The following is a 57,671-nucleotide window of genomic DNA, read 5'->3' as shown; positions in this document are numbered from 1 at the left end:
CCGAACGAGCCCTGACCGTCGCGGACCTTCTGGACCACGATCGAGCCCTCTTCGCCGGCGTTCGCCGAGATCTGGCGGAGCGGCTCCTCGATCGAGCGGCGGATGATGTTCACGCCGAACCGCTGCTCGTCGTTCACCTCGAGCGAGGCGAGCGAGGCCTGCGCGCGGATGAGCGCGACGCCGCCGCCGGGGACGATGCCCTCTTCCACGGCCGCGCGGGTCGCGTGGAGCGCGTCCTCGACGCGGGCCTTCTTCTCCTTCATCTCGGTCTCGGTCGCGGCGCCGACCTTGATCACGGCCACGCCGCCGACGAGCTTCGCGAGGCGCTCCTGGAGCTTCTCGCGATCGTAGTCGCTCGTCGTGTGCTCGATCTGGGCGCGGATCTCCTGCTGGCGCGCCTTGATCTTGTCCTTCTTGCCCTGACCGCCGACGATCGTCGCGTTGTCCTTGTCGATGATCACGGTCTTGGCGCGGCCGAGATCCGAGATCGTGACGTTCTCGAGCTTGAGGCCGAGCTCCTCCGCGATCACCTGGCCGTCCGTGAGGACCGCGATGTCCTTCAGCATCTCCTTGCGGCGATCACCGAAGCCAGGCGCCTTCACGGCCGCGCAGTGCAGCGTGCCGCGGAGCTTGTTCACGACGAGCGTCGCGAGCGCCTCGCCCTCGACGTCCTCGGCGATGATGAGGAGCTGCTTCTGGCTCTTCGCGATCGCCTCGAGGACCGGGAGGAGGTCCTTCATGTTGGAGATCTTCTTCTCCGAGATGAGGATGTAGGCGTCCTCCATGACGCACTTCATCGCCTCGGCGTCCGTCACGAAGTACGGGCTGAGGTAGCCGCGGTCGAACTGCATGCCCTCGACCACGTCGAGCGTCGTGTCGGCGCTCTTCGCCTCCTCGACCGTGATGACGCCTTCCTTGCCGACCTTCTCCATCGCGTCCGCGAGGAGCTTGCCGATCGTCTGGTCGCCGTTCGCGCTGATCGTGCCGACCTGCGCGATCTCCTTCGCGTCCTGCGTGAGCTTCGCCGAGCCCTTGAGGTTCGCGACGATGGACTCGACCGCCTTGTCGATGCCGCGCTTGATCTCCATCGGGTTGTGGCCCGCCGCGACGAGCTTGGAGCCCTCGCGGTAGATCGCCTGGGCGAGCACCGTCGCCGTCGTGGTGCCGTCGCCGGCGATGTCGCTCGTCTTCGAGGCCACCTCGCGCACCATCTGCGCGCCCATGTTCTCGAAGCGGTTCTCGAGCTCGATCTCCTTCGCGACCGTGACGCCGTCCTTGGTCACGGTGGGCGAACCGAAGCTCTTCTCGATCACGACGTTGCGGCCCTTCGGGCCGAGCGTGACCTTCACCGCGTCCGCGAGGGCGTTGACGCCCGCGAGGATCATGCTGCGGGCCGACTCGTTGTAGATGATCTCTTTGGCTGCCATCTCGATATCTCCAGAATTCAGGGGGCCGCGGCCCGAGTCACGCCTCGATCACGCCCAGGATGTCGTCCTCGCGCAGGATGAGGTGCTCTTCCCCGTCGAGCTTCACCTCAGTCCCCGAGTACTTCCCGAAGAGGACGCGGTCGCCTTCCTTCACGTCGAGGCGGCGCACGGTGCCGTCCTCGAGGACCTTGCCGTTGCCCACGGCGAGGACGGTGCCCTCCACGGGCTTCTCCTTGGCGGAGTCCGGGATGTAGAGCCCGCCCTTGGTCCTCTCCTCTTCCTTGAGTCGCTTGACGATCACGCGGTCCTGCAGCGGCCTGATCTTCGTCGCCATCGTGAAACCCTCCGGGGGTGGCCGAGAGCCACCAGATCCCATTCGCAATGGGCAGGCGCGGAGCGCGCGCATTCATGCTTGGCGCCCCCGCCACATGCCCGATGAGCTTGCGGTTTTTCGATTGTTAGCACTCACGGAGGGTGAGTGCTAACGAGCGGCCCGGAAGATAGTCATGGTCGTTCGGCTGTCAAGCGGCCGAAATTCGCGGCCGAAACGATCGCTGGCAGCCGCCCCCCGGGGTGGCCACAAATCCTCGGAATCCCTCGTAAAACCGTCTGCCGTGTGCTGGGCGTCGTGCGCCTGCTGCGGTAGATTCCGTTCATGAGGCCCGCGTCCGGCCCCGCGCCGTCCGCGAGCCTCTGCCGCCGGTCTTTCGAGGACGAGCTGTTCAACCGGGCGCGTGGCGCCTGCTGGATCCCGGTCCCAAGCGCCCCGTCCAGGACGAGGTGCCCCGTGAGCCGTACAACCAATATCGCGATCTCTCCCAGTATCTCCGACTACTTCATGGACGCCGTCGGCGATGCGCTGCGCGCGCGAAAGATCGAGGCCTCCGCGGCGTCGTCGCATTACCTCGTCGGGGTTCTCTGTGATTATGCCCACCCCAGCGAGGACAACGAGCCGGCTTTTTCCCGGCCCCTCGCTTTCCAGCTCCACGACGCGCTCGAGGCCTCGGGGACCACGCGCTTCCGCCGCCTGCGCGCGCTCGGGGACGGCGTGCTCTACGGGATCGGCTTTTTCGGCGGCCACGTCGACATCCGCGGGATCGACCGCGGCTACGTGATCCGCGTCGGCGCGACCGCGTACGACAACGCCTCGGCCATGCTGCGCACGCCGGGCCAGCGCGCGACCCACGACGTCCTGTCCGAGCTCGCCGATCGCTTCGAGCAATTCGTGGAGGTCCTGAACGAGGTCGCCGACGGCGCCATCGCGCAGGGCGCGCAGGGCCAGCGCGGGCTGCTCAAGCTCTACGAGCGCTGGCTCCGCACGGGCTCGTCGCGCATCGCGGAGGAGCTCGGCGCGCGTGGGCTCGTCGCGACACGTGGAAAGGAGGGCGTTCACTGATGGCGCCCTCGCTGCCAGCGCGCATTCAGGCAGCGCTCGAAGGCACGTACGGCATCCCGGAGGCGCCCTCGGTGGAGGACTTCATCCAGCCGATCGACGCGTCCGAGGAGGAAGGCCGCGAGGTCCTCTTCGTGCGCGAGGACGAGGACGGCGTCTCCATGGCGCTTCATTTGCCGCGCGCGGCGCTCGAACCGAAGAGCCCGCCGTTTGATCTGCTCTGCCAGGTCGTGGAAGGCGTGAGCCATTTCCTCTGCCTGGCCGAGCGCGCGCGTCGGGAGCTCCCGGTCACGCAGCTCGAGCTGGAGCTCCAGGCCGAGGTCGACAAGTACGTGCTCTTCGTGCACGGCCCGCTCGCCGCGCGGCGCTTCGATCCCAGCCGCGCGGCCCGCATCCGCGCGCGCCTCTTCGAGGCCGTGGCGTATCTCCATCCGCCTGGCACCGAGCGCGGCGATCGCTACCGCCTCGCCAATGATCTCGCCGCGCGCTTCGCGGGCAGGCTCGAAGAGAGCTTCGCGCGGCGTGGCCACTTCGATCGGATGCGCCGCGCGCTCCGCTCTTTCTACGCGGCCGGACAATCCGACAAGATCAGCCTCGCCCGCGCGGCTTAGACCATCCCGTTCGTCCGGAAATACTCGATCGCGTGCTCGACCGAGGTCCGGAGCGGCGTGCAGGGCATGCCGAGCTCGCGCCGGGCCTTCTCGCCGTTGAAGTAGGCGTACTCCTGCATGTAGCGGACGCTCTTGTACGTCGCGAGCGGCGGCGCGTGGCTCACGTGATCGGACCAGGATTCAAGGCCGAAGGCCATCGCTCGCGCGAGGCCCGAAGGGATCGGCAGGCGCGGCGGCGTCTTCCCCGCGACCTCGGCGACGAGCTCGAGGAACGCGCGGAACGAGATGTTGTGGTTTCCCAGGATGTACCGCTCGCCGAAGCGCCCGCGGGTCTCGGCCGCGACGTGCGCTGCGGCGACGTCGTCCACGTCGACCGCGCAGAACCCGCCTTTCCCCACGCCGGGCATCTTTCCGCGGAGGAACGAGAGGATGATCCCGCCCGTCGGCGTGGGCCCGATGTCACGCGGGCCGAAGGGGAACGCGGGGTTCACGATCACCACGGGAAAACCCGACTCGGCGAGGCGCATGACGACCCGCTCGGCGTGGTACTTCGAGGCGATGTAGTCGTTCGCGATGTTCCAGAGGTTCCACGGCGTCGACTCGTCGGCGGGGCTCGCGTCGTCCTTCAAGCCGACGGCCGCGATCGAGGACGTGTAGATCACGCGGCGAACGCCGACGTCGCGGGCCGCGAGGAGCGAGGTCAACGTGCCCTCGATGTTGACGCGGTGGATCGGCGTCGGATCGGGCATCCACACCTTGTAGATGGCCGCGAGGTGGTAAAACGCGCCCGCGCCTTCGAGCGCCTTGCGCATCCCCTTCGCGTCGCAGACGTCGACTTCGACGCGCTCGACACGATCCGCGGGCAAACCTTCGAGGTTCTTCGGGTTGGCGCCGGGCTCGACGAGCGCGCGCACCTTGCGGCCCTCTTCGAGCAGCTTGCGCACGACGGCCGAGCCGATGAATCCCGTGGCGCCGCTCACGGCGGCGAGGTCCTGCGTGGTCATGGTGCGCCACCATGCTCGCCCGAGTTGGCGGCCAAGGGAACGAGGTACGTCGTGGCGAAGTTCGTCCGGCGCTTCCTGATGCGTGTCCGCGTGTACGGGCAGCGCTCTACGAAGATATCGGGAATGTCCAGCCGCCCTCGTCGTTTGGGGGCAAGGACGCCTGCGCCGAGGCTCCGAGATGCTGTGGTGAAAGTGCCCGGCGCATGTAGGCCTTGACCTTCCACCCTTCCGCGTACTCTCATCCCGAAACGATGTCGTCCGCCAGCACCAGCACGAAGCCCCTCACCGTCGTCGTCGCCGAGGACGAGCCCGCCATGCTGAGCCTGGTGGCTCGCCATTTGAGGACCCTCGGCTTTCAGGTCCACGATGCCGCCGACGGCGAGACCGCCTGGCGCCTCACGCAGCAGCATCATCCCGATCTCGTGATGCTCGACGTGATGATGCCGCAGATGAGCGGCTGGGAGGTCGCGAAGCTCGTCAAGGCGCCGGGCGCCGCGGGCGGAACGCTCGCGAACACGCCGGTCCTGATGCTCACGGGCATCGGCGAGAGCATGAACGCGATGACCTCGCCGCTCTTCGCCGACGGTTGGCTCGACAAGCCGTTCGAGTTCGCAAGGCTCGACGAGAAGATCAGCGAGCTGCTCGCGAAGTACGGCAAGGACATGCCGCCGCGCCGCGCGCTCGACGACGCCGAGCTCGACGAGGAGCCGATCGAGGAAGCCGCGCCCCCGCCGAAGCCCGCGCGCGCCGCGAAGAAGGCGACGAAGAAGGCCATGAAGAAGGCGGCGAAGAAGGCGGCGAAGAAGCCCGCCGCAAAGAAGGCCGGCAAGGCCGCGGCGAAGGCCACCAAGACCACGAAGAAGGTGGCCACGAAGGCTGCGGCGCCGGCGAAGAAGGCGGCCGCGAAGAAGGCCACGAAGAAGGCGGCGGGCAAGGCGCCGGCCGCGAAGAAGGCGGCGAAGGGGAAGGCGACGGCGGGGCGGAAGTCGACGGCGAAGAAGCCGCGCGCGGCCGCGCGTCGATCGAGCTGACGGCGCGAAGGCCTGCACGAGGAGGGCGCAGCGGACGGTCTTCGTCCGACGCGCCCTTCGTCGTTTGTGGCTGCGTCGGGCCGTGACGTTCCTGGAGGCGGGTAGGGGGGCGCCCCGAACGCGCTCGCGCCTCGGGGGAATCCTCCCGGCGCGTGGGGCGTAAGATCGCGCTGCGCGGCGCGTTCCGAGGGTAGGAACTTACGGGCGCCCGAAACGTCAACAGCTACAATGACGCCCCTCACCTCCCGGCGATCGGTCCTCCCGGGGCGATCGGAGCGACTTCTACCGTGAGCGATCACCGTACCCAAGGGCTCTCTCGCATCCGCCGCGCCGCCGCGATCGTCTCGCTCCGGCTGCGCATCGCGCGGGCCGTACGTTACCTGCCGAACGCGCTCACGCTGGCGTTCGCCGTCGTCGCGGGCACCCTCGCGTGCCGCAAGTTGTTCCCCGACCACGTCTCCGAGCAGCGCGCGCGCCACATCCTGATCGGCGCCGCCGCGGCCGTCGTCGCCGTCGCGCTCGTGGGCCTTCTCCGCAAGCTCCCGCCGCGCGCCGGCACGATCGCGCTCGATCGTCATCACAAACTCCACGACCGGCTCACGAACGCGCTCGCCTTCGACGCCCTCAAGGCGTCCGACCGCACGCCGCTCATGGAGGTTGCCATCGACGACGCGTGCGAGAACGTGCGGGATCTGAAGCCCGGCAAGGCCGCGCCGATTCGTTTGCCCTCCGACTATTTCGCGGCGTTCTTGGTCGGCGTCGGCGCCGTCGCGCTCGCGCTCTTCGAGATCCGCACGCCCATCAAGGAGGCGCCGCCGCAGCTCCGCACGATCGACGCGGTCGCGCTCTCGGACGACGATCTGGAGCTCTTCCGCGAGGCCGCGAAGGAGCTCGCGAAGAAGGAGCAGACGCCCGAGGTGCAGGCCGCGATCGAGCGGTTCAATCAGCTCGTCGAGGACATCGCGAACAAGCGGCTCGATCGCACGGAGGCCTTCCGCAAGATGGAGGCCATCGAGCGTGACCTCTTGAAGGGCGCCGAGGCCGATCGGAAGGCGCTCGAAGAGGCGCTCGAGCAGATGGGCAAGGACCTCGAATCGAGCGAGCTCTCGAAGCCGGTCGGCGAGTCGCTGAAGAAGAAGGACCTCGAGAAGGCGAAGAAGGACCTGAAGGAGCTCGCCGAGCGGCTGCGCGACGCGAAGAAGAAGCCGGACAAGGCCTCGCTGGAGCGGCTCAAGGACGCGCTGAAGAAGGCCGCCGATCGGCAGAAGGACGCGCGCGCCGCGATCAACGAGAAGCGCGCCGAGGTCCGCGAGGAGCTGCTCAAGAAGAAGCAAAAGAAGAACGAGCAGGACGGCGGCCCGCCGGACGAGCAAGAGGAGCGCCTGCTCAAGAAGAAAGAACGCGAGCTCGAGCGGCTCGATCGCGAGGCGGAGAAGCAAGAGCGCGTCGGGCGGCAGCTCGACAAACTCGATCGCGCGCTCGCGAAGGCGGCCGAGGATCTGATGCGCGAGCTCGGCGCTTCCGCCGAGGATCTCGAACAAGCGGCCGAGGACATCAACCGCATGCAGCAGGAGGAGATGTCCGAGAAGGAGAAGGAAGAGCTCCGGCAGCGGCTCGAAGAGCTACGCGAGATGCTCCGGCAGCAGGGGCAATCGGGCAAGCAGCGCATGTCCCGCATGCTCCGCTTCGGCAAACGCGCGCGTGGCGGTCAGGGGCAAGGCCAGCCGCAGCAGGGCCAGGGCCAGCAGGGTCAGGGCCAAGAAGGGCAAGAGGGCCAAGAGGGCCAAGAGGGCGAGGGCCAGGACGGCCAGAACGGCCAGAACGGCGGCCAGCAGAGCGGTGGTCAGGGCAAACAGTGGGTGATCGGCCCCGGCGGCAAGCGGATGCTCGTCCTGTCGCAAGGCGGCGGCGGCCAGGGGCAGGGGCAAGGCCAGGGCGAGGGGCAAGGCCAAGGCCAGGGCGAGGGCCAGGGGCAGGGCGGTCAGGGCACGGAGCCGGGCGGCAAGGGCGTCGGCTCGGGGCACGACGGCGACATCGCCGGCAAGCGCACCGATCCCAAGATGGGGACGCAGGACGTGCAGGCCCAGGGCCTCGACAGCGGCGGCGGCCCGTCGAACAGCGAGGTGATCCTCGCGGCGGCCGAGAAGGGCTTCCGGGGCGGCGGCTACAAGAAGGTCTTCACGCAGTACAAGACCGTCGCCGAGGAGCAAATCAACAAAGAAACGGTGCCCGACGGGTACCGTTTCTACGTGCACCGCTATTTCCAGCTCATTCGACCCAGGGAGTGAGCGGCGCGCGCGGGCACGATTGGTTTTTCCAAGTAGAACGATAGGGGAAGAGATGGCCGAGAAAAACAAGGATCTCGCGCGCGCCGAGGTCGCCGATTTTCAGAAGAGCATCGGCGAGCTGCGTGAGGAGGTGGGGAAGGTCATCGTCGGCAACCGCATGGTCGTCGACGGCGTGCTCACGTGCATGCTGGCCGGCTCCCACGCGCTGCTCGAAGGCGTGCCGGGCCTCGGCAAGACGATGCTCGTCCGGACGATGGCGCAGGCGCTGGAGCTGCAGTTCTCGCGCATCCAGTTCACGCCCGACATGATGCCGGCTGACATCCTCGGGACGACGATGATCGACGAGGGCGCGGGCGGGCAGCGCTCGCTCTCGTTCCGCAAGGGGCCGATCTTCGCGAACATCGTGCTCGCCGACGAGATCAACCGCGCCACGCCGAAGACGCAGAGCGCGCTGCTCGAAGCGATGCAGGAGCACCGCGTCACGGTCTCGAAGCAGAGCTACACGCTCGAAGAGCCGTTCTTCGTCCTCGCCACGCAGAACCCGCTGGAGAGCGAGGGCACGTATCCGCTCCCCGAGGCGCAGCTCGATCGTTTCTTCTTCAAGCTCCACGTGCCCTTCCCGGGCCGCGAAGAGCTGCATGGGATCCTCGATCGCACGACGGGCATGGACGCGCCCGAGGCGAAGCCGGTCGTCGACAAGAAGCGGCTGCTCGCGATGCAGAAGCTCGTGCGCGAGGTGCCGGTGGCGCGGCACGTCCAGGACTACGCGGTGCGCCTGCTCCAGGCGACGCACCCGGAGGGCAAGTCGCTCGACCTCGTGAAGCGCTTCGTCAAGTTCGGCTCGTCGCCGCGCGGCGCGCAGGCGCTCCTGCTCGCGGCGAAGATCCGCGCGCTCTTCGAGGGGCGGTTCGCGGCGTCGGTGGACGACGTGAAGGGCGTGTGTTTGCCGGCGCTCCGGCACCGCGTGCTCCTCAACTTCGAGGGCGAGGCCGAGGGCGTGAAGACCGACGACGTCCTCCTCGCGATCATGAAGCAGCTCCCCGACACCGCCGAGTAGGGACCGTCCTCGCCATGGGTGTGCTCGAGTTCCTGGGGCTCCGGCCCGACAAGCCGTCCTTGCGCCGCGGCGGCGCGGCGGGCGAAGACGATCTCTTCGACGACGAGTTCCAGCGCAAGCTCGAGTACCTCGCGATGGTGAGCCGCCGCGTGTTCTCGGGCGCGATGCGCGCCGAGCGCCGGACGAAGAAGACGGGCTCGGGCATCGAGTTCGCCGATCACCGCGACTACGCGCCCGGCGACGACATCCGTTACCTCGACTGGAGCGCCTACCAAAAGTTCGATCGGCTCCTCATCCGCCTCTACGAGGAGGAAGAGGATCTTGCGATCTACTTCATCCTCGACACGTCCTCGTCGATGGGCTTCGGCGAGGGAGAGAAGCTCCGGCAGGCGAAGCGCCTCTGCGCGGCGCTCGCGTACGTGGGCCTGGCGAACCTCGATCGGATCGCGATCGTCGCCGCCACCGACGAGGTCAGCGGGCGAATGCCGACCACGCGCGGCAAGGCGCGCATCTTCCGCATCTTCCGCTTCCTCAACGGCGTGAAGGCCGAGGGCCCGACGGACCTCGGCGCGGCGATGAAGACGTTCGTCGCGCAGCACAAGCGCCGCGGCCTCGCCGTGTTGCTCACCGACCTCTACGATCCGGAGGGCTTCGAGCGCGGGATCAATGCGCTGCGCTTCAACCGCTTCGAGCCCTACGTGATCCACCTCGTCGATCGGAACGACGCGCGGCCCGACATCAAGGGCGACGTGCGCGTCTACGACTGCGAGACAGGCCAGGAGCGCGAGGTCACGGTCACGGCCAAGGTGCTCGAAAAATACCAGCAGGCGTACGAAGGCTACCTGGAGGAGGTGCAGCGGTTCTGCACGACGCGCCAGGTGAGTTACTTCCGCGCCGACGTCGACGTGTCCTTCGACGAGCTCATCCTCCGCGTCTTCCGCCGCGGCGGCTTCCTCCGGTAGGCCATGCATTTCGTCGGCGTCCCGCTCGCGACCCTGCTTCAGATCGGCGCCCTCGCCGGCAGCGTGGTCGTCGTCTTCTACATCCTGAAGCTGCGTCGGCGCCCCGTCGCCGTCCCCTTCGAGAAGCTCTGGGAGCGCATCCTGCGCGACAAGGAGGCGACGAGCCTCTTCTCGCAGTTGAAGCGTTTCCTCTCGCTCCTCCTGCAGCTCGCGCTCCTCGCGCTGCTCTTGCTCGCGCTCGGCGATCCGCGGCCCGCGGCGAACATCCTCGAAGGTCGCAACATCATCGTGCTCGTCGACGCGAGCGCGAGCATGAAGGCCACGGACGTCGCGCCGTCGCGCATCGAGGCCGCGAAGGACGAGGTCAAGCGCATGGTCCGCGGCCTCTCGGGCAGCGATCGCATGCTCATCGCGCAGATGGACGCGGCCGTGACGCCGCTCTCCACGATGACGAGCGAGATCCCCGACCTCGAAGCGGCCGTCGCGTCGATCAAGGCGACCGACGCGAGCGCCGACTTCGCGCGTGGCCTGCGCTTCGGGGCCGACACGCTGCGTGGCCTCTCGTCGCCGGAGATCATCGTCGTGTCGGACGGCGCGCTCGGCCCCGCGGTCGACGCCGCCGGACCCGTGGAGCTCGGCGATGTGCGGATCTCGTATCTGCCCATCGGATCCCGCGCGACGAACGTGGCGATCACGGGCTTCTCCGTGCGGCGGTACCCGCTCGACAAGAGCCGCTACGAGGTGATGCTCGAGGTCACGAACACGAACGACGAGCCGGTCGACGTCGAGCTCTCGCTCTTCGGCGACGGGCAGCTCACGGACCTCTCGCAGATCCGGCTCGGGCCCAAGGAGCGGCTGCCGCGCTTCTATCCGAACCTCTCGGGCGCGTCGAAGACGCTCGAAGCGAAGATCGCGTACGCGAACGGCAGCCGCGACGATCTGCCCGCCGACGATCACGCCTTCGCGCTCTTGCCCGAGCGCAGGCGGTCCCGCGTGCAGGTCGTGACCTCGGGCAACATGTTCCTCGAAGCCGCGCTCCTGCTCGACGAGTACCTCGAGGTCACGACGATCGATCCCTCGCGGTACCCGGCCAAGGGCAACTTCGACGTGACCATCTTCGACGGCGTGACGCCGAACGTCGCGGCGGGCAGCGGCAGCCTGCTCTACCTGAACCCCTCGGGCGAGAACGTGCCGTTCGAGGTGGGCAAGCCCGTCGAAGATACGGATCCGAACTATCGGCTCGGCTTCGACGAGCTCGACGAGAAGCACCCGATCCTCCGCTACACGGTCCTCTCGGACGTCAACATCGGGCGCGCGCGTCCGCTGAAGGGCGAGAAGGAGGACAAGGTGATCGGCAAGAGCTACAAGGGGCCGATCCTGATCGCTGGCACCCGCGCGGGCGTGAAGTTCGTCGCGCTCGGCTTCGACGTCCGCGAGAGCGATTTCCCGCTGCGGATCTCCTGGCCGCTCTTCCTGCTCAACACGATCAACGAGTTCGTCGAGGAGGATGTCCAGTACATCTCCTCCTTCCGCACGGGCGCGGTCTGGCAGATTCCGGCCTCGTCCGCGGCGGAGACCGCGACGCTCGAGTTGCCCGACGGAACGAAGCGCAGCGTGCCCGTGAAGGACGGCCGCGCGATCTTCCTCGGCCAGCAAGCGGGCTTCTACAAGCTGTCCATGGGGCAGGACGAGACCACGACGTTCGCGGCGAACCTCGTCGATCCGGCCGAGAGCGTGATCAAGCCGGCGACGGAGCTCGTCGTCGGGGGGCGCGCGGCGGGGCCCGTCGGGGAGTTCAAGGTCGGCGTGCGGCGCGAGATCTGGATCTACTTGCTCGCCGCGGTGCTCCTCGTCACCGCGATCGAGTGGCTCACGTTCCATCGGAGGGTGACGGTGTGAACAAGCGCCTTCGGGTCATCGCTTGGGTCTCGACCTGCCTCGCGCTCGCTGGGCTCCTCTTTTGGGCCTATCGGCGCTTCGTCCTCTTGCACCCCGATCCCACGCTGACGTGGGTGCGCCATGGGATCACCTACGAGCTGCTCAACCCGAAGATGCTCGGGGCGGTCCTGCTCGCGCCGTGGTTCGTCGCCGTCCTCTCGCAGTCGCTCGCCGATCTGCCGTGGCCGCAGCGCGTGCTTTCGGTGCTGCTGCGCATCTCGTTCGTCGCGCTCCTCGCGCTCGGCCTCTCGCGCCTCGCGCGCACGGCCACGACCGAGAAGGTCTGCACGGTCTACCTCGTCGACGTCTCGGACTCCGTTACGGACGAGGCGCTCGACGACGCGCGCGCGGCCGTGCAGCGGGCCTGGGCCGAGAAGCCGAAGGACGGCATCGTCAAGCTCGTCACGTTCGCCAAGCGGCCACGCGTCGTGGAGGCGCCGGAGGCCGAGGGCGAGGAGAACGCGAAGCCTCCGCCGATCACGCGGCACGAGAGCGCCGACAAGGCGCAGTCGGAGTCGCTCGGCGCAGGCTCGAACCTGCAGGCCGCGCTCCAGCTCGCGTACGGCCTTTATCCGCAGGGCTACTTGAAGCGCGCCGTGCTTCTCACGGACGGCGTGCAGACCGAGGGTGATCTCCTCGCCGAGTCGAACCGCGCCAAGGAGTTCGGGATCAAGCTCTTCACGATCCCGTACCGCAGGCCTGCGCCGCCCGAGGTGGCCGTGCGCGAGCTCAAGATGCCGGAGCGCGTGAAGGTCGGCGAGACGTTCGCGATCCACGCCGACATCTACGCGACGCGGGCGACGAAGGCGCGCGCGCGGCTCTACCAGGGCGAGGCGCTGAACGGGCTCGAAGGCATCAAGGAGCTCGATCTCAAGGCCGGCCCGAACGACGTCATCTTCAAGAGCGTCGTGCGTATCGCGGGCCAGGTGACGTACGCGTTCGAGGTCGACGAGATCCCGGCCGACAAGTTCAAGGAGAACAACAAGTTCTCCACGACGATCGACGTCCCCGGGCGTCCGGCGGTGCTCTACATCGAGGGCACGCCGCAGCACGCGGGGCCGCTCTCGAGCGCGCTCACGGCGCAGCAGCTCGACGTCGACGTGCGGCCGCCCGCGGGTTTTCCGGCCTCGATCAAGGAGATCGAGCGCTTCGACTTCGTGATCCTGAGCGATACGCCGAAGGACGCCGTGTCGCTCCAGGCGCAGGAGCTCATCGAGACGTACGTCCGTGATCTCGGCGGCGGCTTCCTCTTCGCGGGCGGCGAGGCGGGCTACGGGCTCGGCGGCTGGTACCACTCGACGATCGAGCGGCTCTTGCCCGTCCGTATGGACAACGAGCGCAAGAAGGAGATGCCGAGCGTCGCGATGGTCCTCGTCATCGACCGCTCGGGCTCGATGACCGGCCTGCCGCTGGAGATGGCGAAGGCCGCGGCGAAGGCCACGTCGGGCGTGCTCTCGTCCGACGATCTGATCGAGGTGATCGCCTTCGACTCGGCGCCGACGCGGTACGTGAAGATGCAGCCGGCGAGGAACCGCTCGCGCATCCAGGGCGACATCGCGCGCATCCAGCCGGGCGGCGGCACGGAGATCTTCCCGGCGCTCGACGCGGCCTACCAGGACCTCACGGTCACGCAGGCCCGCAAGAAGCACGTCGTCTTGTTGACGGACGGCAAGGCGTCGAACTCGGGCATCCGGGATCTCGTCTCGGCCATGATCGCCGAGTCGATCACGGTGACGACCGTCGGCCTCGGCGGCGACGTGGACGAGCAGCTCCTCAAGATGATCGCCGACGTCGGTGGCGGCCGGTATCACGCCGTCGGCGACGCGAACAACCTGCCGCGCGTCTTCACGAAGGAGACGGAGATGATCGCGCGCGCCGCCGCGGTCGAGGAGTGGTTCCCCGTCACGCAGGTCGGCGACGCGGCCTTCCTCCGCGGCATCGATGTGCGCACCGCGCCAAACCTGCACGGCTACGTCTCGACGAAGATGAAGCCGCCGCCCGCGGTGGAGCTGCTTCAGAGCGACACGCAGGAGCCCATCCTCGCGCGCTGGCGTGTGGGTCTCGGCTGGACGCTCGCGTGGACGAGCGACGTGAAGTCGCGCTGGGCGGTCGAGTGGCTCCGGTGGCCGGGCTTCGAGCGCTTCTGGGGCCAGCTCGTGCACGAGCACATGCGGCAGAAGCATCGGCGCGAGCTCGACATGAAGGCCGAGGTCGTGGGCGGGCGGCTGCGCGCCTCCGTCGACGCCTTTGGGGCCGACGAGCGCTTCGAGAACAACCTGACCTCGAAGCTCTCGATCATCGTGCCCGGCGGCGAGACGAAGGTCGTCGACTTCCGGCAGACGGCGCCTGGTCGGTACGAGGTCGACGAGCCGCTCGACAAGTACGGCTCCTTCCTGCTGCGCGCCGAGCACATGCGCGAGGCCGAGGGCGGATCGATGAAGCAGGTCGCCGTGAGCTTCGGCCACGTGTCGAACCCGTATCCGAAGGAGTACGCGAGCTTCGAGGCCGATCTCCCGACGCTCGAGAAGGCAGCCCTCGCCACGGGTGCGTCCGTCGATCCGGCCTCCGTGCAGGCGATCTTCGATCCGGCCGGCGAGAAGGTGACGTACCACGAGGAGCTGTGGACGCGCTTCGTGTACGCGGCGATCGTGGTCTTCCTCCTCGACCTCTTCGTCCGTCGTGTTCGCCTGTTCGATCGCAAGTTCCTGCCGAAGCGCGGGGCGCGCCCGTCCGGGCAAGCGGCCTCTGCGCGGGGGGCTTGATGCGCGGAGGGAGCGGGCCGTGGGGGGCGCACGTGCGGGCTTGCTCGCCGACCCGGACGGGAAATGCACGTGGCAGCCGCGTCTCGGGTTCCGTGTTTCCAGGTGAAGTGGTAGAAGGGGACGAAGGTTCGTCCTTCTGTCGACGACCTTCGGCCGATCTTGGACATTCCCAGCTCGGCCCCCGAACCCCTGCGTGATGACGTGAGTTCTCTCGATGCCCTCCTGACCCGCCTCGAAGCGGGGCGCCCGCTCGTCCTGGGTGGCGATCCGGTCTCGTCCTTCGCGGCGAGGGGCGTGGAGACCTCCGGCGCAGCGCCCCTCGGGCGCGCCGTGCGTGAGAACCCCGCCGCCGTCTCCGAGCACTATCGCCAGGAGATCGCTGCGGGATCGGATGTGATCGTAGCGGTCACGGACGAGACGATGCCGCGGGCGCTCGCGCAGATCGGGATGGCGTTCCGCTCGGCCGCGCTCACGGGCGCGGCGGTCGACCTCGCGATCGAGGCGGTGGGCACGGCGCATCGGCCCGTCGTGGTGGCGGGCCTGCTCGGCGCGCGCTGGATCGCGCCGGCGCTGCCGGAGCGGATCACCGAAGAGTACGCGATGCACGCGACGCGCCTGTCGACATCGGGTTGCGACCTCATCATCGCGCGCGGTTTCTCGCCGGAGGCGTTCCGGCACGGCACGCAGCTCGCGCGCATGGCGCGGCTCTCGGCCATCGTGAGCGCGTGTGCGACGCAGCTCCCGACGTGGGCGTTGCTCGAGACATCAGACGGCGAGCGTGTCGTCGATGGGGACTCGTTGGAAGAGGGGACACGCGCCGCGGTCGAGGCGGGCGTGCATGCCGTGCTCGTCGACGTAACGAGCGAGAGTGCGGCCAAGGCTGCGCTGGAGATCGTGCTGCGCGCGGGGGCTCCGCGCGTCGGGGTTCTGCTCGCGGCGAGCCCCGAGTGCCAACATGGCGTACCAGACACCACGACATCGGTGGAAGCGTGGGCCGCGGCGTGCAAACGTCTGGTGGACGCAGGGGCGAGGTTCGTCGGCGGTGGTGCTGGGACCACGGCAAAACACGTCGCAGTCCTCGCGCGTGTGCTTGGCCCGAAGGGCTCCGGCTCGGAGCGCTCCCCGATGTGGCCGCAGGCCGTCTAGGCCTGATCTGCGCCCCAACTCCCCTCGAACAGTCCGAGAACCACGAACGATGGCCGAAGCGAGCCTTTCGAATCAGGCGGAGATCATCCGCGGCATCGATGACCTCCTGATCCCCTTCCACGCGGCGATGAAGCCGCGCGATCGCTACCGCATCGGCGCAGAAGCCGAGAAGTTCGGCGTCGACACGACGACCGGGGCGCCCCTTCCTTACGAGGGCCCGCGCAGCGTCCTCACGGTGCTCGAAGCGCTCGTCGAGCGACACGGCTGGAAGATCGATCGCGAATCGCCCACGGGCCCGATCATCGCCCTCGAACGCGCGGGCGCCTCCGTGACCTTGGAGCCGGGCGGCCAGCTCGAGCTCTCCGGCGCCGCGTTCGACAACATTCACCAGATCTGCCTGGAGATGAGCGGTCATCTCGCGGAGCTGCGCGACATCTCGGGCGAGCTCAACCTGAGCTGGCTTGGCGTCGGGTTTCATCCGCTCGCGCGGCAGGACGAGCTGCCGTGGGTGCCGAAGTCTCGGTACGGCATCATGCGTCGTTACCTGCCGACGCGCGGCACGGGCGGCCTCGACATGATGCGCCGCACGGCCACGGTGCAGGCGAACTTCGACTACTCCAGCGAGGAGGGCGCCATGCGCGCGCTCCGCGTCTCGCTCCGGCTCTCGCCCGTCACCACGGCCATGTTCGCGAACTCCCCGTTCGTCGAGGGCGGCCTCTGGGGTGGCAAGAGCCGGCGCGCGCTCACGTGGCTCAGCGTGGATCCCGCGCGGCAGGGGCTGCTGGAGAACGTGCTCGAGCGCGGCAAGCGCTTCGTCGACTACGTCGAGTGGGCGCTCGACGCGCCCATGTTCCTCATCAAGCGCGGTGAGACCGTCCTCGAGAACACGGGCCAGTCCTTCCGCAGCTTCTTGAAGCACGGCTTCCGGGACACCCGCGCCACCTCGACCGACTGGCAGACGCACCTGAACACGCTCTTCCCCGAGGTGCGGCTCAAGCGCACGATCGAGGTCCGCGGCGCGGACTCGCAGTCGGCCGCGCTCACGTGTGCGCTGCCGGCGCTCTGGACGGGGATCCTCTACGACGATCGGGCCCTCGACGAAGCCGAGGCGCTCACCGAGAGTTTCACGTATGCCGAGCTCGAAGCGCTCCGTCCGGCGATCGCCGAGAAGGGGCTCGGGGCCACGTTCCGCGGCGAGCGGCTCGCGGCGCTCGCGGAGCGCGTGCTCGTGATCGCCGAGGGCGGGCTCGCGCGGCGGGCGCGAATGCGCAATGGCAAGGACGAGCGCGTGCACCTCGCGCGCCTCGGCAGCCTTGTCGAGAAGGGCCAGTGTCCTGCCGACGCGCTCGTCGAGGGCCTCGAAGCCAGCTCGGATCTGCGCCGCGAGATCCTCGTGCGGGCTCGCATCTAGGGCCGCCTTCGCAGGGAGAACGAGCCATCGCTCGGCGCGCTCTCCTGCTCCTTGGGGGACGGGGTTCGGACGATGTCGACGATTCTCTATCTGCTCGCGACGGCGCTTCTCATCCTGCTGAACGCGTTTTTCGTCGCCTCCGAGTTCGCCATCGTCAAGATGCGCCCGTCGCGCCTGGAGCAGCTCGTGCGCAGCGGCGACGCGCGGGCCAAGCGGGCGCTCGCGATGTCGCAGCGCCTCGACGCCTACCTCTCGGCGAACCAGCTCGGCATCACGCTCGCGAGCCTCGGCCTCGGCTGGATCGGCGAGCCTGCGGTCGCGCACCTCCTCGAACCTGCGCTCCTCCGGTTCGGCGTCGGCCCCGAGGCCACGCGCGCGATCGCCCTCGGCGTCGCGTTCACCCTGATCATGTCGCTGCACACGATCATCGGGGAGCTCGCGCCGAAGACCCTCGCCATCCAGCGCACCGAGAAGGTCACGCTCTGGGCCGCGCAGCCGCTCCACGTCTTCTTCCTCCTGATGTGGCCCATCATCTGGGTCCTCAACTCCGCCGCGAACGGCTTCGTCCGCCTCTTTGGCCTCCAGCCCGCGCACGAAGAGGAGATCGCCCACACCTCCGAGGAGCTCCGCATCCTCCTCACGCGCAGCCCCGCCGGCCTCGATCCCGCCCTGCGCAGCATGCTCGTGCGCATCTTCGATCTGCGCCGCCGCACCGCGCGCCACGTCATGTCGCTCCGCAGCGAGGCCGCGACGCTCCGGGCTGCGATGAGCATCGACGAGGCCGTGAAGATCGTCGCGGAGGCCGGATACTCGCGGTATCCCGTCCTCGACGCCCAGGGCCACACCGTGCTCGGGTACCTGCACCTGCGTGACCTCTTCGACGTCCTCTCGGGCCGTCGCAAGGCCGCGCGTGTCGCCGAGCTCCTCCGCAAGCCGATCTTCGCCCGCGAGACCACCTCCGTCGAGCGCCTCCGCCTGGAGATGCAGGCCAAGCAGATCCCCGTCGCGATCGTGACGAGCCCGACCGGCGAGTTCGTCGGACTCGTCACGATCGAGGACGTGCTCGAAGAGATCGTCGGCGAGATCCGGGACGAGAACGACGAGGAGGTCCCGCCGATCCATCGCCGTGGTCCGGGCCTCGTGGAGGTCGACGGCCGTGTCCTCCTCGCGGACCTCGAGCGCGACGCGGGGATCGTCCTCCTGCCCGAGGCGAAGACCGTCGAGACCGTGGGCGGCTACATCCTCGAACGGCTCGAACACCCGGCCGAGCCTGGGGATCGCGTCGAGTGCGAGGGCTACACGCTCGTCGTGACCGACGTCGTCGGCCGTCGCGTGCGTCGCGTCCGCATCATCACGACGGACAAGTCGGTGCCGCCGCCGCCACCGTCGGCGGCCGAGGCGGAGGGCGGCGCGCTGCCCGAGTGATGGGCGGAGTGGACTCGGGCTCGCACTCGGTTTAACCGGGGGGCATGCACAAGGCACAGGGTTTGGCGGGCGTGCTTGCGCTCGCGGGGGTGCTCTCCGGTTGCGGCGGGGCCGGCGAGCCGTGGCCGAAGCGGCCGCTCTTGAACGAGATGACGAAGGATCGTGCGGCGGAAGGCGCCCCCAAGACGGCGGCGCCTGCGGCCGATCCGACGCGCGGCACGATCCTCGGGCCTGAGAAGAGCGCCATCACGTACGAGCGCCTGGTGAAGATGCCGGAGCCCGGGTGGAACATCCCGCGCATGGCCATGCCTTCGCCCGACGGCAAGCTCGTCACGTACCTCGCGAGCGAGTCGGGGGACATGACCATGTCGCTCTTCGCGTTCGACCTCGCGACGCGCACGTCGAAGGTGCTCCTCCGCGCCTCGGATCTCCCGGGCAGCGCGAAGCCGCTCTCGCGCGAGGAGGAGCTCCGGCGCGAGCGCCAGCGACAGCGGGCGATGGGGATCGTCGCGTACCAGTGGGCCGAGAAGGCGCCTGTCATGCTCTTGCCTTCGTCGGGAGACGTCTTCGTCCGGAAGACGGACGGCGCGATCTCGCGCCTCACGGAGACGAAGGAGCCCGAGCTCGATCCGCAGATCTGCGCCTCGGGCGAGCGCGTCGCGTTCGTCCGCTCGGATGACGTGTGGGTCGTGGACGTCGCGACGCGCAAGGAGACGCGGCTCACGACGGGCGGACCTGCGGGGACCACGCGCGGGCAGAGTGATTTCCTCGGGCAGGAGGAGCTCGACGAGCCGCACGGGTTTTTCTGGTCCCCGGGCTGCGACAAGATTGCGTATCTCGACGTGGACGAGCGCGAGGTCCCCGAGCATCCGGTGCTCGGGTATCGCGGCGAGACGCCGGACCTCATGATGCAGAAGTACCCTGCGGTGGGTGACAAGAACCCCAAGGTCCGCGCGGGGATCGTCGATCTCAAGACGAAGAAGACGACCTGGTTGAAATGGCCTGCCGAGGCCGAGCGCTACATGGTCCGTTTCCACTGGGCGCCCGACGGCAATTCCCTTTATTTGCAGACGCTCGATCGCCTCCAGAAGCGCCGCGCGCTCGTGCGCGTGGACGCGAAGAGCGGCGAGACGAAGGAGGTTTTTTCGGAGACCTCGGCCACGTGGCTCGATCCGGCCTCGTTCAAGCCGCTCGACGATTCCAAGCGGTTCTTGTGGACGCGCGACATCGGGGGGCACATCCACCTCGAGCTCCGGGACGTTGCCACGGGCGCGCCGATCAAGCAGCTCACCTCGGGCGACTGGGACGTGCAGCTCCTCGGCCGCGTCGACGAGGCGGGCGGGCGTGTTTTTTACATCGCGGATGACAAGGAAGCGCACCTCGACCGGCAGCTTTATTCAGTGAAGCTCGACGGCAGCGAGACGAAGCGCTGGACCGAGGAGCCCGGCGTGCATTATGCGGGCGTCGATCGGACCGCGAAGATCGTCATGGACATCCATTCGGCGAAGGATCGCGCGCCGAAGGTCGTCATTCGCGAGCTCGGGGGCGCCGTGATCGGCGATCTCACGCTCCCGATGGATGCCGATTTCGCCTCGCTCGGCGTGCGCTCGCCGGAGATCGTGACGGTCGACGGCCCTGGCGGCGTGAAGCTGTATGGCTCGCTCCTCCCGCCGCGCGTGATCGAGCCCGGGAAGAAGTATCCGGTCCTCGTGATGGTCTATGGCGGTCCGGGCGTGCAGACGGTCCTCAACATGTGGTCGCCGTCCCTCCTGTGGCAGCACCTCGCGGATCGGGGCTTCGTCGTGTTCCAGCTCGACAACCGCGGTACGTCGGGGCGTGGCCCGGCGTTCGAGGCGCCGCTCTACAAGAACATGGGCCACGTCGAGCTCGAGGACCAGATCGCCGGCCTCGACGCCATCGCCAAGCGCCCGTACGTCGACGCGAGCCGCGTCGGCATTTTTGGCCACAGCTATGGCGGGTACATGGCGGCGCTCGCGTTGCTCAAGGCGCCCGATCGGTTTCACGTGGGCGTCGCCGGTTCGCTCGTGACGGACTTCCGGCTCTACGACAGCGCATACACCGAGCGGTACCTCGGCAGCCCCAAGGAGGACGCGAAGGCCTACGAAGCGGCGGATCTGACGAAGCTCGCCGGCAACCTCCGCGGCAAGCTCTTCCTCCTGCACGCGCTCATGGATGAGAACGTGCATTTCCAGAACACGGCGGAGCTCATCGACGCGCTCGTCGCGGCGAACAAACGCTTCGATCTGATGGTGTTCCCCGGCGAGCGCCACGGCTACCGGGCGCCGGCCGCGCGCCTCTACGCGACCCAGCGGTCGATCGAATACTTCGCGGAGAACCTGCGGTAGGTGTCCGTGGGGGAGGGGGCTCGGGCGAGCTAGGCCGAGCCCCTTCTAGCCCCTTGCTCTAGGTCGGGACGTCGTCTAGAGTGCCGCCGCGCGGTGCCCGACAGCGGGTGGCGCACCGGGGAGTCGCACAGTCCGGTAGTGCACGAGCTTTGGGTGCTCGTCGTCGTGGGTTCAAATCCCACCTCCCCGACCCAGCCTGCCTCAATACGACTGCATCTTGTCGCAATACAGGTTCGGGCCAGGATCCACGCCGAGCATCTGCGTGTATCGCTCGTAAAACCCGACACGGTCCTCCACCTTGGCGTTCGTCGGCTGGTTGCACTCGAGCCCGCCGTTGATGATGTTGATCGTCATCCCGAACCCGGGCACCCGGCCGAGCATTTGATCCTGCGACGACGGCGTCCACGTCCCCGTCATCACGTCGTGGCAGGACGGCTTCGGCGATTGCGGCGTCATCCAGAACCACCCGCCCGTCCGGAAGGCCACCGTGCCATTCGACGTCACCAGATCCGGATCCGTCAGGAGCGGCAGCCCGAGCGCGGCGCCCGCTTGCCCGTAGTTGTAGTTCCACGAGAGCTGCATGGGCCCGCGCCCGTGGTACGTCTTGCCCGGCGTGCAAGGCCATTGCTGGTTCGTCGCGTCGCAATACCCCGTGCAGCCCCCGTTCTCGCAGCCGACCTCCTGCGTGAAATAGAGGCCCCACGCATGGGGGCCGTCCGGGGCCGCGGGCCAGCCGCCCGTGGTCTCGTGCGAGATGTTCGCGAGGAATGCGGCCGCCTCGCGCTTCCGATCGTCCAGGCTGCCCTCGTTGCAGAATGCCGGGAATGTCTCCGCCGCGGCGACGAGCGATTCATATGCGTAGAGCGCGTTCCGGTGCAGGAACATCGCGTCGTAGACCTCTTTCGAGACGATCGCCGCGAATCCATTGCCGCCGCCGCCGCCGCTGCCGCCCATTCCCCCGGCGCCGCCCATTCCCCCAGCGCCGCCCATTCCCCCAGCGCCGCCCATTCCTCCGACGCCACCGCTGCCGCCCGCGCCACCGCTGCCGCCTGCGCCGCCACTGCCGCCCGCGCCGCCACTGCCGCCCGCGCCGCCACTGCCGCCCGCGCCTCCCTCACCGTCGCCGCAAGCCACGCCGACCAGCGCCATGGCCACGATCAAGCTCGTCCACCGGGTCTTCATGACCCGGCATCGTCACCCGGGGCGCCCTTGAAATCCACACCGGCGTGGGCCTGTGGTTTTCGCCTCAATGCGCGCCGCGTTGCTCCACGAGCCATGCCCGCGCTGCCCGCTCGTCCTTCACGCACACGGGCATCGGTTTTCCGAGGGCCCGCCCTCGCAGAAACCAGCCCCCTGTCGTCACGAGCTTCGCCACGAGCTGCTGCTGGAACGTCCCCCCGAACACCACGAGCCCTGCATACGCCGGCGGCAATTGCCGCATCGCCGCGAGGCGCCTCGCCTCCGGCGTCACGTGCCCCACGCCTGCCACGTCGAGCAGCAGGTACGCGCGCCCCGTCGCCGTCGCGAAGCCCTCGAACGCGTCCAGGATGCGCGCGACGTCCGCGTCACTCAAGTCCCCCACAAATCGCACGAGCGCGATGTCAGGCGGCTCCAGGGCGAGCTGATGCGTCCCGACCGTCAAGGTCTCGCGATCCGCGCTCACCGGCGTCTGGAGAGTCATCGCCGCCCCGTCGATATCTCTCCGCGCTCGTAGGCTGACCCTCCTCGAGGGTCAAGTCTGTATGGAACGAATGTACGCGACCGTCGCGTGCGGGACTCACCCGCACGTCCAGGTCACAAAGGGCCCCGGCCTTCCAGGGCCCGCCCCCGCTCAGCCTTGACCGTCCTGGGACGTAATTTCCACGCCCGGGCCGAGGAAGACGACGGCAAGGGCCAGTCCCATGAACTTCAGAACTTGGTGAACACGCTCGCGCATCATGGCCGCCTCCATGTCAAGTCGAAGGACTGATTGTTACAGGACGGTGACACACGTGCAAGTTTCTTTTAGCGCGCCTTGACTTTTTCCTTCCCAGGGCTACCGCGCCGCGTTAGGGCGGGACGGTCAGCGTCGAACGACCTCGCTGAACACGGCTTCGAGCTCCTCCGCGTGGTGGCTCCACGTGTACCGCGACCGAACGAGCGACGCGCCTGCCGAGCCGACCCGGGCGCAGAGCTCCGCGTCCGTGAGCACGTTCATGAGCGTCCGCCGCAAGGCATCCGGATCCTCGGCCCGGTAGAGGAGCACCTCCTCGTCCGCCTGGAACAGCTCCCGCATCCGGGGCGTGTCGATCGTCACCGCCACCTTTCCGAGCGCCATGTACTCGAGCACCTTGATGGGGTCCCGGTTCATGCCGTACACGCGGAAAATCGGGTGCTTCGACGGCGCATACGGCGCCACGCACACGTCCGCCGCGTCGATGTACGCCCCGATCTCCCCGTGGGGCACCCGCCCCGCGAAGACGACCCGCCCCGCGACCCCGCGCGACGCGGCCAGCCGCTCCACGCGCCGCTTGTCCTGCCCGTCCCCGACCAGCAGAAACACTACATCCGGCCCTGCCCACGACCGCGCGACCTCGACCAGCACCTCGACCCCGTGCCAGTCCGGGAAGCTTCCCGTGTAAAGCACGATCCGCTCCCCGCGCGGCGCATACCGCGCCCGCACGGCCTCGCCGCTCTTGCCGACGAGCCCGTCCACGTCCACGCCCCAGTGCACGATCCTTAGTTTGTTCCGGTATTCCTCGGGGATGAACTCCGCGCTCGTGGCCACGATGCGGTCCGAATACCGAAACGAGAGCGCGCTCGCGTCCCGGTCGAGCGTCATGAGCACACACGGCGCGCCCGTCGCGCGTGCCAGCATGGGCCCGAGCCCGAACGCCGAATACCGCTCGTAAATCACGTCGGGCCGGAAGGCGCGCACCGCGCCGACGACCCGCGCGAACGCCACAGGCAAGAAGCCTTTTTGCAGCACCGGGTGCAGGTTGAACCCGCGCGCGAGCGCCCCCGGCTGGGTCGATCCCGCGCGGCAATAGAGCAGCACGTCGTGGCGCTTCGAGAGCGCGCGATGGACGTTCGACACGTGCGTCGAGCCGCCATGCGTGCCCGGGACCGGGATGTTCGGGGCAAGATATACGATACGCATCGGACGAGAATCGAAGGAAGGAGGGGTTTCAGGCGGCCTGGCCGCCGCTGCCTTCGGCCTCTGCGGCCGCGCCTTGCGCCGCCTTGCGACGGCGTTCCAGCCACACGAGGAACGCCGGCAGGATCAGCACCGCCGAGAGCAGGCAGGCGATCTCCCCGACCGCCGCCGCCAGCCCGAAGCTCGCGATCCCCTTGTTGATGGAGAACATCAGCGCGAAATACCCGATGCACGTCGTCATCGAGCAGAGCACGAGCGCGCCGCCCGTCTCCGTGAAGACCCGATCGAGCCGTTCGCCGCCCTCCGAGAGATATCGCTGCATCAGGTTGTGCGAATACTCGGCCCCGATCCCGAACGTGATCGGCAGGACGATGAAGTTCAAGAAATTGAGCTTGATGCCCCGCAGGTACAAGAACCCGAGCAGCATCGACACGCCGAAGAGCCACGGCACGAAGACGCCGAGCGACCGCGCGCTGCCGCGGAACGCGATCAGGATGATCACCACGACCCCGATCGCCGCGAGCCCCACCGCCTTCGGCGCGTCCTCCACCACGGCCTGGATCATGTCCGCGTAAATCACCGCGCGGCCCGATCCCTTGATCACGTCGCCCGTCGGCAGCGTCGTCGACCGGAAGCTATCGGCCCAGCGGATGAGGTAATGCGCGTCCCACACGCTCTGGCCCTGCTTCGGCACGATGTACACGATGCGCCCGCGCGTCCCGTCCTTCTCCGTGAATGGCCGCGCCACGGTCTCGGGCAAACTCGCGATCGCGATCGGCTTCAACTCCTCCGCGGGCACGTACGGCGTGATCTCGGCCCAGTCCGCGTCCGAGATCAAATTCCGCTTCCGTGCCTTCTGCACGATGCGCCGGATGTCCTCGATGAGCGGCAGTTTTTCCGCCTGCTCCTTCGGGATTAGCGAGTGGATCGTCACCACCTTCTCGAACGGCTTCGCGTCCGCGGGCGCCGCTTCGAGCCGCTTTTGCAGCTCCGTTTCGAGCAGCGGGACCTGCTCCAGGCGGTCGGTCATGACCGCCATTCCGTCCTGCGACATCCGGCCGACGATGTACCCCACGCGCACCGACAGCGACAGCGCCGCGCTCTTGTCGCGCCGCTCGCTGCGGATGTTGCGCATGTCGTACTCGATCGGATCCTTCGTCAAATATTGATACGTGAGCCCCACCGAGATGAGCCCGATCACGACCCCGATCGCTCCCAGCGTGCGCGGCGCCGCCTGCGCGAGCTTCGCGAAGAGCACGCCATAATAGCCGCGCGCCTTCGTCTTCTCCTTTCCGGGGAAATACACCGGGCGCACCCGCTCCGTCGCCGCGAGCAGCGCCGGCGTGAAGAGGTACGTCGCGAGCCAGCAGAGAAGCATCCCGTAGGCGCCGATGACCCCGAAGTGCTTGAAGCCTCGGAAATCCGTCAGCATCAACGAGCCGTACGCCAGCATCGTCGTCGCCGAGCCCGAGAGCGTCGGCAGCCACGTATCCTTGTGCGCCGCCTCGATCGCCTCCTCGACGTCGGCATTGTCGTCCCGGCGCGCTTCCAGGTATCGCGCCATGTACATGATGCCGTAGTTGATGCCATTGCCGGCGATGATCGAGACCAGAAAGCCCGTCGAGCTGTTCAGGTATCCGATCGTGAAATACGTCAGGCCGAACGTCCACACGAGCCCCACGAGCAGGCTGCCCGCCATCACGAGCACCGTCCGCACCCGCAGGAAGAACAGGAGCACCGGCACCAGCACGCCGAGCACCCCGCCCACGCCGACCTCCCCGAGGTCCCGCACGATCGCGTCGTATTCCTCGCCGCTGATGACGAGATCCCCCGTGTAACCGACCTCCATCGTCGGATCGAGCTTCTTCGGCCCGATCTCCTCGACGACCTGCTCGATCTTTCGCCGCAGCTCCTCGCGGTCCGCCTTCTTCGACAGGCTCGTGCGCGCGATGACGGCGGCGAACTTGCCGTCGGCGCTCATGTAATACCCGTTCGGGTGCGGACCTCGATCGATCTCCGCCTGGGGCTTCGGTTTTGCCGGCGCTTCGCCTGCCTTTTTCCCCGTCAGCCGCTCCTTGAGCGAAGCCGCCGTGATCGGCGGCGGCGGATCCGACTCGTCGAGCAGGACCCCCGTCTCCTTCTGGACCTCGTACTCGTACCGCGCGACGACCTCGTCCCGCGCCTTCTGCAGGTCTGCGAGCTCCGCGAAGAGCAGCTTGTTCTCGTCGAAGAACGCCTTCGTCTCCCGCGAGCTCCAGTCGACCTGCTCGACCCACGGCGATCCGAGCGCCTGGAGCTTCGGCGCGAGCGCGTCCACGAATGCCCGCAGCGCCGCCTCGTTTTTCCCGTCCGCGATCTCGGCCGTGACCGTCAGCGTGGTGATGCCCGAGAGCCGCGCCGACACCCGGCGCATCTCGATCACGCTGTCCTTGTTGTCGGGCAATAACTCCGAGAAATCGGGCCGAAAGCCGATCTTCGTCGCGAAGAAGCCCGCGGGCACGAGCGAAAGCAGGGCCAGGAGAAGGACCAGAAAAGGCCGGCGCGCCTGGAATCGACCCAGGACGCGGAAAGGCCGGGGGGAAGTACGTTCGTGCATTGGAAAAGCGCGTCTCGGCGCGGGATCCACGGCCGAGGGACGCGGGGATAGTGCACGCCCGCGAGAGGCCCTGCAAGCCCGCGCGCCGGAAAGCTCCGGGTGAGAATGTGCTCGCCGCTACCTTGCCTACGCACCGTCTCGTGAAGCGTGAACCACGTTCACACCGTGAAGGCGTGCAGCAACGGTTTCTTTCTCTCGTCCTTCATGCCAAATGGGGCCTCGCTCGCGCCTCCCCTGGCGCGTGCCCGACCTCTCCTCCTTTGCGTTCCAACCGATGACCATCCGCCTCAGCGACGTGATCAAATCTCCCGACGTGGAGGACCCCGTGAACCTCCACGTCCACCGGCCGCTCCAGCTCCTGCTCGCGCGGCCGCTCGTGAAGACCTCCATCACGCCGAACCAGGTCACGTTCCTGTCCCTCTGCGCGGGCCTCGGCGCCGCCGCCTGCATCGTCGAGGGCAGCCTCTACGTGCGGCTCGCGGGCGCGCTCCTCCTCTTCGCGTCGGCCATCCTCGACGGCGTCGACGGCATGATCGCGCGGCTGAAAAAGACCTCGTCCGAGACGGGCCACGCGATCGACGGCGCCTCCGACTACGCGGTCAACGTCGCCACGACCCTCGCGGCCGTCTACCACCTCGGACAGACCTCGGGCAGGCCGCTCCTCGCGGCCGCGCTCGGCCTCGGCACGCACATCGCATGGGCGCACCACCTCATGCTCTACGATTTCCACTGCGCCCTTTATCTGCGCTTCTACTCGGGCGGCAAACACCAGGGCGGTGATCGCGAACGCGCGCAGAAGACGCTGGAAAAGGTGCGGCAGGGCGGCTCGCTCTTCCAGCGTGTGCTCATGACGGTCTTCGTCTGGCAGCTCGGCAACCGGCAATCCCTGCTCGCCAAGGTCAGCCCCCTCGGCGTGCGCCTCTCGGAGCGGCCGGCCGACGACGCGTTCGGCAAGACGTACGTCGCGACGCACCGCGCGCCCATGCGGTTATGGGCGCTCTGCGGCAACGCCCCGCATATGGACCTCATGGTCCTCGCCATCGCGCTGGATCGTTTCGAGGTTTATTTCGTGCTTCGTATCGTGCTCTTCACGCTCCTCGCGATCGTCGCGATCGTATGGGAGCGCCGGGTCCTCGCGGCGCACGTGGAGTCCGGCGAGGTCCTTTCGTGACGACGGCGCTCTCGGCCCCGGAGGAGAACCCCGCGCCTTCGGAGGCGACGCTCGCGCGGGCGAAGGTGCGCCGCGCCGTTGCGCTCGTCGCGCTCTTCACGGCGATCTTTTACGTCCCCTCGCTCCGCTGCGGCTTCTTCGCGGACGACTGGCTGCACCGGCTCGCGCTCGATCAGTTCCCGGACATCTTCCGCGAGCACCTGAACCTCTTTGGCCTCATCCGTTCGAACGAAGAGGTCGCCGCATTCAAGAAATTCGGCCTGGCGCCCTGGTGGACCGATCCGGACATGCGGATCAACTTCTGGCGCCCGATCCCGTCGATCACGCACTGGCTCGAGTACCAGCTCTTCGGCCACAGCGCGATCGCCGCGCACCTCATCAACATCGGGTTTTACACGGCCACCGTCTTCCTCGTCCACCGCCTCCTCGCGCGGTTCCTCTCTCCCTCCCGCTGGCCGCTCGTCTTTGCGGTCGCGGTCTTCGCGCTCGACGACGCGCACGCGCTGAACATCGTGTGGAGCGCGAACCGCAACGAGACCGTGGGCGCGATCTTCGTCCTCGCCTCGCTGCTCTCGTTCATCCGGTACCGCGAGGGCGCCGGCCGCGCCTTCGCGGGTTTATCGCTCCTCTCGTATGCCTGCGCCCTGCTCTCGAAGGAGTCGGGCCTCGTGCTCCCGCTCTTCGTGCTCGCGCACGTCGTGGTCTTCCCCGAACGGCCGGGACAAGCTCTTTTCGCGCGCATTCGCCCGCACCTCGGCATGCTGGCCGCGTTCTTCGTGGTCAGCGTGGCGTTCCTCGCCCTGTACTTCGTGGTGCTCGGGCACGGCGCGAACTCGGTCTATTACATCAACCCCCTGAAGAACCCTGGCCTGTGGGCCGAGCATTTCTTCCGGTCCGGGTTTTACCACGCCGTGATCCTCGCGACGGGCGTGCCCCTGCACGTGCTCTCCAGCACCCCCGTGCGTGATTATCCGCTCGCCGCGCTCGCGCTCGGCGCGGTCACGGTCGGCTTCTGGGCGCTCGCGTGGCGCTGGCTGCGGCAGGACAGGCCGCTGCGCTTCTTTGTGCTCACGATGGTGGCGGGGCAGGTCATCGTGACGACGAGCTTCCCCGACCCGCGCAACCTCTTCTTGCCCTCGATCGGCTTCGCCTACATGGTCGCGCGGGTCCTCGAAGAAGCGGTCGCCCGGTTCCCGAAGGGCCGTTCCTATCGCGCCGTCGCCGGCACGCTCGTCTTCTTGCACCTCGTGCTCGCGCCCGTGCTCTGCCAGGTGTGCATCTACATCGTCGCCACGTTCGAGGGCCGCTACCGGGTGATCGCGGACTCGCTCGCGAAGTCCATCGATTACCAGCGCCTCCCCGAGGACAAGCTCGAGGTCTACTTCCTGAACTGGCACCAGCGCGAGATGACCGCGCTCTACGGCCTCTACCTCCGCCGCGTGCTCCCGACGGGCGTGACCGATTACAAGCCGATCACGCACAACCCGAACATCTCCTACGTCGACAAGCTCTACCAGGGCCTCGGCGGCGAGCGGATCCATTACTACTCGCTCTCCTACGTGGTGGGCGAGGTCGACGTGGAGGTCCTCTCGGAGCACGAGATCGCCGTCCGCCCGAAGAAGGGCCATTTCTTCCCGACGCTCTTCGAGCAGCTCTACACGACGGGCAAGCCGTGGCAAACGGGGCAGGTCTTCGAGCCGGGCACGCATCGCGCGACGATCGAGGAGGTCTCGCCGGAGGGGGAGGTCACGAAGGTGCGCTTCACCTTCCCGGAGCCGCTGAGCTCGCCGCGGTATCGCTTCATGAAATGGGACGGCGAGCGATTCGCGCCGGTCTCGTTCGTGGCGGTGGCGGGACGGAGCAATTGAAGTTCAGTGTACGCGATTCTACGCAGCTAAAAACGAGGAGGCCTATCCATGACGACTGATTTGCAGGTCAAGAAATTCACCTACGTATTCACCTGGTTCGACCAGAATGCCGATGGATGGCTCACCCGGGACGACTTCGAGAAGATCGCCGGGTTGTTCACCGCCCTGGCGGACGAGAAGGATCTGAAGAACAGGACGGCGATGCAGCAGGGGTTCATGAACTGGTGGGGCGTCCTCTTGGGGGCCACGGAGGGCAACGCGGGAGAGAAGATCGGGCTGCCGGAGTTCATCCGCATCATGGCCGCCACGGTCATTGCCCCGCAGAATTTCGAGAATGCGGTGCTCGCCCTCGTCGACGGGTTGATTGGCGCCCTCGACCGTGACGGTGACGGGAGTCTTTCGTTCGACGAGTACGTGCGGATGTACGACGCGCTGGGCGTCCCTCCGGTGACCTCCACCGAGGCGTTCAAGCGGCTCGACCGGGATGGCAGCGGAAAGATCAGTTATGCCGAGTTCCGGCAGGCCATCGTCGAGTATTACCTGAGCCCGGACCCGAACGCCCCCGGGAACTGGCTGCTCGGCCCGATGGCCGTGTTCCAGTAAAACGTCGGCCGCGACGACCGAGCCTCACCGAACAATCTTGAAAATCGAACCATCCTGCGTTGCCCAGTAAGCGAACGTCTCATCGATGGCGATCGTGATCGGCTGCGCCTGGCCGGCTGCGAGCGTCACCAGGCCCGTTCCATCCTTGGCCACTCTCCTGACAGAGCCCCCGCTGCGATTGACCCAATAGACAAACCCGCTGCTGCCCTGGTCCACGGCGACTCCTGTCGGCTCAGGCTGGTTTTCGGCGAGGACCATCAGGTTCGAGCCGTCCTTGCCGAGTCGAAAGATCCGGCCGCCGGTGGTGCTCCAGTACAGGTGTGTCTCATCGAGCGCGAGGTACTGCGGCGTCAGGTTGCTTGGATCAAACGATTGCGCGGACGCGATCTGCTGCTTTTCCGCGCCGTCCTTTCGCATCCTGATCATGGTACCGTCCGGGAGAGCCCAGTAGACATACTCCGTGTCGACGGCGAGCGCTCCTCCGACCAGCGAGAGCGCGCCCGTGAGCTCCTGGGCGACACCGTCCATATCATAGCGGCTCGCCTTGTAGACGCCGCCCCTCGTCCGGGATGTGAAGAATACGAAGTCGCTATCGACGGCGAGGGCCCAAGGCGTCTCCACGGACGAGGTGATCTTGACGATCGACCCACTCGAAGGAGAATACTTCCGTACGCCGGTGCTCCCCGTGAAAAAGACCTCGTTTTCAGCCACCACGACGCCGTCGAAAATGCCGAAGCCGCACGTGTCGTTCTCGGGCGGCAGCGCGGTCTCCATACACACCACATTGGCGGAGGCCTTCGCGACCTGCACAGCGACACCGCCGAGCGGCTGCGCGCCGACGAGATAGAGGGAGCTCGCGTCCACCGCGAGCGCAGACGGTACCTTGAGCCCGGTGGCGACCTGGGAAGCCCCGACGCCGCACACCCCTTGCTCGCAAGGCCCCCCGAAGCAATTGTTGCCGCAGGACCCACAGTTGACGCTGCTCGTGTCCAGGTAGGCCTCGCAGCCATTGGTGGCGTCCCCGTCGCAGTCCTCGTACCCTGCATTGCAGGTGATGTCGCAGGTGCCGTTCGAGCAGGAAGGCTGCCCATTGTTGTCGCTGCACATGACGGAGCAGAAGCCACAATGGTAAATGTCGTCGGCCAGGGCCGACTCACAGCCATTGCTCGCGTCCGTGTCGCAATCGCCGAAGCCGATCTCGCAGGCCAGCGAACACTGGCCGGCGGCGCAGGAGGGGTTGGCGTGATCGCTGCCGCAGACGTTCCCGCAAAAACCGCAGTTGGCGATGTCGCTCGAGGTATCCCCGCAGCCGCCGCCGCCGCTGCTGCTCGAGCCGCCTTCCAGGCACGCGCCCGAGGCCATGACCGCGTCGAGGAAGTTATCGCAGAGCGAGGGCTGGCCCGAGAGTCCCGTCAAGTCGCATTCGTAAGCGACGGGGCCTTCGAGCGTCGAGCAGCAGGACCCGAGGAGCGCATCACAGGAGGGGGACGTGGGGGGCTCGCCCGTACCCAAGGTCGGACATCGATTGCCAGTCGCGAGCTGCCCGAGGTAGGACAAACATGCGTCATCGTCGCCCTTCGCCGCGAGCTCCTCGCAGCGCCCGCGTGGCCCCTCGGGCAGGGTCGCGCAGCAGCTCGCCGCGGCGTATGCGCAGGTCATCCCCAGCGGATCGACGTTGCCGCAATATTCGCGCGCCTTCGCTTCGGTCTCGAGGTAGTCATGACACTTGCTTTCGTTGCCCACGAAGCCGCGGGTATAACACTGCGATTGCATCTGCGTGGGCAGGGTCCCGCAGCATTCGTTCATCAGGCCGAGGCAGTTCGGACCATAGGCGGGCGCGGTGGCGCCAGCGGTGTCCGTGCAGAGATTCACGGCATTGGCCGTGTTCATGTACGCATTGCAGGTGCCCTCGTTCGCCTGCGTCACGACCGCGTCGCAGCCGGGCGCCATGTTGGTCGGGAGGCTCGCGCAGCAGCGCGTCACATCCGCGCAGCCGAGGCTCTGGCCGGCGGGCAGGGCGGCGCACGCGTCATAGGCCGTCCCGTCGCCGTTGCAGGAAGCGCCGCCCAGCGTCCCGTCGGGGAGAAAGCATGCGAGGCGCGAGCCAGGCTTGCAGATGGGATCGGCGCCGCAGCCTGCGGCGGCAATCAAGAGAGCGGCGAGCAGACCAGGACGAACGATACGCATGAGATATCTTCCGAAAGGCAGGGGGTGTTTGCCGGCTACTGGCAATCCTCGTATTTGGCGCACACCTTCGCGTTGCCGTACTCTTCCAGGAACCTGCTCAGCGAGTAGAACGTTTGCCCGTCGCACTCGCCCTTCGCCACGACCGAAAATGGCGCAGTGCTCGGCGTGTTGTAATCCACGTCCGGAGTCCCCTCTTTGTTGTCGTCATAACCGCAAGGTGCGCCCGTGCTGTCTTTGAGGGTATCGCACCAAGCCCCAGAGATGATGGTGGCGTGAAGGTGGCTGTTGCTGTTGTCGGAGACATCGGGGTCGACCTTCATCCAGGGCGCGACCGTGGCGATGACGTCCCCTCGACGCACGACGTCCTTGGGAGCGACCTTGAAGGAGTCCGGGTTCAGGTGTCCGTAGAATGAGCAAAAGGGTACGATGGGCGATCCCGGCGACTTGCGGACATAATGCTTGATGAGCACGATGGCGAGGTACTGCGAGCCGTTGGGCCTCGTGGCGATGACCGTACCATCCCCGATGCTCTTCACCGCGGCATCGGCCGTAGCAGGGCCGCTGGCGTTCACCCTGCCGTCCTCGCCGAGGTGCCATCCGCCATAAGGCTCGTCATAACGGCCGAAGTTCTTGAGCACGACGTAGTCGTCGAGCGGCGGGCCAAAACCCGTCGCTGGCACCGCATAACACCGATCGGCCGGCTCGGCCGGCGGCGTGATCTGACAGCCGAGCGGGCAATATTCCGATCGAACGAAGTGATATTGACGATGCTTCCAGCCGTAGTGCGTTTTGTCACACGGCTCCCAGTTGCCGCCGGGCGCAGGACAGATGGCCTCGCAATGGTACAGCATCTTCCGGTCGCCTGGCGCATGGAGCGAGGGGTTGTGCCCGCAATAGGCCGGATTCGGCGTCCCGACGACGGAGACCTGGTTGCCCTTCCCGTCCGATACCGTGTCGTCGTTGCACGGGATACTGCCACCTTCGAACGTGCTGTAGTCGCAGACGGGCGGCTCCCAGACCGGGCCGCCGGGGTTGTCATCGACACACTCGGGCGGTAGATGCCCGTAAGCATCGACCCCGCAATAGCTGCAATCGCTGCCGCAAGGGGTCCCCTCCACCTCCCAGCCGTCCGGGCGTCCGATCGCGCGGTCGCGGCAGATGTAGATCTGCCCGCCGGCACCGCAGACCATCTTGCCCAATCTCGCGTCCTTCGAGGGGATCAGGTTGCCCTGATAATCATACATGTCACCGCAATGGTCATTCCCCGTCCCGGCAGGCGGCGGGGAGGGGGTGCCGGCAGGCTTCGAGTCGGAGGGATCATAGCCGTGCAGCACGCACACGTCGTTCATGGCCGGACTCCTGACGGCGCAGGCCTCCGGGCAGTCCTGGAGGGGCACAGGCTCGCCGCCCTCCACACATCGGAACAGAGTATTGAACCGGCCGGTATTCCGGTGCTGCCCGCAGAACCACCTGCCCGTCCCGGCGTAGGAGAAGTTGTCCGGCGGCGGGCAGCGCTCGTCGCATTGGTCCCACTGATGGACACGCTTGAGCGGCAGGTTCGGCTTCTCCGGGTCGTACGCCATTCCCTCATACCACGCCGGCATGCTGGACGCTTTTTTGCAAATGCCACTGCCTCCGGCGATCGCGTTGCAGGACGTGTACACTTTGGGCGCCGCCCCCGGACCCTGGCAGCTATACAAAGTATTGGCCTTGCCCCGGATCCGGAGGTTCGACACGCTGTTGTCCGCGGCGACGAGCTTGTTGGCGTTCGTCAGGGGGAACGATTGTGCGCCGCAGAAGGTCTGGAATGGCTCGACAGGGACGATCTTCCCATCCGAATCACGGAATTCGGCGGGACACGTGCCCAGGTCCGACTCGCCTCCCTCGATCGACCGTTCACAGGGGACCCCGAGGTTGAGCCAGCCATCCTCGCTGCAAATCCACTTCGCGTGGTTGCCGATCCCGAGCCCGCACATCTCCTTGCCGCATTGGGTGGTGGTCACCTCGCGGCCCTCGCTGTCCTGCACGCCCTTGCATCGGGTGCACGCATGGGTGCCCTCGCCCTCGCACGGGGCCCCGACGGCCTTCCAGCCATCGACGGTGCAGACCGCCAGCTCTTCCGCATCGCCGACGCCGCTGGGCGCGCAGTTCCGGTCGCCGCAATTTGCCGGCTTGTTGGAGGGGAAATCGCCGTTCAAGCCGATACAAGGGCAGTCGGCTCCTTCGGGCCCGCACGCGCCTTCGCTACAAGCCCCTGCGCAGACCGTCCAGGAGAGCGGGATGAGCCCGTTGCCAGGGCACTCGTAAAGCGCCGCCGGCTCTCCATTCACGAGCTGCGAGCCGCAATGTGTACCCGAGCTCGGACATGCCAGGTCCGAGCAGATGTCCACCGGATTCGAAACCCATTTCCCCGGGAGCGCGGGCACCCCGTTGGGCGGCACGTTCCCCCCTTCGACACACTGGTACGAGATCAGGTCCTTGCCGCAGACCTGCGTCCCGCATTGCAAAAACGAGCTGATGGCTTGCCCATTGTAGTAGCTCCCATTGGGGCACCAGCAATACGTCGTGGCCTCGCCATCCAGCGGACCCGCGCCCGGGAACGTGATGCCGCCGGGTACCTCTTGTGGCTGGCAGCTCCAGGCGATCCCCAAGGCCACCGGCAGAACCATCCCCTTCAGAAATCGAGCAGGTGCCATCCGAGCCATCCTGGAATTCGGACCCTGTCGTGAAGTAACATCCTTTTGGCGAATCTGTCAACCACTCCAGCGTCTACCGGCGCCTTCAGCGCTTCCCCTCGACTTCTGATTTTTTACATACCGGCGGCAATGTCCTCGGCGAAAGGCGGCGTAGGTTCGCGATTGTCAATGACGAGCTCTGCTGGGTCCACCGGCTTCGGCACACCCATCTGAAAGCCAGTCCCATCCCTCTTCAAGACGCTCTCGTACTTTTCCGATACCAGCGCCATCCCTCTCCAAGACGCTCTCGCCCCTCTCGGAGGACGCTCTCGTCCCTCCCCTTGAATGCGAACAATCCTCTCCGAGACCCTCCCGACCCCCGTCGAAGACCCCTCGTCCCTTCCGGGACAGGGTTCTCATCCACCGCAAGGACACGCTCGACCCTCTTGCAGGAGGGTATCGTCTTTCCCCGGAGGTACTCTCCTTCCTCTCCGAGACCCCTGCGCCCCTTTCGGAGGTAAGCCTCCTCCCCCTCGAGGACGCTCCCAACCCTCTTGCAGGAGGCTCCCACCCCTCTTGCAGGAGGGTCGCACCCTCCCGGAAGACACGCGCCTCTATCTCTGAACACGGTCTCACCCCTCCCGGAGACGGTCTCACCCCACCCGGCGAACGGTCCTGCGACGATCCCAGCCGTGTCCGAGGCGTGATAACGTCCACGTGGCCCCATGACCGACAAGAAGACCTGGTCCCTCACCGATCCGCCCGAGGAGCCGCAAGCGCGGGGCGACGCGACGCCGCTCCTCGTGCCCAGGCCGGTCGACCCCGTGGGCGGAGGAGGCGAGCCCCCCAGCGCCACGACGAGCGAAGGGGGGGACCGTGGATCGCCGGAGCCTTTCCATCAGGGGCCCATCGTCATGGGCAACCCCAAGGGCTCGCGATATTCGACGGGCCCGAGCCAGGAGCCCATCGTCATGGGCAACCCCAAGGGCTCGCGCTACACGACGGGCTCGGGCTGGGGACAAGACGAAGACGTCCTCGAACGTCGCAGCCGCCGCCGGAAGGTCTTGGCCCTGGTCCTCTGCGGGCTCGCGCTCGCCGCCGTCGCCGCTTTCGTCTTTCTCCGGCGCGGCTGAGGCATGGCGCGCGAGGTCTTTGATCTCTCCTTCTCGAACGGGTTCGCACGCACCCTGCACGAGCGCGCACTCGGCGATATCGAGCAGGACTACCCGTGGCAAAGCCTCGATCCCTCGCGGTATCCGCCGCTGCTCCTCGCGCGGGCGCGGGTCGGGTGGACCGAAAACGCGTTCAACGAATTCTGCACCGCCGCCGCGATGGGCCAGATGCTCCAGGCCCTCGTGCAGGCGCGCGCGCCGCTCGACCTCATCGGCATGGCGAGCCGCTTCGCGATCGAGGAGGTCCTCCATGTCGAGCTCTGCGCGCGGATGGCCATGCGGCTCGGTGGCGGCGCGCCTATCCATTACGATCCCGAGGACATCGTCTTCGACCTCGACCCGTCGCTCACCCCGCTCGAACGATCCAATGAGCTCGTCGTGCGCCTCTGCTGTGTGGGCGAGGCGTTGAGCTTCCCGCTGCTCTCGGGCGCGATGCGGAGCGCCTCGCATCCGCTCAGCCGCTCCATCCTGGAGACGATCGTGCGGGACGAGGCGCACCACGGCAAATTCGGGTTCCTCTACCTCGATTGGATCCGCGCGGACCTGCGCCCCGCCGAGCGGGATCGCCTCGGGAAAGCGGCGCGGCAGACGCTCGACGCCTATCGTTCGTTATGGGAGCGCGGCCCGAGCCACGTCGTCGACGGCGTGACCAGCGAGGGGTTTCTCCTGGAACACGTGCGCGAGCTCGGCTGGATGGAGGCGTCGGCGTATGCCGAGCTTGCGCGCGTCACGATCGAAGAATCGGTCCGCGCTCCGCTCGCGCGGGTCGGGATCTCGCTCTGATTCCGAGATTCAGCCCTCGTCGCTCGCCCGGATCCCGAGCCGCGCCGCGAGCCTCTGCAAAAACCGGCGGCTCACCCCCGCGAGCTCCGCTGCCCGCGTCACGTTCCCGCCCGTCTTCTTCAGCATCGCCCGCAGATACACCTCCTCGAACCGCTCGGTCCACGCCTGCCGCGCGTCCTTCAGCGGCAGGTGCAGCGGCACGAGGTCGTCGACCTCGGCGTGCGGCCGCTCCACCGAAGCCGGGGGCGCCGAGGGCGGGCCGTGGGGCGAGACGAACCCGAGCGAGACGCTCCGCTCGATGAAGTTCCGAAGCTCGCGCACGTTGCCCGGGAAACTACGCGCGGCGAGGACGCGCAAGAAATCCGGCGGCAAGGCGCCCGCACCGGGCGAGAGTTTGTCGTAGAAATGCTGCGCCAGGATCGGCACGTCCTCCGGGCGCTCGCGCAAGGACGGGAGGGAGACCTCCACGACGGCCAGCCGATAATAGAGATCCTCGCGGAACGTCCCTTCGTTCACGCGCCGCGCGAGGTCCCGGTTCGTCGCGGCCACGATCCGCACGTCGACGCGCTTCGCCGTATTGCCGCCGACGCGCCGCACCGTGCGCGTCTCGATCGCCCGGAGGAGCTTCGCCTGGAGTGCGAGCGGCATCTCCCCGATCTCGTCGAGGAAGAGCGTCCCGCCGTCGGCCTCCTCGAACACGCCCCGCCGATCCGAGGTCGCGCCGCTGAACGCGCCGCGCATGTGCCCGAACAGCTCGCTCTCGAAGAGCGCCTCCGGAATGGCGCCGCAATCGATCGGCACGTACGGTCCTGTATTTCGCCGTGACATCACGTGCACCGAGCGGGCGACCACGTCCTTGCCCGTGCCCGTCTCGCCCGTCACGAGCAGCGTCGTATCCATCGGCGCGACCCGCTCGAGCACCGCATAAAGCTGCCGCATGGGCAAGCTCGCGCCGACCAGCTCGCCGAACGAGGTCCGCGGCGAGACTTCGACGAACGCAGGCGTGTCCCCCACATCCACCCGGATCGACGTCGCGCCCACGCGCAGCACCGTGCCCGCGGGAACGTCCGCGTCGCGCATGCGTGCCCCGCCGACGTAGGTGCCATTCGTGCTGCCGTGATCCTTCAGGGTCATCGTCCCCGCGCGGACGCGGAGCTCGCAATGCATGCGTGACACCGTGGGGTCCGTGAGCACGAGATCACAATGGGCCGCCGTCCCGATCCGCGAGAGCGAGGCCTGCACGGTGACGCGTTTGCCCCGGTCCTTGCCCTCGACGACGACGAGGTCGACCGACGGGAGCCGCAGCCCCGTCGCCGGCGCAGGGACACGCGTCGTGGCGCCTTGCTCGAAATCGTCGAAGTCACTCATGCGTGTCTCATTTGGCGTAAGGGTTCGGCGGCAGGCGGCTTTTTGGTTTGGTGGTGGCGGTCGTCGGGGGTTTGGGGCGAGTGGAGGCGGGAGCGGAAGCGGGAGCGGAGGCGGGAGCGGAGGCGGGAGCGGGAGCGGGAGCGGAAGCGGGAGCGGAAGCGGAAGCGGAAGCGGAAGCGGGAGCGGGAGCGGAAGCGGGAGCGGAAGCGGGAGCGGTGGCGGTGGCGGTAGCGGCAGCGGAGGCGGTAGCGGTCACGGAAGTGGTCTCCGTGTCTTCGGGGTTCTCCCTGCCAACCAGGAAAAAACCTGCACCCACGGCCACCGCCACCACGACCGCTATCCCCACCCCCACCACGCGCCTCGTCCCCTTTGCGGGCGTCACCACCATCTCCGGCGCCGGCAACGCGTGGGTCGTCGCATTCACGACGGCCGCCTCGTTCTGTGCCACGCGAGCTTCCGGAATCGACGCCGACGACGTGCGCACCGCGGGCAAGCCGAGCTCCGAGAGCCGCGTGCGGACCTCCTTTCGCCGCTCGGCCAGCGTGTCGCCCACCGTCTCCCGCACGACGCGCGACACCTCCGCCGCGCTCGCGAAACACCCCGCGCGCCGCGCCGCCTCTTCGAGGGCCGCGCCAAACGCGTCCGCGCTTTGATATCGCGCCGCCGGATCCTTTTCGAGCGCCCGCCCCACCACCGCGTCGAGCGCATCCCCGAGATCCGGCACGACCGTGCTGAGCAGCGGCGCCTCCTCCCGCAATGCACGATCGAGCGCTTGTCCCTCGTTTGCGCCCTTGAACAGGCGCCTGCCGACGAGCGCCTCCCATACCACCACACCCATCGCGAACACGTCCACCCGCGCATCCGGACGCTCACCCCGGATGTACTCGGGCGCCATGTACCCGACCTTTCCCTTGAGCGTGCCCACCGTCGTCGGCGCGCGAGAATCGTCCTCTGCTTTCGCCACGCCGAAATCCGTGATCTTCGAGACCCCGTCGAGGCCCACGAGGATGTTTTGCGGCGACACGTCACGATGCACGAGCCCGAGCGGCCTTCCTTCGTCGTCCGTGAGCGCGTGCGCCGCCGCGAGGCCCGCGCATGCTTCGGCCCCGATGCGCACGACCACGCCCGGCGAGAGGCTCCGACCGGCGCGCCCCGCGGCCGCCATGAGCTGGCCGAGCGACGCGCCCTCGACGTAGTCCATGACGAGCTGGATCGACGCGCCCGCGAGGTCGACGTCGCGCACGTCGACCACGTTCGCGTGGTGGATCCGCGCGGCGATTTGCGCCTCCCGGACGAGCGCCTCGCGGAAGCCGGGGTCTTCGAGCAGGTGCTCGTGGGGACGCTTGAGCGCCACGAGCTGCTGAAAACCGAGGGGCCCGCGCAGCACGCCGACGTACACCGTCGCCATGCCGCCCGAGGCGACTTTCACGAGCGGCTCGTACCGAGGCGAGCCGGCGAATGCAGCAGACGGGACAGCGCTCACGGCAGGGACACGGAGACCTTGGCGACGCCGCCGCCGGGCAGAGTTTCAAACGACAATTGGGCCGCCGCGGGCGCGTCGCGGCGCCCGAGGGAAAACGCGCCGAGGGTGATCGTGGCCGCGCCGAGGACGGCCGTCACCCCGACGAGCACGTTCGTTCGCAATTGCGCGCCTTCTCCGTCGCTCGCGATCCCGCGGCAATCCCTCGGGGCCGCAGGGCCGGGACACCCGCGCGCCACGAAGTCGTCGTGGAGGCCCTTGGTTTGCAGGCTCGACGCCGTGAGCACCGCCCCGGAGACCGCCGTCGCGCCGAGGCCCACGAAGAACCACACGGGCGAAAGGCCGCCCGATCGATCCGCGGCCTTCGTCGCCTCGGACGGGGGTTTCGGCGTGGCCGTGACGGCCGCGCCGGCGGGGACGTCGGTGCGGATCTCCTCGCGCGTGGTGCCTTGTTCGATCGCCACCACGTGCGGACCTGCGCGCACGAAGCGCTCTTCGTTCACCTCGAAAGGCGCGCCGTCGACGGCAACACGACACGGCCCCGGACAAATCACACGGAGCTTCCCCACGCGGCCCCCGAAGCGCGCCCGCGCCGCGCGGACGAGCTCGGCGACGCCCGTTTCCTCGCTCCGCCCCGACGCGCGCGTCGCGAGCTCCATTCCGAGCACCGGCTCGTCACCTTCGATCGCGGCCCGCAGCGCCGACGCGAGCGCCACGGGGTTCGGCAGGAGCGCGTCGGCGCGGGCGAGCTCGCGCGCGGCCGTCGCCATGTCGCCGTGCTCGTAGGCGGCCGCGCCGCGGTCGTAGGCCGCTTTCGCCTCGGTCGCGGCGGGATCCGGCTCCGCGGCTCGGCTCGGGGCCACGCAGAGGAGCACGAGCGCGGCGGCGGCGAGGGCAAAGGTCATCCGGCCGTGCGAGCGATCGCGTCGCATGAGGGCGCGAGCCTACCACAAGACCTCTCCCCGAAGATCGTCCCGGAGAAACGTTTGCCGTGGCAACGCCCCGGCTTCGTCCTTGGCGGCTCTGCGCCTCTCTTGGTAGCCTGCCCGTTCGTGCCCCCCGTCCCTCGTATAACGCGCTGCGCGATTTTCCTTGGTGCCACGGTTTCGGCGTTCGCGACGAGCTGCGTATACGACTGGGAGGTCGGAGCGCCTGCTTTGACGGACGCAGGCGCCGGGACCGGCGGCGCGGGCGGCGGCGGCACCGATTGCGCGGCCCTGCAAGTCGATCTGGAGGCTGCACGGGTCGCGGCGAAGTCGTGTGTCCTCGGCGCCTCGGGCCAGTGCGCGGAGAAGGTCACGGACGAATGCGGGTGCAGCTCGTACGTGACGACCGGCGGGAGCGCCGAGGCGCAGGGCTTCGCCGCGGCGATCGAGGCGTTCCAGGCGGCCGGCTGCATGCCGTCGTGCCCGGGGAGCTGCTCGGTGCTCGTCTCGGGGATGTGCCTTCTCGTGGGCGGACAGGGGCCGTACTGCACGCCTTGACGTCGTTCTTCCTGTAAAACGCTTCGTCCCACGACAAAAAGAATCTCCCCCGAGGCGCGGATCTCCGGGCCGTGAGCACATCGTGGGTCGATGTGGTAGACGGTGCGTTGGAGGGGAGGGGCGTATGCTTGGCATTCGCAAGGGGACGGGTTTGCTCGTTGCGGCCATCATGGTCGCTTCGTGCGGGGACGCAGAATGGTTTTCCCTGACGGACCTCGACGTCCCAGACGAGGCGCTCCCCGGCATTTCGGCCGAGGCGCTCGAGGTCGGCTGCAGGTCGGCGACGACGCTGGGGGCGCTCGCCGTTTGTCTCCGGGATACGATGCCCATGCAGAGCTCCGAGGGGTACGTCCCACCGTCCGCGGCGGCCCTCGGCGAGATTCGCACCGCGGTGTCCCGCATGCTGAACGGACATTGTGATTTCGCGCTCGGCTCGAACATCGCGCAGGTGATGGAGCTCCGGCTGTTCACGGACGCCGACAACGGCAAGCGGTATTGCGTGCTGCTCGAACGAAGCGACGCGAACGGGGACGGCCACGTGGATCGAGGCTGGGGCACGTTCATCGTCGACCCGTCCGCCTCGCGGGAGGTCTCGCACCAGGCGCCGCACCCGCTCGCGGATCTCGACACCGAGATCGAGGCCATCGAGATCTTCAAACGAACGGACTCGCGGAGCTTTCTCCTCTGCGGCGCGCATCGCAATGCAAACGCGGGAAGCGCCTGCGACAGCGGTTATCGCAAGGCCGACTGCGCGCACGACACGGGCGGTATGTTCTTCGCAGCCTCGCGCGAGATCGCCGCGTTCTACGGCACCCGCTCGCACACGCAGATCCAGTGGCACGGAATGGGGTCCGACACCTGCGAAGGCGTCACGGCGTACATCTCCCCCGGGCTCGCGAGCGCGCCCGCGGCGAACGCACCCGTGCGCAGGCTCGATGCCGAGGCCGAGGCGGCAAACCCGCTCTGGAGGGTCACGTTGCCCGGCAGCGGGACGTGCGGCTTGAATGCCACCGACAACGTCGAGGGGCGCCATTTGAACGGGATTCCTGCCGAGAATGCCTGTTCGCTCGAGCCGACGACCACGACCGGCACGTTCGTCCACGTCGAGCAGAAGCGCGAGGCGCGCGACGCGAACCTCTGGATCACCCCCGTGACCCGGACGTTCCCCATCCCGAACCCGACGTCGCCGACCGCGCTCACGGCGAATACGCTCCCAGGGCGCGTGAACCTGTCCTGGGTCGCCTCGAACGGCGCGAGCCGCTACGAGGTCCGGCGCAGCACGACGAGCGGCGGCCCGTACGCGGTCGTGGCGACCGTCAATACGACGAGCTGGGCCGATACGAGCATCGTCACGCGCCTGCGGTATTTTTATGTGGTCGCCGCGGCGAACTCCCTCGGCACGAGCGCGCCCTCGAACCAGGTCGTGGCGCGCGCGCGTTGAGGCCTTCCCCCTGCGTCACGCGTGACGCCCCCCGGCGCCGGGATCCGGTGCGACGCGCGTGACGCGCCCCGAGGCCATTTCCCGCGCATTTGCGAGGAAACCGCGGCGCTGCGTCGTGGCATGCCGCCTGCTCATGGGTCCGCTCCGAACGCCTCGGACACCCAGGAGAAGGAACCATGCCGCGCTCGATGATCCGCACTGCTCTTGCCCTCGCCCTCGTCACCCTCGGCGCCGGTTGCCTCACGGCCGCGGACGACGGTGAATCGCTCGCCGATTCCGTGTCGACCGACGCCTCGAACCTCACGGCCGTGACCGGCTTCGGCTCGAACCCCGGCAACCTCAAGATGTACACGTATTCTCCCGCGGGCGTGGGCGCGGACGCGCCGCTCGTGGTCGTGATGCACGGCTGTACCCAATCGGCGCTCGATTACGTCAAGGCGGGCTGGAACAGCCTCGCCGACACGTGGAAGTTCCACGTGATCTACCCCGAGCAGCAATCGGCGAACAGCATCACGCGGTGCTTCAACTGGTACGAGCTCGGCGACATCCAGCGTGGTCAGGGCGAGGCGCTCTCGATCAAGCAAATGGTCGACTGGATGAAGGGCCAGGTCTCCATCGACGACGACCGCGTCTTCGCGACGGGCCTGTCGGCGGGCGCGGCCATGACGGCGGTCATGATCGCGACGTACCCCGACGTCTTTTCGGGAGGCGCGCTCCTCGGCGGCATTCCGTACCGCTGCGCCGCGGGCCAGGCGGATCTCACGAAATGCATGGGCGGCGTCGATCGCACGGCGACAGCGCTCGGCGACGTGGTGCGGAACGCGGTGCCCGGGTACGCCGGTCCGCGGCCGAAGGTCTCGATCTGGCATGGCACGAGCGACACGATCGTGAAGCCGCTCAACGCGACCGAGCTCGTCGAGCAATGGACGAACGTGCACGGGGCCGACGCGACGGCCGACGCGACGTGGACGATCGACGGCGCGACGCGGAAGGAGTATCGCGACGCGAACGGGGAGACCATCGTGGAGTACTGGTCGATTCCGAACATGGGTCATGGGGCCCCGGTCGACCCCGGATTCGCGGCGGCGGGCGGCTGCGGGACCGCGGGCGCGTACATCCTCGACGTCAATCTCTGCTCGGCGTATCGCATTGGGCAATTCTTCGGCCTCGACCAAGGCGTGCCTGGGGACGGGAGTGGCGGGACCGGCGGCACGGGCGGGACGGGCGGGACGGGCGGGACCGGGGGCGCCGGCGCCGGCGGAAGCGGCGGCAGCGGCGGCAGCGGCGGCAGCGGCGGCAGCGGCGGCAGCGGCGGAAGCGGCGGCAGCGGCGGCAGCCCCACCCCGGTCTGCGAGGAGTTTTACGAAGGAAACTACTACCACGTGCAGAAGGGGCGCGCGGTGGTGTGCGGCGCATTCAACAGTTATGCGTGCGCCGTCGGCTCGAATCAGAACCTGGGCCTGAACAACGTCCTGCCGACCTGGATCCGCAAGACCGGCCCGAATTATTACGAAGCCGGCAAGTGCCCCTGAGCGTGGCTGCCCTCGTGCTCCTCGGATGACGAGCCGCGCTGCAAAGCGTACACTCTCGTCCTCCGAGGAACGAAGGCATGACCTACCGCGATGAAAGAGACGCCCTCCGCGGGCGGATCCAGGGCCTCGAGCAGGATCTCCAGGACGCCCGGAGTTCCCAGCAGTCGGCCGAAGAGAAACGCGCGCGCATCGAGCAGATCGAGGGCCGCATGCGCGAGGCGGAGCAGGACCTGCAAGCCCTCCGGAGCGAGCTCGCCTCGCTCCGGGGCGCGCCGCCGCAGCCGAAAAAGAGCTCCCTCGTGGTGCCCTTCCTCCTCCTTGGCGGCACGATCCTGCTCGCGATGACCGGCGGCGTCGTGCTCCTGGTCGCCAGCGAGCCGCTGCCGCCCCCGCACGAGCCGATCCAACCCGCCGTCGCCACCGTGCCCGTCCCCGTCGTGGAGCCGCCTCGCCCGGAGACGTCTCCCGCGCCGCCGCCCGCGGCCGCGCGTCAGGTGGCCGCGCGCTGGGAGGGCAAGGTCACCCGCGCGAATGGCTTGCCGCTCGCGCCCGGCGCCTCCTGTGTCGTGAATTCGACCCTCGAAGGAAATGGCGACACGGGCCGCGTCGTGGATCTCGCGGTGACGTGCGGCGGGCGCCCCGTGTATGACTCGAAGGACAAGCTCGAAGGAATGAGCATGAACGGATACGGCCTCGGCGAGGAGGGAGGCAAGGCCCTGGGCACGTTCCGGTATGCCGTACGCTACAGCGATACGGGCGCGCGCTCGGGGCCTCGCACGCAGGTCTCGCTCGACTCCACGCAGGGCCAGGGCGCCGTGTGGAGTGACGTCGTCCCGATCTTCCGCGTCGAGTTCCAGCTCCCGACGTTCAGCAGGCCGGTGCGCAGCGAGCGTTTGCTTGCACCTGCACCTGCACCTGCGCCCGCGCCCGCGCCCGACGTTTCCGCAAAGCCGTGACGTGAAGCCTCCCCGCGCGCGCGGCTTCGTCAGAATGAATAGAGGACCGAATATCAGCCCCCCGCCAGCCGCTGCGCGACGACCTTCTGAAAGCTCTCCTTGTCGATGGCCTTTTCGAGCGCGACCTCGGGCGAGATCGTCCCTTTTTGCATGAGCCGCTCGAGCGCCATGTCCATCGTCTGCATGCCTTGCGCCTGGCCCGCCTGCATGATGTTCGGGATCTGGAACGTCTTGCCCTCGCGGACCATCGCCGCGAGCGCCGACGAGCCCACGAGGATCTCGTGCGCGGCGACGCGCCCCTTGCCGTCCGCCGTCTTGAGGAGCTGCTGGGCCACGATGGCCACGAGGCTCTCCGCGAGCATGCCCCGCACCTGCGGCTGTTCGTCCGCGGGGAAGGCGTTGATGATGCGGTCGATCGTCGCCGCCGCGCTGTTCGTGTGCACGGTGCCGAAGACGAGGACGCCGAAGCTCGCGAGCTGGAGCGCGAGCTTCATCGTTTCGTTCGTGCGGAGCTCGCCGATGAGGATCACGTCCGCGTTCTCGCGGCCCGCGCTGCGAATCGCGGTCGCGAAGCTCGACGCGTGGGGCCCGACCTCGCGGTGCGTGACCTGCGACATCTTCGGCGGGTGCACGAACTCGACCGGATCTTCAATCGTCAGGATGTGGCAAGGCCGCGTCGTGTTGATGTGATCGATCATCGCGGCGAGCGTCGTCGACTTGCCGCTGCCCGTCGGGCCCGTGACGAGCAAGAGCCCGGCGCGTTTGTCCGCGAGCTTGCGCACGACCGGCGGGCAGCCGAGATCGTCGAGCGTGAGGATCTTCGTGGGGATGATGCGGAAGACCGCGGCGAGCCCGGTGATCTTGTAGAAATAGTTCGCCCGGAAGCGCGCCTTGTCCTCGTACTGGTAGGCGAAATCGAGGTCGAGCTCGGTCGTGATCTTGGTGCGCTCCTCGGGCGAGGTGATCTCGAAGAGCAGCTCCTCCATCTCGGCCTCGTCGATCGGCGCGTCGCGCAGCGGCACGAGCTCTCCACGCGCGCGGAGGAGGGGCGGGTAGCCGACGCCGAGGTGCAGGTCGCTGCCCTTCTTCGCGAGCAGCTCGTCGAAGAGTCGGTCGATGCGGGCCATCACGCGCCTCCCTTCTTGCCGAAGAGCGCGCCGGCACGCCCGAGCAGGCCCTTGTTCGCCTCAGGCTCAGCAGGCTTCGGGGGCTCGCCGGGCGGGGCCTGCGGCAAAGCCGGCGCGCGCTTGCCCGCGACCGTGGCTTCGAGCTCGTCCGGGGCCTCGGCGACGAGGAGCGCGTCTTCGAGCGAGGTCTTGCCCACGCGGACGAGCTCGGCGAGCGAGTCGTCGAGCCGCACGATGCCGAAACCCTTGCCGCGCTGCTGCAAGCTCGGGATCTGCCAGGTCTTGCTCTCGCGGATGAGGTTCCAGAGCGGCACGGATCCGGGGAGCATCTCGGCGGCGGCGATCATGCCGGGGCCGTCCTTCCGCGGCAGGAGGCGCTGGCTCACGACGAGCCGCAGGCCACCGGCGAGCGTCACGCGCACCTGCTGCTGATCGCCGGGCGGGAAGAGGTCGATGAGCCGATCGATGGTCTTCGCCGCGCTCGGCGTGTTCATCGTGCCGAGCACGAGGTGCCCGGTCTCGCTGGCGGAGAGCGCCATGCGCACGGTCTCCGTGTCGCGCAGCTCGCCCACGACGATGACGTCCGGATCCTCGCGGAGAGATGCTTTGAGGGCCGAGGGAAACGTCCGCGTGTGTGAACCGACCTCGCGCTGGCTCATCATGGCCTTCTTGCGCGGGTGGACGTACTCGATCGGGTCCTCGACCGTGATGACGTGGTGCGAGGTCTCGCTGTTGATGATGTCGACGATCGCGGCGAGCGTCGTGGTTTTGCCGTGCCCCGTGGGCCCGGTGATCACGATGAGGCCCTGGTGGTGGCGCGTCGCGAGCGCGATGGCGTCGGGCAGGCCGAGCTCGGCGAGGGTCGGGATCTCCCGCGAGACGAGGCGGAACGAGGCCTTGAGCCCGGTGCGCTGGCGCGTGACGTTGACGCGCGCGCGGCCGATGCGCGGGTCGTCGAGCGCGAAATCGCACGAGCCGTCGAGCGCGAGCTGGGTGCGCAGGCGCTCGGGGATGCGCGACTCCAGCATTCGCTCGAGGGCTTGCGGCTCGACCACCGGGCCTTGCGGGACGAGCTTGCCCGAGACGCGGAGGAGCGGCGGACGATCCGCGACGAGGTGCAGATCACTCGCGCCCTCCGCGCGCGCCCGGAGCAGGACGTCGTCGAGCGCGAGCGTGGCGAAATGGGCGGCGCTCGCCGCGGCCGCGAGGAGCGTGGGATCGGCCGGATCGTCGAGCGTGATGGAGAAGTTCCGCGGGCGCGGCGTGTCCTTCCGCGCGGGCGGCGCGCGGTGCTCGTCGAGCTCGAGCTCGAACGAGGGCGACGCGGCGATCCCAGGGGCCACTGCGATCTTGTCGGCGGACGGCAGCGTGGCCTGCGGCGGCGGGGCGGGCGCCTGGGGAGGCGTGTCCTCGTTGAGGTCGCCCCACATGAGCTCCGGCGGCGGCGCGCCCGGCTTCGTGACGCCCGCGGATGGCGCGGGCTTTCGCGGCGTGGGTTTCGGCGGCGGGACGGCACCGCCTGCGGTCGCGGCGGACGCGTCTTTACGCGGATCCTGGGCGAGCCGCATGAGCCGGGCTTGCACGGCGTTCGCGTTTCGCACGGCCGCGATGGCGACCGCGCCGATGCCGTCCACGCGGCAGCCCCACTGCACGGGCTTCGGGCCGAGGTTTTCGAGGTGGCGGCCTCCGCCGGCCGTGGTGAGGAGCCCTAGGATGTCGTCGGTCGAGAGGATCTTCCGGTCGACAATCTCGTAGGTGCCGCCGATCTTGACGCAGGGATTTCGGCCCGTGGCGAGGGCGACCTCGGTGACGTCGGGGCGGAGGAGGTTCTCGAGCAGGGCTTTGAGCTGGGGCATCGCTTGGCGGAGCGCGGGGGAGGGGCATCGTAACGGAGGGGTCGATGTTTCGGCAAGGACGGCGCCGTCCGCGATACCATCGCCGCAGATCGCGATGGAACACGCTCCCTTCTTCGCCGCGCTGCTCGGCGCCCTCGCAGGTGCGCTCGAGGGATTCGTGCTCGCGGTCCTCGTGGCGCCCTACCAGCAGCGCCGCGGCGTGAAGGCCGGGCCGGCCATCCCGGGGCATCTGGTCTGCGGCTCGTTTTCAGGCGGGATCACGGCGGGGATCGCGGGGATCTGGTTGCCCTCGCGGATGGCTGTCGGCGTGGGCGCGGCGGCGTGGCCGCTCGTCTTCGGGATCCTGTGGCTCGTCACGCAGACCGCGCCCGGCAGGCGGGCTTGATCGCCGGCATTCCGAGAAAAAGGGTCGGGTTCGTCCGGGCGCACCCTGCGGCGGATCCCCAGGGCGACGCGTTTTGCGCGTTTGCATCGGTTCCACCTGGCCAAACCGATCCCGGCGCCCTACGATGGGGCGTGTCCGAGCCATGAAGATCGATATCCCCCGTTCCTGGCAAAAGGTCCTCGCGGCCGAGCTCTCGCGCCCCTCGTTCGCCGAGCTCGGCGCGTTCGTCGACGAGGAGCGGAAAAACCACCTGGTGTTTCCGCCCGAGGACGAGGTGTGGAATGCGTTCAAGGAGACCCCGTACGAGAAGGTCCGCGTGGCCCTGCTCGGCCAGGATCCTTACGTGGGTCCAGGGCAGGCGCACGGGCTCTGCTTTTCGGTTTGTCACGCCCAGCGAGTCCCGCCCTCGCTCGCGAACATGTTTCGCGAGCTGCGCGAGGACATCCCCGGCTTCGAGGTGCCCGATCACGGCTGCCTCGAACCCTGGGCGGCGCAGGGGGTTTTTCTCTTGAATACGATCCTGACGGTGCGCGCCGGCGAGGCGGGGTCGCACCGCGGCAAGGGCTGGGAGACGTTCACGGACGGCGTGATTTCGGCCCTGTCGGCGCGAAAGGAGCCGGTCGTTTTTGCGCTCTTCGGGGCGCACGCGCAGAAAAAGGCGCGCCTCGTCGATACGTCGAGGAACCCCATCGTCAAGACAGGCCACCCCTCGCCGCTCTCGGTGCGGAGTTTTTCCGGGACGAGGCCCTTCTCTGCCATCAACGCGGCGCTTCGTTCGCTGGGAAAACCCGAGATCGATTGGAAATTGCCCCCGCGGCGGGAGCTAGGCGCCGCCGCTCAGGTGCCCGGCCTGCCCTGACCCGAGACCATCGTGAGCGAGGGTTTGGAGTGGCGTGTCGCGGCACGCCGGACGATCGTCGCGCCTGACGGGCCCGGTTCGAGGAAGAAGCCGCCCGCGCTGCCGTTCAAGCCCTCGATGGCGGCGTCCGTCGCCGCGAGCCCATCCACGTTGCCCCGAGGCGCCCACGCCTCCGTGCGCGCGAGGTCACCCGAGGCGATGTCCACCTCCGCGGCGACGCGCACGTTCACCGCGTCCACGTGGAGGGCCACGTTCGCGTGCACCGCGCTCCCTTCGTCCTGCTGCAGGGCGGCGTGGAGCGTCAGGGCAAACTGCACGGCGGAGCGGCGTTCGGTCTTCGCGTGCACCGGATCGGCCGAGAGCAACTTGACCCCGAGGAGCTGCGTGCTCGTGACCGTGGCGAGCACGAAGCCGCCCGAGCGCATGCACTCCTCGGCGCGTTCGAGGGTCTGCGCGAGCGCCGTGACGAGGGATTCGTCGGCCTCGTCCGCGCCCTCGGGGAAACGCAGGTCCACGTGGATGCCGACCGCGCGCCGCTCCGCCTCGGCGCGGGCCGTCTCCTCGGAGCGGCCGTCGCGCACGGCCTCGCGCAGCGCTTCGAAGAATGCACTGACGGATTCGAATCGCCGCTCGGGCTTCTTTTCGAGGCACCGGAGCACGATGGCGTCCAGGGCGGGGCTCACGGGGGCGCGTTGGCTCGGGCGCGGCGGAGGCGCCGCGAGGTGCTGCTCGACGAGGCCCTCGTGCATGCTCGATTCGAAGGGCGGGCGCCCCGTGAAGAGGACGTGCAGGAGCGCGCCGAGCGCGTAAATGTCGGTGCGCGCATCGATGGGACCACAAAGGATCTGCTCGGGCGCCATGATCGAGGGCGTGCCGAGCTGCTGGCCGATCGAGGTGAGCCCGCCCCGGCCCGGCTCGGGCGCGAGGAGCTTGGCAATCCCGAAATCGAGGAGTTTTACAATGCGCGGCGGGCCCTCGCCGATCATGATGTTGCTCGCCTTCACGTCCCTGTGGACGATGCCGGCCTCGTGCGCGGAGGCGAGCGCGGCGCAGACGGGTTCGAGGATCGAGAGAACCTCGTCCGGCGCGAGTCTCCCGCGCGCGCCGAGATAATTGCGCAGCGTCGTGCCTTCAAGGTATTCCATCACGTAATACGGGGTGCCGTCGGACAACGTGCCGAGCTCGTGGACCTCGACGATGTTCGGGTGGTGGAGGCGCAGAATGACCTCGACCTCCCGCACGAATCGCTCGGCCATGCGCGGCAGCGCCGTGAGCGCCGGGTGCATCACCTTGATGGCGACGCGGCCGCCGTCGACACGGTGGCGCGCGCGATACACCGACCCGTGCCCGCCCGACGAGGAGAGATCCTCGATCACGTAATCGCCGACGCTCGTCCCCGCGCGCAGCTCACCCGCGCGCCCGCTCTCCTTGGCCTTGACGTGTGGCCGCGTGGTCATGTCGTTGATTCCCCCCATGGCCTGCCCCTGCTTTCCGTCCTCCCCCAAAGGGGCGGACTCCGCGGAAACCAAGCAATCCTAGATATTTCACGATAGCACGTCCCGTGCGTCGCCGCGCGTCCGGGAACGAACGTTTCGCAGGTCCACGCGTGACGGATTTCGCTGCGGCGCGCGTCGCGGACAGATTCGAACGACTCGCGCAGGGTCATTCTTTTTCGACCCGCTTCGTTTTCGGTTCGTGTGTGCTTTCCGGGTGCTAGAGTACTGCCGACTTTCTTCTCGATTTCATATTTTTCATGTTCGCGCAGGGGTGGGGGAAGACAATATGCGAAGCAACACGCTCGCTCGGCTGGCGATTTCGTTGGGGACGCTCGTGGGCTGTGGGGACGCAGAGGACGCGTTCTTGGAGGAGAAGGAAGGGACCGTCGAGGGGGTCGCGGTGATGGGCCTCGTCGAGGAGAACGCGATTCAGCCGAATGCAATTCAGCCGAACGCAATTCAGCCGAACGCAATTCAGCCGAACTCGATGCAGCCGAACGCAATCCAGCCCAACGCGATTCAGCCGAACGCGATTCAGCCGAACGCCCTCACGCCGTCGGCCTTCAGCCCGGACACGCTCGCTGCGCTGCAGGATCCGGGCGAAACCGGGCGTGGGTCGCGGATGTTCCTCCGTTATGCCGTGGGGTGCGCGCTCGATCCGTCCCAATCGTTCGCGGTGACATGGAGCGACCTCGAGGGCGTCGGGCAGACGGAGATCTACGTCGGCCAGCTCGGGCTCGCGCCTTCCTGGGCGACCGGGCCTCTCGACGAGACGGGGCAACGGTGGGTTTCGGCGTGCCTTGCGGCCCGGACGAATTGGTATGGTGTGACGGTCCTGATCTCGATGCGAGCCTCCCACAGCGCAATCAAGCATGCAGGGACCCTCGAAAAATTCATCTTTCCTCGAGAGGAAGGGGCTTTCTGGGGGAACCTGTTCGCGCCGACGCCGTACCTGCATTCCTGTGTATATGTCCCGAACACAGATTACGCGCGCAGCGTCCTGCGCGACTGCGCCGCGGGGCACGTCGGCCCCGACGGAATCGAGAGCTGCGGGATCATCGAACGGCGCGGCTCCTGCGACGCGGTGTGTGATCCGCTCGATACGAACAATGGATTTCGTCCAAAATGCGTCTACGATGCGACGGTGAGCCCGCCTCGCAAGACGACGGAGGTCGTGACGGTGTTCTTGCCATGACGTTTGTCCACGGCGCGCCGCTCGACGAGGGCCCGGTTTCCCTGGGCCCACGGCGAGGCATCCGATGCCTCGCGTGCGGGCGGCGCGTACCCGTGGACGGTTGCCCCGAACACGGCACAGGCCCGCCGGACACGATCACGCCCGAGCCACCGGAGCCGCCCGCGCCGGTGTTTCCAGGCTACGAGGTGTCCGGCACGCTCGGCCGCGGGGGGTTTGGCGTGGTGTATGCGGCGCGGCGCATCGAGGACGGAGAGCGCGTCGCCATCAAGCTCGCGCATCCGGACGTGCCCGAGGCCGCGCCGCGCCTCGTGCGCGAGGTGGAGGTGATGCGCGCGGTCGGCCCGCCCCACGTGCCGGCCTTCTTTGCGCGCGAAGAGCTCGCCTCGACAGGAACGTTCGTGGTCATGGAGCTCGTCGCCGAGAGGACGCTCGCCGATCACCTGCTCGCCCGCGCGGGGCCGCTGCCGGCCCGCGAGGCGATCCTGCTCGGGCTCGCGGTGCTGCGCGCGCTCGAGGCCCTCCACGCGCGGGGCTTCGTGCACCGCGATCTGAAGCCGGAAAACATCCTCGTCGACGCCGAGGGCAAACGCGCGGTGCTGCTCGATTTCGGCATCACGTGCGGCGTCTGGCCCGCGGCCCCCGCGCTCACGGCGGCGGGCGCGATCGTGGGCACGAGCGAGTACATGGCCCCCGAGTCGTGCGAGGGACACCGCGGCGAGGACACGCGCGCCGACATCTACGCGATGGGCATCTTGCTCTATGAGATGCTCACGGGGCGCCCGCCGTTCTTCGGTCCCGCGCCGCTCGTGCGCGAGGGCCACGTGAGCCAGAGGCCGCCGCCCCCTTCGGCCGTCGCGCCGCCGCCGTTCGGGCGATCGATCCCGTCCTCGGTAGAGGACATCGTGCTGCGGTGCCTCGCCAAGGCCCCCGCCGATCGCCCTCCGTCGGCCGCCTACCTGCGCGCGAGCCTCGCCGCCGCGCTCGCGCTGCCGAACGAGGAGCACCTCGTGCTCTCGGTGCCCACGCTCGATCCGCCGCCCGGAGCGAAGGCGCCGAAGAGCGCCGAGCGGCGCGTCGTGTGCATCGCCTGTTTCGAGTCGAGCCTCGACGCGATCGCCCTGCGGCGCGCGCTCGAGCCGTTCGGCGCGCAGATCGTCCACGCCTCCGCAGGCCGATACGTCACGGCCTTCGGTCACGAGGTCGACGAGAACCCCGCGCGGCGCGCCCTCGAAGCCGCGCGCTCGCTCACGGAGCAGGGCGCCTGCGAGCGTGTCGGGCTCGATCTCGCGGCCGTCGCGGTTCACCTCGGCCCCGAGGGATCCCGCCGCATCCTGGCGCCGCGGATCGCCCGCGAAGATCGGTTCCCGAAGCCCTCGTCGCCGCGCGGCGTCTCCCTCTCGGCGGCAGCACGCGCGGTGCTCGAAGCCTCGGGCGTCGCGCCGGATCCGCTGCCAGGCTATCTCGACGGCAGCGGCGAGGAGACGCCGCCGACGTCATCGGGCGAGATCACGGACGTCACGTCGTCGCGGACCGCGATCCCGCTCTCCGGGCGCGAGCGCGTGCTCGACGCGCTCACGGAGCTCGGGCGGCAGGCCATCGAAGGTGCGCTGCCTTCGGTCGCCGTCGTGCTCGCCGAAGCGGGCTGCGGAAAGAGTTTTCTCAAGCGCGCCCTCGTGGAGCGTCTCGTGCAGGTGTTACCGGGGACGCGGCTCATCGTGTTCTCGGCGCACGAGCCGGTGCATGGCGCGGCGGGGAGCGTGCGCGATCTCTTGCAACGCGCTCTCGGTTTGCCCGCCGAGGCCCCCGAGGACGGCGGGCGGGAGCTGCTCGCGGCGAGGCTCGGGCCTGCGCGCCATGTCGAGGCCGGCGCGACCGTGGCGCGTTCGCTCGGGTGGATCTCGAAGGGCAACGGCGCGCCGAGTACGCGCCCTTCCGCGCTGCATGCGATCGAGGCCGCGCCGGGCGCGTTGCGCACGCTGCTCACGGTGAGCGTGGGCGAGGCGCTGCGGCGCAGGGCGCTCGAGGCGCCGCTCTGCGTGATCCTCGACGACGCGCATTTCGCCGACGATGCGACGCTTGCGATCCTGGATCTCGCCGCGCGGGCCGAGGCGCGCGCGCCGCTCTTCGTGTGTCTGCTCGGCAGGCCCTTGTTCGAGGAGGATCACCCGTCGTGGGGCGCGCGGGCGCATCGCCGCGCCGTGCATCGGCTCGGCCCGCTCGATCCTACGAGCGCCGCCGCGCTCTGCCGTGAGCTTCTGCGGCCCGCGGAGAACGTGCCCGAGTCGGCGGTCGCGCGGATCGCGGCGCGGGCCGAAGGCGTGCCGCTCCTGCTCGTCGAGCTCGTGCGGGGGCTCAAGGCCCAAGGGATTGTCCGGAAGCACCCCTCGGGCAGCGGGTATTTCCTCGCGACCGACGAGCTCGATGATCTGCCGGATCTTCCGCTCATCGAGTGGCTCGCGCACCGTGAGCTCGACGCATTGCCGCCCGCGGCGCGCGCGCATGCCTGCCTGGCCGCGGTCCTCGGCGCGGAGGTGACGGTCGCCGAGATACACGGCGTGCTCGGGCGGCTCGATCGGATGAGCGCGGGCGGTGACTTTCCGCTCGACGCGCGGATCGGCTCGGATCGGCTCGTCGCCGCGGGGCTGCTCGCGCGCCACGGCGCAGGCCGGTACGCGTTCCGGCATGCGCTCGTGCGCGAGGCGATCGCGCGCTCGGTGCCGGAGACCCAGCGCGCTCGGATCCACCTCGCGGCCATGGCGTATTTCCAGCAAGCCTCGGGCTGGGACGGCCGATCGCCCCCGAGCGGCGACGAGCGCCCCCTCGCGCAGCTCGCGCACCACGCGACGAACGCAGGCGAGCGCGCGCTCGGCGAGCGGGCCTATCTCGCGCTCGCCGAAGCGGCGCGGGCGCGGCACGACTGGCTCGACGCGGAGCGTTGCTACACGCGCGCCCTGGAGGCATCGACCATGAGCGCGGGGGCCCCGGGCAAACCCCTCGATCTGCGCCAGGGCGCCCTCCGAGGACGCGGCCTCATGCGCTATCGGCTCGGCCGCTACCCGGACGCGCTCGACGACCTCGCCCTCGCGCGGGAGGCCGCGGCCGGTGATCCCCTCGCGGAGGCGGAGATCCTGCTCGATGAGGCCACGGTCCTCGACTGGATGGCCGACTACGAGGCGTCACGCGCGCGTGTCGTCGCGGCGGTCGGGATCCTCCCGGAAGCGCGGCCGCCTGCGCTCCTCGCGCGCCTCCTGCTCGGCCAGGGGTTGTCGCTCCTCCGCTTCAGCCGCGAGGCCGAGGCCGTCCCGCTCTTCGAGCGCGTGATCGAGGTGGCGGACGCGATCGGGGACGAAGCGTACGAGCCGCGGATCGTCTCGCTCACCATGCTCGGCTTCGTGCTGCCGGCGCTCGGCCGCCTCGCCGAGGCCGAGCGCGCGATCGAGCGTGCGATCGAGCTTTGCGAGTCGCACGGCGACGACCTCCACCTCGCCAGCGTGATCAACGCGCGTGCGCTGCTCGCGGCGCTCGTCGGGGACAAGGCGCGCATGGTCGCCGACTTCGAACGCGTCGCCTGGCTCGGCCGCGAGCTCGGCCAGGACTGGCTGGAGATCCTCGCGCACCACAACCTCGGCGAGTACCTGTATCTATGGGACGACCTCGACGCAGCCGAGCCTCACGCGGCGCGCGCGCTCGCGCTCGAGGTGCGGCATACGGGCGGCGCGCCGCGACCTGTGATCGCCCTGCTCGACGGTCGCCTGCGGCATTTTCGTGGTGACCTCGAGGGCGCGCGCGAGGCGGCGGCGCGCATCCGGACGCAGACGGGCCCGGCGCTCCCGGTGCCGGCGGAGGACGTGCTCTGCGTCATGCTGGAGCTCGCCACGCGGGACACGGACGACGCGACCTGGGACGCGCTCGAAGCCCGCTCGCGCGAGTTTTCCGTGGGGCAAGAGCGCCTGGAGGTGATGGAGGCCCGGGGGTTGTCGGCGCTCCGCCGCGGGCGCACGGCCGAGGCGCGGCGCCATTTCGAGCGCGTGCTCGAAATCGGGCGGACCCTGCCGAACGTCATGACGCCCCGGATCGAGCGCCACCTCGCGCGGACGCGATCGGACGAAGCGACGTTGCGTTCGTAATGCCGATACCCGGGCCGTCGCGGACGGCGTATCGTGCGGGCATGGATGTCGAGGATGTCGACCGCAATGGCTGGGCGAGCTTCCGGGTCGAGCCGCTCCCCGTCTCGCGCGCGTACACGCTCCTCGCGCAAGATCCATCGGCCCGCGTCGACATCGCGCTCTGGGCGCACAAGGCCCGCACGTTCTTCGGCGTGACGCTCGAGATCGAGCAGCCGAAGGCCTATCCGAACGGCGAGACGCCTGCGGCGGACGCGGCCGTCATGCTGGTGCAGCGCAAGGGACACCGCGCCGCGTCGCGCGTGCACGTGGTCACCGTGCCCGTGGAGGAGGCGCCCGAGGCGCGCCTCTGCGCGGAGGCGGGCGCGGCGGCGATCGGCGGCGCGGGCATGGATGTGCTCGTCCAGCGCGGCCTTCGGGTCTGGCAGGTGTCGAGCGAGGTCGCCGAGGGGGACGATCCCGACGCGCCGCTCGCGCTCGCGGCGATCCTCGCGTCGATCCTGCTCGCTCCGATCGTGCCGCCGGGTGGGGGCACGATCTTCGGCGTGAAGGGGGCACGGGAGCGGCTGGGGTTGGCTTGACGAACGCTGTTCCGGGACGAACCCGGGCGCGCGCCTCCGAGGCGGCGTCGTCACCTCGGCGAACCCCGCGTTTTTCCGCGTCTTCTGCGTTCTCCGTCCGAACGGGGCCTCCGGCGTCCCCGAGAAAAGCCTGCGACAGGCTTGCGACCTTGAGCGCGTCGGGGTACGGTAGGCGCCTCACGAACGTCACTGGCCCTCGACACGACGCTTTCTTTCCTCCCTCCACTCGGAGGGGGACGTGGCTCGCCTCGAACGACTGGAAGACGCAGCGTGTGCTGGCGCGGACTGACCCGCGCGGCACGTCCCCGTTCGATCGCTACGGCTTCGTCGAATGGTCGGCAGAGATGGCGCTCCAGCGCGCGAAGGAAGCCGTGAAAAGCATCATGTCATGGGAAATCGTCTCTACGTAGGCAACCTCTCCTACAGCACCACCCGCGAGACCCTCGAGCAGGCGTTCTCGGCTGCCGGTGAAGTTCGCGAGATTGCGATGCCGACCGACCGTGAGACCGGTCAGCCGCGCGGCTTCGCGTTCGTCACGATGGGCTCTGCGAGCGCGGCGACCAACGCCATCTCGCAGCTCAACGGCGTGATGCTCGACGGCCGCACGCTCAAGGTCAACGAGGCCCAGGAGCGTCCCCCGCGTGAGGGTGGCGGCGGTGGCGGTGGCCGTGGGTTCGGCGGCGGCGGCGGCGGCGGCGGCTTCGGCGGCGGCGGCGGCCGTGGCGGCGGCGGCGGTTACGGCGGCGGCGGCGGTGGCCGCGGCGGCCGTGGCGGC

The 57,671-nt window shown here is 68.5% G+C and carries 42 protein-coding genes and 1 tRNA gene (1 of these 43 running past the window's edge); 28 read left to right on the top strand and 15 right to left on the bottom strand.

What is annotated here, in order from left to right; all coding sequences use genetic code 11:
- Together groL and groES are read right to left on the bottom strand one after the other, a co-directional pair.
- Window positions 1–1,427 carry the 5' portion of a chaperonin GroEL gene (groL, locus tag QHF89_RS17180; protein WP_136929874.1) on the bottom strand. It extends 202 nt beyond the left edge of the window, so the window shows 1,427 of its 1,629 coding nt (coding positions 1–1,427); its start codon is at window positions 1,425–1,427; its stop codon lies beyond the left edge, outside the window.
- Window positions 1,428–1,464: 37 nt separating this feature from the next.
- Entirely contained in the window at window positions 1,465–1,761 is a 297-nt protein-coding gene (gene groES / locus QHF89_RS17175; protein WP_136929875.1) for a co-chaperone GroES, read from the bottom strand.
- A gap of 453 nt (window positions 1,762–2,214) precedes the next feature.
- Between groES and QHF89_RS17170 the strand changes: the two genes are divergently transcribed.
- Both QHF89_RS17170 and QHF89_RS17165 read left to right on the top strand, forming a co-directional pair.
- On the top strand, window positions 2,215–2,823 hold the full coding sequence (locus tag QHF89_RS17170) for a hypothetical protein (protein WP_284720598.1): 609 nt from the start codon (window positions 2,215–2,217) through the stop codon (window positions 2,821–2,823).
- Complete coding sequence (locus QHF89_RS17165; protein ID WP_284720597.1) at window positions 2,823–3,431, top strand: hypothetical protein; 609 nt, start codon at window positions 2,823–2,825, stop codon at window positions 3,429–3,431. The genes QHF89_RS17170 and QHF89_RS17165 overlap by 1 nt, the downstream gene beginning before the upstream one ends.
- On the opposite strand, the gene QHF89_RS17160 is transcribed toward QHF89_RS17165, so the two are convergent.
- Window positions 3,428–4,435 carry an NAD-dependent epimerase/dehydratase family protein gene (locus QHF89_RS17160; protein WP_136969327.1) on the bottom strand — a complete coding sequence of 336 codons (1,008 nt, stop codon included), beginning with the start codon at window positions 4,433–4,435 and terminating at the stop codon, window positions 3,428–3,430. The genes QHF89_RS17165 and QHF89_RS17160 overlap by 4 nt on opposite strands.
- Window positions 4,436–4,686: 251 nt before the next feature.
- Between QHF89_RS17160 and QHF89_RS17155 the strand changes: the two genes are divergently transcribed.
- The 11 genes from QHF89_RS17155 (at window position 4,687) to QHF89_RS17105 (ending at window position 21,011) form a co-directional block, all read left to right on the top strand.
- The gene (locus tag QHF89_RS17155) at window positions 4,687–5,466 is read left to right on the top strand and encodes a response regulator transcription factor (protein ID WP_136969328.1); all 780 of its coding nucleotides are present in this window, start codon (window positions 4,687–4,689) and stop codon (window positions 5,464–5,466) included.
- A gap of 287 nt (window positions 5,467–5,753) precedes the next feature.
- Complete coding sequence (locus tag QHF89_RS17150; RefSeq protein ID WP_136969329.1) at window positions 5,754–7,754, top strand: hypothetical protein; 2,001 nt, start codon at window positions 5,754–5,756, stop codon at window positions 7,752–7,754.
- Window positions 7,755–7,806: 52 nt separating this feature from the next.
- Window positions 7,807–8,811 (top strand): AAA family ATPase, encoded by a 1,005-nt coding sequence (locus tag QHF89_RS17145; protein WP_136929880.1) that lies wholly within the window; start codon window positions 7,807–7,809, stop codon window positions 8,809–8,811.
- 14 nt (window positions 8,812–8,825) lie between these two features.
- Entirely contained in the window at window positions 8,826–9,773 is a 948-nt protein-coding gene (locus QHF89_RS17140; RefSeq protein WP_136969330.1) for a DUF58 domain-containing protein, read from the top strand.
- A gap of 3 nt (window positions 9,774–9,776) precedes the next feature.
- Window positions 9,777–11,672, top strand: a complete 1,896-nt coding sequence (locus QHF89_RS17135; RefSeq protein WP_136969331.1) for a vWA domain-containing protein — start codon at window positions 9,777–9,779, stop codon at window positions 11,670–11,672.
- On the top strand, window positions 11,669–14,473 hold the full coding sequence (locus tag QHF89_RS17130) for a VWA domain-containing protein (protein WP_136969332.1): 2,805 nt from the start codon (window positions 11,669–11,671) through the stop codon (window positions 14,471–14,473). The genes QHF89_RS17135 and QHF89_RS17130 overlap by 4 nt, the downstream gene beginning before the upstream one ends.
- A 201-nt stretch (window positions 14,474–14,674) precedes the next feature.
- Window positions 14,675–15,619 (top strand): homocysteine S-methyltransferase family protein, encoded by a 945-nt coding sequence (locus tag QHF89_RS17125; protein ID WP_284720596.1) that lies wholly within the window; start codon window positions 14,675–14,677, stop codon window positions 15,617–15,619.
- Between the two features lie 49 nt (window positions 15,620–15,668).
- On the top strand, window positions 15,669–17,030 hold the full coding sequence (locus QHF89_RS17120; RefSeq protein ID WP_232379579.1) for a glutamate--cysteine ligase: 1,362 nt from the start codon (window positions 15,669–15,671) through the stop codon (window positions 17,028–17,030).
- 72 nt (window positions 17,031–17,102) lie between these two features.
- A complete protein-coding gene (locus QHF89_RS17115) occupies window positions 17,103–18,455 on the top strand; it encodes a hemolysin family protein (RefSeq protein ID WP_136969334.1) in 1,353 nt (450 codons plus the stop codon).
- A gap of 44 nt (window positions 18,456–18,499) precedes the next feature.
- Window positions 18,500–20,821: a S9 family peptidase gene (locus tag QHF89_RS17110; protein ID WP_284720595.1), complete on the top strand. Its 2,322-nt coding sequence runs from the start codon at window positions 18,500–18,502 to the stop codon at window positions 20,819–20,821.
- A gap of 116 nt (window positions 20,822–20,937) precedes the next feature.
- Window positions 20,938–21,011 (top strand) — tRNA-Pro (locus tag QHF89_RS17105).
- 11 nt (window positions 21,012–21,022) lie between these two features.
- Here the strand turns inward: QHF89_RS17105 and QHF89_RS17100 are convergent.
- The 4 genes from QHF89_RS17100 to QHF89_RS17085 all read right to left on the bottom strand — a co-directional run bounded on the left by QHF89_RS17100 (window position 21,023) and on the right by QHF89_RS17085 (window position 26,553).
- Window positions 21,023–22,003 (bottom strand): glycoside hydrolase family 19 protein, encoded by a 981-nt coding sequence (locus tag QHF89_RS17100; RefSeq protein WP_284720594.1) that lies wholly within the window; start codon window positions 22,001–22,003, stop codon window positions 21,023–21,025.
- Window positions 22,004–22,067: 64 nt separating this feature from the next.
- On the bottom strand, window positions 22,068–22,502 hold the full coding sequence (locus tag QHF89_RS17095; protein WP_136969335.1) for a SpoIIAA family protein: 435 nt from the start codon (window positions 22,500–22,502) through the stop codon (window positions 22,068–22,070).
- A gap of 381 nt (window positions 22,503–22,883) precedes the next feature.
- Complete coding sequence (locus QHF89_RS17090; RefSeq protein ID WP_136969336.1) at window positions 22,884–23,960, bottom strand: glycosyltransferase family 4 protein; 1,077 nt, start codon at window positions 23,958–23,960, stop codon at window positions 22,884–22,886.
- 28 nt (window positions 23,961–23,988) lie between these two features.
- Window positions 23,989–26,553, bottom strand: a complete 2,565-nt coding sequence (locus QHF89_RS17085; protein ID WP_136969337.1) for an efflux RND transporter permease subunit — start codon at window positions 26,551–26,553, stop codon at window positions 23,989–23,991.
- Between the two features lie 274 nt (window positions 26,554–26,827).
- Here QHF89_RS17085 and QHF89_RS17080 point away from each other — a divergent pair, with 274 nt between their 5' ends.
- Genes QHF89_RS17080 through QHF89_RS17070 form a run of 3 tightly spaced genes read left to right on the top strand, consistent with a single transcriptional unit; the run spans window position 26,828 to window position 30,195 of the window.
- Window positions 26,828–27,724 carry a CDP-alcohol phosphatidyltransferase family protein gene (locus QHF89_RS17080; RefSeq protein ID WP_284720593.1) on the top strand — a complete coding sequence of 299 codons (897 nt, stop codon included), beginning with the start codon at window positions 26,828–26,830 and terminating at the stop codon, window positions 27,722–27,724.
- Window positions 27,721–29,592: an ArnT family glycosyltransferase gene (locus tag QHF89_RS17075; RefSeq protein ID WP_136969339.1), complete on the top strand. Its 1,872-nt coding sequence runs from the start codon at window positions 27,721–27,723 to the stop codon at window positions 29,590–29,592. The genes QHF89_RS17080 and QHF89_RS17075 overlap by 4 nt, the downstream gene beginning before the upstream one ends.
- Window positions 29,593–29,640: 48 nt before the next feature.
- Window positions 29,641–30,195 (top strand): EF-hand domain-containing protein, encoded by a 555-nt coding sequence (locus QHF89_RS17070; RefSeq protein ID WP_284720592.1) that lies wholly within the window; start codon window positions 29,641–29,643, stop codon window positions 30,193–30,195.
- Window positions 30,196–30,219: 24 nt separating this feature from the next.
- Here the strand turns inward: QHF89_RS17070 and QHF89_RS17065 are convergent, their stop codons facing one another.
- Both QHF89_RS17065 and QHF89_RS17060 read right to left on the bottom strand, forming a co-directional pair.
- Window positions 30,220–32,382: a hypothetical protein gene (locus QHF89_RS17065; protein WP_136969340.1), complete on the bottom strand. Its 2,163-nt coding sequence runs from the start codon at window positions 32,380–32,382 to the stop codon at window positions 30,220–30,222.
- 35 nt (window positions 32,383–32,417) lie between these two features.
- Window positions 32,418–35,078 carry a M23 family metallopeptidase gene (locus tag QHF89_RS17060; RefSeq protein ID WP_284720591.1) on the bottom strand — a complete coding sequence of 887 codons (2,661 nt, stop codon included), beginning with the start codon at window positions 35,076–35,078 and terminating at the stop codon, window positions 32,418–32,420.
- A 704-nt stretch (window positions 35,079–35,782) separates the two neighbouring features.
- Here QHF89_RS17060 and QHF89_RS17055 point away from each other — a divergent pair.
- Together QHF89_RS17055 and QHF89_RS17050 are read left to right on the top strand one after the other, a co-directional pair.
- On the top strand, window positions 35,783–36,190 hold the full coding sequence (locus tag QHF89_RS17055) for a hypothetical protein (RefSeq protein ID WP_136969342.1): 408 nt from the start codon (window positions 35,783–35,785) through the stop codon (window positions 36,188–36,190).
- A 3-nt stretch (window positions 36,191–36,193) separates the two neighbouring features.
- Window positions 36,194–37,012, top strand: coding sequence for a ferritin-like domain-containing protein (locus QHF89_RS17050; RefSeq protein WP_136969343.1), 819 nt, complete (start codon window positions 36,194–36,196; stop codon window positions 37,010–37,012).
- Window positions 37,013–37,021: 9 nt separating this feature from the next.
- Here the strand turns inward: QHF89_RS17050 and QHF89_RS17045 are convergent, their stop codons facing one another.
- From QHF89_RS17045 to QHF89_RS17035, 3 genes are read right to left on the bottom strand one after another with little or no spacing between them, the layout of a single operon-like run.
- Window positions 37,022–38,380: a sigma 54-interacting transcriptional regulator gene (locus tag QHF89_RS17045; protein ID WP_136969344.1), complete on the bottom strand. Its 1,359-nt coding sequence runs from the start codon at window positions 38,378–38,380 to the stop codon at window positions 37,022–37,024.
- Between the two features lie 7 nt (window positions 38,381–38,387).
- A complete protein-coding gene (locus QHF89_RS17040) occupies window positions 38,388–39,809 on the bottom strand; it encodes a serine/threonine-protein kinase (protein WP_136969345.1) in 1,422 nt (473 codons plus the stop codon).
- 50 nt (window positions 39,810–39,859) lie between these two features.
- On the bottom strand, window positions 39,860–40,792 hold the full coding sequence (locus QHF89_RS17035; protein WP_136969346.1) for a hypothetical protein: 933 nt from the start codon (window positions 40,790–40,792) through the stop codon (window positions 39,860–39,862).
- A gap of 225 nt (window positions 40,793–41,017) precedes the next feature.
- Between QHF89_RS17035 and QHF89_RS17030 the strand changes: the two genes are divergently transcribed.
- The 4 genes from QHF89_RS17030 to QHF89_RS17015 all read left to right on the top strand — a co-directional run bounded on the left by QHF89_RS17030 (window position 41,018) and on the right by QHF89_RS17015 (window position 45,273).
- On the top strand, window positions 41,018–41,344 hold the full coding sequence (locus tag QHF89_RS17030; RefSeq protein ID WP_136969347.1) for a hypothetical protein: 327 nt from the start codon (window positions 41,018–41,020) through the stop codon (window positions 41,342–41,344).
- 124 nt (window positions 41,345–41,468) lie between these two features.
- On the top strand, window positions 41,469–42,785 hold the full coding sequence (locus QHF89_RS17025; protein ID WP_136969348.1) for a fibronectin type III domain-containing protein: 1,317 nt from the start codon (window positions 41,469–41,471) through the stop codon (window positions 42,783–42,785).
- A 176-nt stretch (window positions 42,786–42,961) separates the two neighbouring features.
- Window positions 42,962–44,317, top strand: a complete 1,356-nt coding sequence (locus tag QHF89_RS17020; RefSeq protein ID WP_284720590.1) for an extracellular catalytic domain type 1 short-chain-length polyhydroxyalkanoate depolymerase — start codon at window positions 42,962–42,964, stop codon at window positions 44,315–44,317.
- A 77-nt stretch (window positions 44,318–44,394) separates the two neighbouring features.
- Entirely contained in the window at window positions 44,395–45,273 is an 879-nt protein-coding gene (locus QHF89_RS17015; RefSeq protein ID WP_136973302.1) for a hypothetical protein, read from the top strand.
- Window positions 45,274–45,326: 53 nt separating this feature from the next.
- On the opposite strand, the gene QHF89_RS17010 is transcribed toward QHF89_RS17015, so the two are convergent.
- Both QHF89_RS17010 and QHF89_RS17005 read right to left on the bottom strand, forming a co-directional pair.
- Complete coding sequence (locus QHF89_RS17010) at window positions 45,327–46,400, bottom strand: type IV pilus twitching motility protein PilT (RefSeq protein WP_136929904.1); 1,074 nt, start codon at window positions 46,398–46,400, stop codon at window positions 45,327–45,329.
- Entirely contained in the window at window positions 46,400–48,256 is a 1,857-nt protein-coding gene (locus tag QHF89_RS17005) for a PilT/PilU family type 4a pilus ATPase (protein WP_136973301.1), read from the bottom strand. Before QHF89_RS17005 ends, QHF89_RS17010 begins: the two co-directional genes overlap by 1 nt.
- Window positions 48,257–48,350: 94 nt before the next feature.
- On the opposite strand from QHF89_RS17005, the gene QHF89_RS17000 reads away from it, so the two are divergent.
- Entirely contained in the window at window positions 48,351–48,641 is a 291-nt protein-coding gene (locus QHF89_RS17000; RefSeq protein ID WP_136973300.1) for a hypothetical protein, read from the top strand.
- A gap of 142 nt (window positions 48,642–48,783) precedes the next feature.
- Window positions 48,784–49,500: a uracil-DNA glycosylase gene (gene ung / locus QHF89_RS16995; RefSeq protein ID WP_136973299.1), complete on the top strand. Its 717-nt coding sequence runs from the start codon at window positions 48,784–48,786 to the stop codon at window positions 49,498–49,500.
- Here the strand turns inward: ung and QHF89_RS16990 are convergent.
- Window positions 49,479–50,975, bottom strand: a complete 1,497-nt coding sequence (locus QHF89_RS16990) for a serine/threonine-protein kinase (RefSeq protein ID WP_136973298.1) — start codon at window positions 50,973–50,975, stop codon at window positions 49,479–49,481. The two genes, ung and QHF89_RS16990, sit on opposite strands and share 22 nt — an antisense overlap.
- A gap of 307 nt (window positions 50,976–51,282) precedes the next feature.
- Here QHF89_RS16990 and QHF89_RS16985 point away from each other — a divergent pair, with 307 nt between their 5' ends.
- From QHF89_RS16985 to QHF89_RS16970, 4 genes are all read left to right on the top strand, one after another.
- A complete protein-coding gene (locus QHF89_RS16985) occupies window positions 51,283–52,191 on the top strand; it encodes a hypothetical protein (RefSeq protein ID WP_136973297.1) in 909 nt (302 codons plus the stop codon).
- Complete coding sequence (locus QHF89_RS16980; RefSeq protein ID WP_136973296.1) at window positions 52,188–56,318, top strand: protein kinase domain-containing protein; 4,131 nt, start codon at window positions 52,188–52,190, stop codon at window positions 56,316–56,318. The genes QHF89_RS16985 and QHF89_RS16980 overlap by 4 nt, the downstream gene beginning before the upstream one ends.
- Before the next feature lie 41 nt (window positions 56,319–56,359).
- A complete protein-coding gene (locus QHF89_RS16975) occupies window positions 56,360–56,896 on the top strand; it encodes a hypothetical protein (protein ID WP_136973295.1) in 537 nt (178 codons plus the stop codon).
- A gap of 388 nt (window positions 56,897–57,284) precedes the next feature.
- Window positions 57,285–57,671, top strand: a 387-nt coding sequence (locus QHF89_RS16970; protein ID WP_284720589.1) for an RNA recognition motif domain-containing protein, incomplete at its 3' end; no start/stop codon positions are given.

Source organism: Polyangium sorediatum (assembly GCF_029946465.1).
Classification (GTDB): Bacteria; Myxococcota_A; Polyangia; order Polyangiales; family Polyangiaceae; genus Polyangium; species Polyangium fumosum.
This window is presented reverse-complemented; position numbering and strand designations above follow the sequence as displayed.

Coding starts and splice junctions, on each gene's coding strand:
- groES (WP_136929875.1), bottom strand. CDS start 1,761: ATGGCGACGAAGATCAGGCCGCTGCAGGACCGCGTGATCGTCAAGCGA.
- QHF89_RS17165 (WP_284720597.1), top strand. CDS start 2,823: ATGGCGCCCTCGCTGCCAGCGCGCATTCAGGCAGCGCTCGAAGGCACG.
- QHF89_RS17160 (WP_136969327.1), bottom strand. CDS start 4,435: ATGACCACGCAGGACCTCGCCGCCGTGAGCGGCGCCACGGGATTCATC.
- QHF89_RS17155 (WP_136969328.1), top strand. CDS start 4,687: ATGTCGTCCGCCAGCACCAGCACGAAGCCCCTCACCGTCGTCGTCGCC.
- QHF89_RS17145 (WP_136929880.1), top strand. CDS start 7,807: ATGGCCGAGAAAAACAAGGATCTCGCGCGCGCCGAGGTCGCCGATTTT.
- QHF89_RS17140 (WP_136969330.1), top strand. CDS start 8,826: ATGGGTGTGCTCGAGTTCCTGGGGCTCCGGCCCGACAAGCCGTCCTTG.
- QHF89_RS17135 (WP_136969331.1), top strand. CDS start 9,777: ATGCATTTCGTCGGCGTCCCGCTCGCGACCCTGCTTCAGATCGGCGCC.
- QHF89_RS17120 (WP_232379579.1), top strand. CDS start 15,669: ATGGCCGAAGCGAGCCTTTCGAATCAGGCGGAGATCATCCGCGGCATC.
- QHF89_RS17115 (WP_136969334.1), top strand. CDS start 17,103: ATGTCGACGATTCTCTATCTGCTCGCGACGGCGCTTCTCATCCTGCTG.
- QHF89_RS17110 (WP_284720595.1), top strand. CDS start 18,500: ATGCACAAGGCACAGGGTTTGGCGGGCGTGCTTGCGCTCGCGGGGGTG.
- QHF89_RS17100 (WP_284720594.1), bottom strand. CDS start 22,003: ATGAAGACCCGGTGGACGAGCTTGATCGTGGCCATGGCGCTGGTCGGC.
- QHF89_RS17095 (WP_136969335.1), bottom strand. CDS start 22,502: ATGACTCTCCAGACGCCGGTGAGCGCGGATCGCGAGACCTTGACGGTC.
- QHF89_RS17090 (WP_136969336.1), bottom strand. CDS start 23,960: ATGCGTATCGTATATCTTGCCCCGAACATCCCGGTCCCGGGCACGCAT.
- QHF89_RS17085 (WP_136969337.1), bottom strand. CDS start 26,553: ATGCACGAACGTACTTCCCCCCGGCCTTTCCGCGTCCTGGGTCGATTC.
- QHF89_RS17080 (WP_284720593.1), top strand. CDS start 26,828: ATGACCATCCGCCTCAGCGACGTGATCAAATCTCCCGACGTGGAGGAC.
- QHF89_RS17070 (WP_284720592.1), top strand. CDS start 29,641: ATGACGACTGATTTGCAGGTCAAGAAATTCACCTACGTATTCACCTGG.
- QHF89_RS17065 (WP_136969340.1), bottom strand. CDS start 32,382: ATGCGTATCGTTCGTCCTGGTCTGCTCGCCGCTCTCTTGATTGCCGCC.
- QHF89_RS17060 (WP_284720591.1), bottom strand. CDS start 35,078: ATGGCACCTGCTCGATTTCTGAAGGGGATGGTTCTGCCGGTGGCCTTG.
- QHF89_RS17055 (WP_136969342.1), top strand. CDS start 35,783: ATGACCGACAAGAAGACCTGGTCCCTCACCGATCCGCCCGAGGAGCCG.
- QHF89_RS17050 (WP_136969343.1), top strand. CDS start 36,194: ATGGCGCGCGAGGTCTTTGATCTCTCCTTCTCGAACGGGTTCGCACGC.
- QHF89_RS17045 (WP_136969344.1), bottom strand. CDS start 38,380: ATGAGTGACTTCGACGATTTCGAGCAAGGCGCCACGACGCGTGTCCCT.
- QHF89_RS17035 (WP_136969346.1), bottom strand. CDS start 40,792: ATGCGACGCGATCGCTCGCACGGCCGGATGACCTTTGCCCTCGCCGCC.
- QHF89_RS17025 (WP_136969348.1), top strand. CDS start 41,469: ATGCTTGGCATTCGCAAGGGGACGGGTTTGCTCGTTGCGGCCATCATG.
- QHF89_RS17020 (WP_284720590.1), top strand. CDS start 42,962: ATGCCGCGCTCGATGATCCGCACTGCTCTTGCCCTCGCCCTCGTCACC.
- QHF89_RS17015 (WP_136973302.1), top strand. CDS start 44,395: ATGACCTACCGCGATGAAAGAGACGCCCTCCGCGGGCGGATCCAGGGC.
- QHF89_RS17010 (WP_136929904.1), bottom strand. CDS start 46,400: ATGGCCCGCATCGACCGACTCTTCGACGAGCTGCTCGCGAAGAAGGGC.
- QHF89_RS17005 (WP_136973301.1), bottom strand. CDS start 48,256: ATGCCCCAGCTCAAAGCCCTGCTCGAGAACCTCCTCCGCCCCGACGTC.
- QHF89_RS17000 (WP_136973300.1), top strand. CDS start 48,351: ATGGAACACGCTCCCTTCTTCGCCGCGCTGCTCGGCGCCCTCGCAGGT.
- ung (WP_136973299.1), top strand. CDS start 48,784: ATGAAGATCGATATCCCCCGTTCCTGGCAAAAGGTCCTCGCGGCCGAG.
- QHF89_RS16990 (WP_136973298.1), bottom strand. CDS start 50,975: ATGGGGGGAATCAACGACATGACCACGCGGCCACACGTCAAGGCCAAG.
- QHF89_RS16985 (WP_136973297.1), top strand. CDS start 51,283: ATGCGAAGCAACACGCTCGCTCGGCTGGCGATTTCGTTGGGGACGCTC.
- QHF89_RS16980 (WP_136973296.1), top strand. CDS start 52,188: ATGACGTTTGTCCACGGCGCGCCGCTCGACGAGGGCCCGGTTTCCCTG.
- QHF89_RS16975 (WP_136973295.1), top strand. CDS start 56,360: ATGGATGTCGAGGATGTCGACCGCAATGGCTGGGCGAGCTTCCGGGTC.